The organism is Pseudomonas sp. 20-5 (assembly GCF_056782835.1).
In genome coordinates this window covers 4109454-4164062 of the sequence record NZ_CM165584.1, presented here as the reverse complement: position 1 = coordinate 4164062, position 54609 = coordinate 4109454, and the positions used below count along the sequence as shown (strand labels likewise).

Sequence of the window (54609 nt, the reverse complement as noted above, 5' to 3'; positions counted from 1 at the left end):
CCCCGTCGCCAGCTTTCTGTTCGAGGACGACGACTACGTGCCGTGGGCTGCGGCGGAAAAGCTTCACCAGGTCTATGCCGCGGCGCACCTGGAGTTGCGTCGTAAGGGATGGGCCGAGGGGGCGGTCGGGCATTTCGGGCTGTTCCGCAACGAGGCGTTGCAGAAGGAGTTGCTCGACTACTTCAGGAAGCTGCCCGACGCGGCGTAAGCCGCGTCCGAGCGTATGGCGTCGTCAGTCGCCGGTGGCGACCGGGCGGCGCGGGTCGGTGATCCACTCGCTCCACGAGCCGGCGTAGAGGCGCGGAAGCGGGAAGCCGGCGAGGCTCAGGGCGAACAGGTTGTGGCAGGCGGTGACGCCGGAGCCGCAGTAGGCGACCAGCTCGTCCACCGGGCGACCGCGCAACAGGGCGGAGAACCGCTGGTGCAATTGTTCCGGCGGAAGGAAGCGGCCGTCGCTGCCAAGGTTGTCGGTGAAGGCGGCGCACTGGGCACCGGGAATGTGCCCGGCGACCGGATCTATGGGCTCGACTTCGCCACGGAAGCGCGGCTGCGCGCGAGCATCGAGCAGCGCCAGTCCGGGTTGGCCCAGTTGGGCCTGGAGGGTGGCGGCGTCGATCAGCAGCGAGGCATCGGGCTGGCCCTGGAAATCGCCGGGTCGAAGGCTGCTTTCGCCATTGGTCAGTGCCAGCCCCGCAGCCTTCCAGGCCGCCAGGCCGCCATCGAGGAGGTAGACCCCATCGCGCTTGCCCAGCCAATGCAACAGCCACCAGGCGCGGGCGGCGAATGCGCCGGGGCCGTCGTCGTAGAGCACCACCTGGCTATCCTGGCGCAGGCCCCAGGCTTGTAGCTTGAGCGCTAGCTCGGCGGGATCCGGCAGCGGATGGCGACCGGTCACGCCCTTGCGCACGGGAGCGGAAAGATCCCGTTCGAGGTCGGCGAAATGCGCGCCGGGAATGTGGTTCTCCTGATAGACGCGGGCACCGTAGGACGGGTCTTCGAGGGCGAAACGGCAGTCGAGGACCAGCAGGTCGGGTTCGCTGAGGCGGGCGGCCAGTTGTTGCGCGGTCAGCAGTTGGGCGGACGACATCGCGGACTCCTTGGGTCGGGAAGCAAAGCCGGTGGCGGATGGGTGGATCATGCCCCTTGGACCGCGTCGCGTCATCCCGGCGTCGCGCGGCGAGGCGGAGAAATGGCGAAAGGAAAGGGCTGGCTCCAGGCGAGGAAGATTCCTACTCGGTCATCAGCCTCGCCCGGCAGCGGGGGATTTGTCCAGACATGCAGAATCGGCTCGTTCCGAGATACCCGCTCCTGTGTTCTATCCCTCGGGACGCTTGTCCGATTGGCTTGGCCCGACGCTTGCGCCGGGCTTTTTTTCGCCTCGGCTTTTTCAGGGAATCGCCAGACGGCCGATCCGATCGTTTTCCAGGCTGCCGAAGTAGAGCTGGTCGCCCACCGGCTTCGCCGAGGTGATCATGCGCAGGTGGTGGCCGCTGGTGTCGTGCAGGCTGCGGACGATCCTGCCCTGTTCGTCGATGGCGATGACCAGCCCGTAGGCGGTCGGCTTGGGCAGGAACATGCGCGGCAGCTTGGCCAGCTGCGCCTTCAGCCAGGGATGCCGGTGGAGGAAGTCGGCGTCGGCCTTGCGCGGGGTCGGCAGGGCCACCCAGAAGGTACCCTTGCGGTCGCCCTGGAGGTTGTCCGGCAAGCCCGGCAGGTTGTCGATGAACACCTCGTGCTGGCCAGCCTTCTCGCCTTTCAGCCAGTAGCGGGTGATGCGATAGCGGTAGGTCTCGTTGACCAGTACGAAGTCCTCGTTTGCCGAGAGTGCCACGCCATTGGCGAAGTACAGGTCCTTGAGCAGCACCTCGGTCTTGCCGGTGGACGGGTCGTAGCGCAGCAGGCGGCCGTGCGGTCGGGCCTCGAGCAGGTCGAGGATGTAGTCGGGCTGGTGGAACTTGCTGGAAGCGTCGCTGAAGTAGATGCGGCCGTCGCTGGCGATGTCGAGGTCGTCGGTGAAGGCGAAGGGGACACCGTCGGCCTCGGTGGCGAGGGTTTCCACCTTGCCCTGCGGATCGATGCGCAGCAGGCCTTTCCAGGCGTCGGCGAGGATCAGGTTGCCGGCGGCATCGAAGTCCATGCCCAGCGGGCGGCCGCCGGTGTCGACGAAGGTCTCGACCTTGCCGCTGGCGTCCAGGCGTACCACGCGGCCGTCGGCGAGACCGGCATAGACGCGGCCCTGGCTGTCCACGGCGGTGTCCTCGGGGCCGTGCAACTGGCCCTGGCCAAGCAGCTCGGCCTTCATCAGGGTGTCGTTGGGTTCGAGGACCCCGGTCATCTGCGGAGCGGCCGGAGCATCCCAGGCGAGCGGGTCGATCGGGCTGGTCTTCAGGGCCAGGTAAAGAGCCGCGCCAGCCAGCAGGAGGACGATTATTCCGCTGAGCTTCTTCATGCAGTTCCCTTGTTCGGATTGTCGGACAAAGGGCGGAGTATGGACATTCGCTACGCTCATCGGCAAGCGCGGTGCCGAGCGGAATGCTCGCATGGCGCCAGGCTCTATATAATGCGCCGCACTTGACCAAGGAGATGTTCGTGACCGCGCCCGAAATCCAGTGGATCCGCGATGATGCCAGCCTGGCGCAGCAATGCCGGGAATGGCGCACACAGCCGTACCTCGCGCTCGATACCGAGTTCATGCGCGTCGATACCTTCTATCCCGCGGCCGGTCTGGTGCAGGTGGGCGATGGCCGGCAGGAGTGGCTGATCGATCCGCTGCTGATCCAGGACTGGAGCCCCTTCGCCGAGCTGCTCGAAGACGAGCGGGTGGTGAAGGTGCTGCACGCCTGTAGCGAAGACCTCGAGGTGTTCCTGCGCCTCACCGGCAGCCTGCCGGTGCCGCTGTTCGATACGCAGTTGGCCGCCGCCTATCTCGGTATGGCCCATTCGATGGGCTATTCGAAGCTGGTGAAGGAGGTGCTGGACATCGACCTGCCCAAGGACGAGACCCGTTCCGACTGGTTGCAACGGCCGCTCACCGAGATGCAGATGCGCTACGCCGCCGACGACGTCCAGCACCTCGCCCAGGTCTACCTGGCCCTGGATGCGCGGCTGAGCGAGGAGAAACGCGCCTGGCTGCTGGAGGACGGCGCCGAACTGGTCGCCAACCTCTGCCGCGAGAGTGATCCGCGCGAGGCCTACCGCGAGGTCAAGCTGGGTTGGCGGCTGCGTCCGCAGCAACTGGCGGTGCTCCGCGAACTCTGCGCCTGGCGCGAGGAGCAGGCACGCCTGCGCAACCGGCCGCGCAACCACGTGCTGCGCGAACGTACCCTGTGGCCGCTGGCGCGCCTGCTGCCGAAGAACAAGACCGACCTGGCGGCGATCGAAGACATGCATCCGCGCACCGTGCGCCAGGACGGCGACTTCCTCATCGAACTGATCGCCCAGGCTGCGCGCCTGCCGCAGAGCGAATGGCCCGAGGCGCTGCCCGAGCCGCTGCCGCCGGAGGTCACCCCGCTGCTCAAGAGCCTGCGCGCCATCGGCCAGCGCGAAGCGGAGACCCTGGGCATGGCGCCCGAGCTGATGCTGCGCAAGAAGATCCTCGAGGCACTGCTCAAGAGCGGCTATCCCGACGGTCCCTACGAACTGCCCGATTCCCTCCGCGGCTGGCGCCGCGAACGCATGGGCCAGGCCCTGCTGGACGCCCTGGAGAGCGCATGAAACGAATCTGTTCCGTCTACAAGAGCCCGCGCAAGAACGAGATGTACCTCTACGTCGACAAGCGCGAGGCGTTGAGCCGCGTACCCGAGGCCCTGCTGGTGCCGTTCGGCGCGCCGCAACATGTCTTCGACCTGCTGCTCACCCCCGAGCGCCAACTGGCCCGCGAGGATGTCGCCAAGGTCCTGGAGAACATCGAGAAGCAGGGCTTCCACTTGCAGATGCCGCCGGGCGAAGAAGAGTACATCGAGCATCTCCCGGAAGAGTTGCTGCGCATGAACGACCCGCTCTGACGCGAGCCGTACCCCGCTGGCGCCGGCTTCCCGGCGCCACTTTCACGACGTGAAACCCGCTCTGTGCAAGGTTGCGCCTTCGGTGCATGATGTCCGCAAGATGTCGCACGATAGCGGAACCCCTGGCAGCGACCGTGGTCTACCAGCGCCAAACCTGCTGCTCTCGAGGGCTTCCCTCCAGGAGCCGTGATGCATGAAAGAACAATATTCTCCGGCCTGATCGCCAGCCCTTGTCCGGCTTGGCAGTGTGACCCATGCGCTTGCTGATTCTCGAACGTGACCACGCTCTCTATGCCGCGCTGCTGATGGCGGCCGACCCCAGCCTGAAGGTGGTGGCGGGGGACGATCCCCTGCAACTCATCGACGCCGCCAGCGAGTGCTCGATCTGGCTCGGCCAGCCCGACCTGGTGGCGCAGATGCTGCGCCAGGGCGTGCATCCGGTCTGGGTGCAGTCGACCTGGGCGGGCATCACGCCGCTGCTGGCCGCCGACCTGCCGAAGGACTACAGCCTGACACGCGCGGTAGGCATCTTCGGCCAGGTGATGAGCGAATACCTGCTGACCTACATGCTCGCCCACGAGCGCCAGTTCCTCGGTCGCCTGGCCAGCCAGGTCGGTTCGCAATGGGATAGCCGCACGCCTGGCGGGTTGCGTGGCCGGCAGGTGGTGATCGTGGGCACCGGGGAGATCGGCCAGGCGGTGGCGCATACCCTGTCCGGCTTCGGCATGGACCTGACCGGGGTGGCGAAGAATCCGCGTTCGCTGGTGCCGTTCAACCGCATGGGGTCGCTCGACGACCTCGGTCGCCTGGTGGAGACGGCCGACTACCTGATCAACCTGCTGCCCGACACCCCCGATACCCACGACATCTACGACCGTGCGCTGTTCGCCCGGCTCAAGCCCACGGCGCTGTTCATCAATGCCGGGCGTGGTGTCGCGGTGGTGGACGCCGACCTGGTGGCGGCACTGGAGAACAACCAACTGGCCGGCGCGGTGATCGACGTCTGCCGCGAAGAGCCGCTGCCGGCCAACCACCTGTTCTGGCATACCCCGCGCCTCTTGCTGACCGGGCACACCGCCGCGCCGACCCTGCCGGGGGCGATGGTCGAACTGTTCCGCGACAACCTCGCGCGCTTCTGGGCGGGTACCGCCATGCGCGGCGAGGTGGACTTCGCTCGCGGCTACTGAGCCGCGTTCCCTCAGGCGGCGAGCGGGAGCAGCGGGTTCACCTCGACGGTGATGTGCACCAGTTCCTCATGCTCGGCCAGGCGGCGCTTGAAATAGTCGGCGCTGCCTTCCTCGGTGGTCAGCAGACTCAGCAGGCAGGCGTACTTGCCCTGGCCGACCTGCCACAGGTGCAGGTCGAGCAGTTCCGCCGGCAGCGGGCTGCTGGCGATCGCCGCGCGGATTTCCGCAGCCACCGGCGCGTCCATCTGCGCATCCAGCAATACCCGGCTGCTCTGCCGGATCAGGCCGCATGCCCAGACACTGACCAGTACCGCGCCGACGATACCCATCAGCGGGTCCAGCCAGGCCGCGTTCCACAGCAGGCCGCCGGCCAGCGCGACGATCGCCAGCAGCGAGGTGGCGGCATCCGCCAGCACGTGCAGGTAGGCGGCGCGCAGATTCAGATCGTGCCGGTGGGCATGATGGTCGTGGTGGTGGTGGTGGTGGTGGTGGTGGTGGTGGTGGTGGTGGTGCGAGTGGCCGTGCCCGTGGTGGGCATGGCCGTCGCGCAGCAGCCAGGCGCAGGCGAGATTGACCAGCAGGCCGAGCGCGGCGACCAGCATCGCCTGCTGGTAGTGGATCGGGCTGGGGTCGAGCAGGCGTTCGACCGATTGGTAGAGCATCAGCCCGGCCACCAGCAGAAGCAGCAGGGCGCTGGTGTAGCTGCCGAGCACCTCGATCTTCCACGTACCGAAGCTGAAGCGCGGGTCGTTGGCATAGCGCCGCGCGGCGCCGTAGGCGAGTACCGCAAGACCCAGGGCCAGGGCATGGGAGCTCATGTGCCAGCCGTCGGCGAGCAGGGCCATGGAGTTGAACAGCCAGCCGCCGGCGATTTCCGCGACCATCATGCAGGCGGTGAGCAATACCGCCCAGCGCGTGTTGTGCTCGGCCAGCGGGTTGCCCTGGTCGAACCGATGGGAATGGCGCAGGGGCTGGGTAGTCGGGGTGCCGGGCATTTGCTACTGTCCTGTCGAGACGTCGAAAATATACTATACCCCAGTATATTACCTTGAGGAGAGAGCGGTGGCCCATACCATCCATGGGAAGAAGAAGCTCCTGGCGCGGGTGCGCCGCATCGCCGGGCAGACCCGGGCGCTGGAGCAGGCGCTGGAAGAGGGCAGCGAATGCGCGGCGGTGCTGCAACAGATCGCGGCGATCCGCGGTGCGGTGAACGGCCTGATGAACGAAGTGCTGGAGGGGCACATCCGCGAACACCTCGGCGCCGAGCAGGCGAGCGCGGAGCAGCGTCGCGAAGACCTGGAACTGGTGGTGACCGCGCTGCGTTCCTACCTGAAGTAGCCATGTGCCGGCCGGTGCTTGGCCTGGAGGGGGCGGGGGACTAGACTATCGCGCCTTTTCACCAGCCCCCGATGCCATGGCCGCCAAAGTCGAACCCTTCTGGAAACGCAAGACCCTCGCCCAACTCGACCAGGACGAGTGGGAGTCGCTGTGCGACGGTTGCGGCCTGTGCTGCCTGCAGAAGCTCGAGGACGAGGACGACGGCAGCGTCTACTACACGCGTATCGCCTGCAAGCTGCTCGACCTGCAAAGCTGCCGCTGCACCAACTACGCCGAGCGCATCCGTTTCGTCCCCGACTGTATCCAGCTCACCCCGGCGCAGGCCGACGAGTTCCAGTGGTTGCCGCCGACCTGCGGCTATCGCCTGGTTGCCGAAGGCAAGGACCTGCCGCTCTGGCACCACCTGGTCTGCGGCGACCCGGAGCGGGTCCACAAGGAACGCATTTCCCAGTCCGGGCGCATGCTCAGCGAGACCCAGGTGGCCGAGGACGACTGGGAGGACTACCTGATCTTCCGCGCCGGCTGAGCTCGCGTCCGTCGCACTTCCTTACCTTGTGAAATGATATGTATTATCATTCGCATATTTGCAAGGGACTTCCGTATCCGACGGAAGCGGGGAGGCGAGGTGTTGCAGCGGGTCAACGGCGCGGGGGGCGCCGCCGGAGGATGCACGGATGGATGAGCGCTTCCGTGGTTCCGTCTCGCATGCCTATCAGGCGTTCCATGGCGAGTTGCTGCGCTTCCTGCGCAAGCACCTGGGCAGTTCGGCGGACGCCGCCGACCTCGCCCAGGATACTTTCGCCCAGTGGCTGAAATGGCCGGGCCGGCAATCGGTCGAGCAGCCGCGCGCATTTCTTTTCCAGATCGCCCGCAACCTGTTGCGCGACCATTGGCGCCGGCAGCAGAGCCGCGGCCAGGATCTCGACCGGCCGGCGGCGAACGACGAACCCGCCGCGCTGGAAGGCGAGGCGGCCGGGCCGGGCGAGCGTTTCGAACAGCAGCAGCGTCTCAGCCACCTGGCGGCCGCGCTGGCCGAGCTGCCGCCGCGGCGGCGCGAAGCGTTCGTCCTGCACAAGTTCGACGGCCTGTCCCAGGTCGAAGTGGCCGAGCGCATGGGAATCTCCCTGAGCATGGTGGAAAAGCACATCGCCAGCGCCTTGCTGCACTGCAAGCGGCGGCTTGGCCAGGGAGGCGAAGGATGAAGCCGCTGGAACGACTGGAACCGCTGTTCGCAGACGAAACCGAAGAGGACATCGATCACCGCGCCGCCTACTGGTTCAGCCGGCGTCGTTCCGGGCATTTCAGCGCTGCCTGCCGGGCCGAGCTGGAGGATTGGCTACGCGCCGATCCGCGCCATCGCGAAGCGCTCGAGGGCATGGAGCGGCTCTGGCGCGAGTTCGACGGCCTGCCGCGCCCGGCGCTGGACGATATTCCCGAGCCGGTGCCGGCCTGGCGCCTGCCACGGGCGCTGGCGGCGGCGTTCTTCGTGTTCTGCGCGCTACTCGTCGCCACCCTGTTCTGGCGCGACCAGTCGCTCGGGCCGAACCTCGCCTACGGCACGGCGCCTGGCGAGCAGCGCGAGGTGGTCCTGGCGGACGGCTCGAAGCTGTTCCTCGACGTCGATACCCAGGTGCAGGTGCGTTACGCCGAGCGCACCCGCGACGTGCTGTTGAAGAAAGGCGAGGTGTTCTTCGTGGTCAGCCACGATCCGGCCCGGCCTTTCCGGGTCGGCAGCGGCGACAGCCGGGTCACCGTACTCGGTACCCAGTTCAGCGTCCGGCGCAACGCGCAGGCCCTCGCCGTGGCGGTGAAACAGGGGCGCGTGGCGTTGCAGCCGTCCCTGGAGAAGGATGCCGAACATGTGCTGCTGGCTGGCGACAGCGCGCGCCTGGACCTCGCCGAGCAGCGCCTGGAACTCGGCCATGTGGCGCCGGAGCAGGTCGCCAGTTGGCGCGATGGGCAGCTGGTGTTCCGCGACAAGCCGCTGGGCGAACTGGTGGAGGAACTGTCGCGCTATCGCGCCGCGCCGATCCGCCTGGGAGATCCCCGGCTTGCCGGCAAGCGGGTCTCCGGTACGGTGCGGATCGCCCGCCCCGACGATTTTCTCCTCGCCCTGCCGGCGCTATTGCCGGTGCGGGTGCAGCCGCAGGCTGGTGGCGAGGTGCTGATCCTGGCGCGCTGAGGCGCGTCGTCAGCATTAATGAAAATATTTTTCATTCGCATATGTGGGTTTTTCTCCCTGCTGCGTCTTCTCTGCTGTCCGTCGCCGCTGCCGGCGACATCCAGCAGTCACTTGGGGAGAGTTCCAGCATGACCTTGCCTTTCACCCGCGCCGCCTGGCGCCCGCTGTGTTCCGCCGCCGTGCTCGGCGCCGCGTTGTGGGCCGCCGGCGCCAGCGCTGCCGAACGACGCTTCGACCTGCCGGCGCAGCCGCTGGCCGCCTCGCTGTCGCGCCTGGCGCAGCAGGCGCAGGTCCAGGTGCTGTTCGACGAGTCGCTCCTGCGGGGCCTGCGCGCTCCGGCGCTGAGCGGCAGCTACGGGGTGCGCGAGGCGCTGGAGCGGTTGCTGGTCGGTTCCGAGCTGGAGCTGGTGGAGGCGGGCGGCGGCTACGTGGTGCGCCGGCGCCAGGTCGACGCCTACAGCGACAACGCGCTGCAACTGGACGCGCAGACCATCGTCGGCAACGGTCGCGAAGTGGACGCCAGCAACGTCGGCCGTTCGACCCTGACCCGGCGGGATATCGAACGCCAGCAGGCGGACAACATCCCCAGCCTGCTGCAGACCCTGCCCGGAGTGACCATGGGCGGCTCGCCCAAGCCGGGCGGACAGACCACCAACATCTGGGGCCTGGGCGACGCCGAGGACGTGCCCTATACCCTGGACGGCGCGCAGAAGAGCGGCTTCGAGCGCTACCAGCAGGGCACCGTGTTCATCGAACCGGAAATGATCAAGCGCATCGAGGTGGAGAAGGGACCGCACTCGGTGTTCACCGGCAATGGCGGCTTCGGCGGCACCGTGCACATGGAGACCAAGGACGCGCCGGACCTGCTGCGCGAAGGCCGCGACGTCGGCGCCATGCTCAAGTACGGCTATCACTCCAACGACCAGCAGAAGATCTACTCCGGCGCCGTGTTCGGTCGCAGCGAAGACCGCCGCGTCGATGCCCTGCTCTATCTCAACGGTCGCGACGGCCGCGACATGAAGCTGGCCGACAACCTGCCGCTGTCGCCCACCGACTACCCGATCAACCCCAAGCGCCTGCCCAACAGCGCCCAGGACGAGAAGACCGGCCTGTTCAAGCTCAACCTGCACCCCACCGAGGAGCACGACCTGGGTTTCACCTACCTGCGCTCGAAAAGCTCGCGCTGGACGCCGTTCTCCGCCAGCAGCTACCCGACCCCGCCGAGCCAGTGGACCATCGACCGCTACGGCTACGAGCTGGGCCTGACCCGCCTGCTGGCCCACCGCGATACCACCGACACCACCTGGACCGGCAAGTACAACTACCATCCGCTGGACAACCCCTGGGTCGACCTGCAACTGAGCTATTCCGACGCCCGCACCGAGCAACTCGACCGTCGCGAGGACACCGCCTTCTACCAGCTCGCCACCGGTGGCAAACGGATGCGTACCGAGTACCAGGACAAGGTCCTGGAGCTGCGCAACACCAGCCGTTTCGATACCGGAGCGCTACAGCACGAGCTGACCCTGGGCGCGGCGCTGCACAGGCACAAGCGCGACATCCTCATGCACATGCCGGGCAAGACCTACGAGACCCCGCGCTACAACTACGGCTGGCTGCAACCGGCATTCATGCCGGCCGGCAAGCAGGACACGCAGAGCTTCTACATCCAGGACGCGATCACCTACGGCAGCCTGACCGTCACCCCATCGATGCGCTTCGACAGCGTGCGCAACGACGGCCAGGCCAACCTGGCGCCGATCTACGACAATCCCAAGCTCGGCCATGACTATCGCGCCCAGACCTACTCCGGCTGGTCGCCGCGGCTGTCGGTGTTCTGGACCGCGACGCCGAACCTGGCGTTCTTCGCCGACTACACCGAGACCTGGCGAGCGCCGGTGATCGACGAGCAGTACGAAGTGCAGAACAGTTCGACCATCGGTGGCAGCAGCCGCGACCTGGACGCCGAGCGCATCCATGCGATCCGTGGCGGCAGCGTGATCAACCTGCCGGACCTGCTGGTCGCCGGCGACAGCCTGCAGATCCGCACCACGTTGTTCCAGAACCGCATCAAGGACGAGATATTCCGCACCCGCAGCGTCGGCTGCCGCCAGCAGTCGATCGACAACGGCAGTATCGGTGGTAGCTGCGGCGACATGCTGCCGCTGAGCAACTACCGCAACTTGCCGGGCCTGACCATCAAGGGCTTCGAGATCGAGAGCTTCTACGACAGCCAGCGGCTGTTCGGCAGCCTGTCCTACTCGTGGATGACCGGCAAGCACGATGGGGCCTACAGCAATCCCTGGGGACCGAACGTGTGGGCGCGCGACATCCCGCCGCCGAAGTGGGTGGCCATGCTCGGCCTGAAGGTTCCGGAATGGGATGCCAAGCTCGGCTGGCAGGGCGAGTTCGTGCGCAAGACCGACCGCCTGCCCAGCGATCGCTACAGCGGCGGGATGGGTACCGGTTCCGGCGATATCTACTGGGATCACGCGGCCAACGACAGCTACGACACTCATCGGCTGTTCGCCGAGTGGGTCCCGGCCAAGCTGGGCCTGAAGGACACCCGCATCGACTTCACCGTGGACAACCTGTTCAACCGCTCCTATCGCCAGCCGCTGGGCGGCGACCTGGTCTACAGCCAGGGACGCAACGCCAAGATCAGCGTCACCCAGTTCTTCTGAGGGGCGTCAGCGCACCGAACCGATGCGCCGGGTGTCCTCGGCATACCAGACGGCGAACACCCGGCCGACCAGGTCGGCGCGCGGTACGTAGCCCCAGTAGCGGCTGTCGTTGGAGTTGTCGCGGTTGTCGCCGAGCATGAAGTATTGGCCGGCGGGGACGGTCCGCTCGGCCATGCGCAGGGAGTCCGGCTGGCGCAGCGCCTGTTGCGCCAGGTAGGGCTCCGTCACCGGGCGCTCATTGACGTAGAGCCGGCCGCCATCGATCCGCACGCGATCGCCGGGTATCCCGGCGATGCGCTTCACATAGGCGATGCTGCGCTGCGGCGGGAAGCGGAACACCACCAGGTCGCCGACCTGCGGGTCGGCGAAGGCGTAGCGCGCGGCGTTGGCGAGGATGAAGTCGCCCTGTTGCAAGGTCGGTTCCATCGAGCGCGAAGGGATCTTGTACAGCGCCACGCCGAGGAGCCGTGCGCGCGGGTCGAGACTGGCGGTGCCGAACGGATTCGCCAGGTAGACGGCCAGCATGATCGCGGCGAGCAGGCCCATGGCGGGCCAGAAGCGTCGTTTCACGAAGGTTCCCTTTTTCGTGGCGGAAGGCCGGCGTCGCCGGCCCCCGCGGTGGTCATACCAGGCCGAGGACCTTGAGCAGGAAGGCGTATTCCAGCGCCACGTCCTTCAGCCCCTGGTAGCGGCCGCTCATGCCGCCGTGGCCGGCGCCGAGGTCGGTCTTGAGCAGCAGCAGGTTGGCGTCGGTCCTGGTCGCCCGCAGTTTCGCCACCCACTTGGCGGCTTCCCAGTACTGCACGCGGCTGTCGTTGTAGCCGGCGACCACCAGCAGGTGCGGGTAGTCTTGGGCCCTGACGTTCTCGTAGGGCGCGTAGGCGGCGATCCGCGCATGCACCTCGGGCTCCTGCGGGTTGCCCCACTCATCGTATTCGGTGACGGTCAGCGGCAGGTCCGGATTGAGCATGCTGTTCAGCACGTCGACGAAAGGCACCTCGGCGATGGCCGCGCCGAACAGTTGCGGGCGCTGGTTGAGCACCGCGCCGATCAACAGCCCGCCGGCGCTGCCGCCGCTGATGGCGAGACCCTCGGGACGGCAGTAGCCCTCGGCGAGCAGGTGCTCGGCGCAGGCGATGAAGTCGTCGAAGCTGTTCTGCTTGTGTTCCAGCTTGCCGGCCCGGTACCAGGCTTCGCCCAGTTCGCCGCCGCCACGGACATGGGCGATGGCGAAGACGAAGCCGCGTTCGAGCAGGCTCAGGCGGGCGTGGGAGAACCAGGGATCGAGGCTATGCCCGTAGGCGCCGTAGCCATAGAGATAGAGCGGCGCGGGGCGCCCGGCGGCGATGCCGTCGAGGACTTCCTTGCGCGCCACCAGGCTGACCGGCACCTGCGTGCCGTCGCCGCTGCTGGCCCAGATGCGCCGGCTGGCGTAGGCGTCGGCGTCGAATGGGCCTTCCACCGGGGTCTGCTTGAGGACGGTCTGCGTGCCATCGGCGAGGTTCAGCTGGCGTACCTGCGCCGGACGATTCAGGGCCTCGTAGCGCAGTCGCACGCAGGGGCTGTCGAATTCCAGGCTGTCCTGCACGTAGAGGCTGTAGGCGGCGTCCGGCAACTGCACGCGGTAGGCCGGCAGGCCCTGCGGTTGCACCTCGATCACCGGCAGGCCGCCGTCGCGCAGGCCGAGGATCACCGCCTCGGCGTTCAGGCTGACATCTTCCAGGGTCCGCTGCGGGTCGTGGGCCACGCGCAGTTGCCAGTGCTCGCGAGTCGGCCGCGACTCCTCGGCCTGGTAGAGGGCGAAGTTGATCCCCGCCTGGTTGCTGCGGATCAGCCACAGGCCCCGGCCGTCGAGGCGACCGTGGTCGGGGTAGTACTCGTGGCCTTCCTCGCGCGGCGCCAGGCAACGGAACGTTCCCTGCGGCTGGTCGGCGTCGAGCACCCAGGCCTCGCTGGTGGTCTTGCTGTTGAGCAGGAGGATCAGCTGGCGTTCCGAGCTGGAGCGGTAGCAGTGCAGGAAGAAGCGCCCGTCGCCTTCCTCGAACACCAGCTCGGCGCCGGCCTCGCCCAGGCGGTGGCGATAGAGCTTGTGCGGGCGGTGGGTGTCGTCCAGTTCGCCGAAGAACAGCGTGCGGTTGTCGTTGGCCCAGGTCAGGCTGCCGTCGCAGTCGTCGAAGGGCAGGGCCTGCACCGCGCCGCTGGCGAGGTCCTTGACGAACAGGCGGTAGATCTCGTCGCCGCTGGTGTCCAGGCTGTAGGCCAGCAGGCTCTGGTCGGGGCTGATGCTGAAGGCGCCGAGGGAGAGGAAGCCGCCGTCGGCCAACTGGTTGGGATCGAGCAACAGTTGCTCGGCGCCTTCGTCGACCGCCAGGCTGCCGTCCGCCGGACGCGGGCAGCGGTAGTGGCGCGGGTATTCGTCGCCGGCGGTGGTGCGCTGGTAGTACAGCCACGGACCCCACGGACTGGGCAACGACAGGTCGGTCTCGCGGATGCGTCCCCTGATCTCCTCGAACAGGGTCTCGCGCAACCCGGCCTGGTCGGCCAGTTCGCTATCCAGGTAGGCGTTCTCGGCCTTCAGGTAGTCGAGCACCTCCGGGGCGTCGCGCTCCTCCAGCCAGGCGTAGGGGTCGCTTCCGGCGTCGCGGCGGGCGATGGGGGGCTGCGGATGGGGCATCGGGAATCCTCGTCGATCCGGCCATGCGCGAGGCCGGGAAATCTGAATAAAACTGGCGGCGCGGCGCCCGCCATCGGTGGGTAGGCGCGTCGGCATGCAAAAGCGGCTATCATAAGCCCCCCATCACCGCTATCGCCACGCACGCCGCATGAATGAACAAGACTATCTGATCGCCTGGGGCGCCTACGCCATCGCCGGACTCGGCCTGATGCTGGTGTTCTGGCTGATGACCGGCTGGATGTGGCGCTGGCTGCGCGAACCCCTGCGGCTGATCGTCTTCATCCTGCTGTTCACGCCGACTCCGGTGGACCCGCAGAACGACCTCTACGCCCCGGCCATCGCCATCACCGCGCTGGATGTCGTGTTCAAGGTCGGCAACAACGCCTGGCGCGCGGTCTCTGACCTGGCCCTGGTGGCGCTGCTCGGTTTCGGCCTGTACCTGCTGATCGCCGCCATCCGCTGGCCGCTGGAGCGGGCCTGGAAGAATCGTCGGCATCCGTCGCAGGACGCCGAGGACGAGCCGACCCTGCGGCAGATGATGCAGCCCGAGTTGATGCCGGACGTCGACACCCGCACCGACGAGCACGGCGACCGGCGCATGCGCATCGAGCCGCGCCTGTAGCCTTTCGCGACGAAATCCATTCTTGCGCTACGCCCGGCAGGCGTTCAGCATGAGGCGAGGCCTATGTCGGGATTTCCCATGGATTGCGTGTTCTGCGCCATAGCGGGTGGCCGCGAGCCGGCGCACAGACTCTTCGAGGACGAGCATTTCATCGTCCTGCTGGACATCTTTCCGCTGCGACCGGCGCACGTGCTGATCGTAGCCCGCGAGCACGCCCCGCACCTGAGCGATCTTTCCGCCGCCGCCCGCGACGCCCTCCTGGCGCTCGCCGAGCGTATCGGTCGCGCATTGCGCCGGGCCGGTTTCGGCGTGGAAGGCATCAACCTGTTGCTCAACGATGGCGTGGCGGCCAACCAGCACGTGGCGCACCTGCATCTGCACCTGATTCCCCGGCGTCGCGGCGACCTGCCGCGACTGCTCTGGCGCGCCCTGACCCGTTTCCTGCCGGTCGGTCGCGCGAGCCTGCAGGCGCGTCTGCAGCGGGAACGAGAACTACTACGTACAGCCTTGCTCAGGGAGGTTTGAGCCATGTGTGAACTATTGGGCATGAGCGCCAACGTCCCGACGGACATCGTCTTCAGCTTCACCGGACTGATGCAGCGCGGCGGCGGTACCGGCCCGCACCGCGACGGTTGGGGCATCGCCTTCTACGAAGGACGCGGCGTGCGGCTGTTCCAGGACCCGCTGGCGAGCGTCGATTCGGAGGTGGCGCGGCTGGTGCAGCGCTTCCCGATCAAGAGCGAGACGGTCATCGGGCACATCCGCCAGGCCAACGTCGGCAAGGTCGGGCTGAGCAACACCCACCCCTTCATCCGCGAACTCGGTGGGCGCTACTGGACCTTCGCGCACAATGGCCAACTGGCCGACTTCCAGCCCAAGCCCGGTTTCTACCGCCCGGTCGGCGAGACCGACAGCGAGGCGGCCTTCTGCGACCTGCTGAACCGCGTGCGCCGGGCTTTCCCCGAGCCGGTGCCGGTGGAGGTGCTGTTGCCGGTGCTGATCTCGGCCTGTGACGAATATCGCAAGAAAGGTGTGTTCAATGCCCTGATCAGCGACGGCGACTGGCTGTTCACCTTCTGCTCCAGCAAACTCGCCTACATTACCCGCCGTGCGCCATTCGGCCCGGCGCGGTTGAAGGATGCCGACCTGACCGTGGACTTCCATGCGGAAACCACGCCGGACGATGTGGTCACGGTGATCGCCACCGAGCCGCTCACCGACAACGAGAACTGGACCTTGCAGCAGAGCGGCGAGTGGGTCCTCTGGTGGGGCGGCGAGGTGTTGGCCAAGGGGCGGGTCTGAATCGCCGCCGTGGACGAGGAGAGCGCATGTTCCGCAGTTACCTGAGACTGCTGCTGTTCACCCTGGGCCTGCTGCTCGGGGTGCAGGTGCCCGGTTTCATCGACGACTACGCCAAGCGCGTCGACGCCCATCGCCTGGAGGCCGCGCAGAACATCCAGGGCTTCCAGCAGACCGCCGGGCAGTTCTTCAACGGTAGCCTGGAGGAACTGGTCAGGCATTACCGCAGCAACAGCGATCCGGTGTTCCAGCGCGACGGCGAGAACCTCGACCGCCTGATGCGTCGCGCGCGCATGCTCGACGCCGAGTGGCAGGCCATGCAGGGTCCCTGGTACGCCCGCGCCTGGCACATGCTGCGCGCACCGAACCATGAGTTGCTGATGGAAACCTATGCCAGCTACAGCTACCAGGTCCTGCTCAAGCCCGAGGTGATCGCCTGGGGCCTGGGCTGCGCCTTGCTGGTCGCCTGGATCGCCGAGCTGATCGTGTATTCGCTGGCCTCGCTGTTCGGCTTCGGCGAAGACCGCCGCACCCGCGAGCGTCACTGGAGCTGAGGCGCGACTCAGGTCGCCGCCAGTTCCAGGAATGCCCTGATCACCCGTAGGCCGCGGCGCTTCTCCAGGCAGCCGATCAGGTGGCGGTTGGTCAGCTCGGGACCGACCAGCGGCACCGCGCGAACCCGCGGATCGTTGCCGACCTCCAGGGAAGACACCACGCCGACGCCCAGTTCGGCGGCCACCGCTTCGGTCACCGCTTCCCGGCTGTCCAGCTCCAGCAGCACCCGCGGCTGCACGCCCTGCTCGGCACAGGCGCGGTCGAAGGTGCGGCGGGTGATCGAACCGGGTTCGCGCAGCACCATGATCTGCTGGTCGAGCTCTTCCAGCGGTACGCTTTCGTTGCGTTCGCACCAGGGATGCTGGCGAGGCAACAGGGCGCAGATGCGCGAATTCACCAACTCCTCCAGGAACAGCCCGGGACGCGCCTCGACCTCGGTCAGCACGGCGACGTCGACGTGTTCGCTGAGCAGCGCCGCGAGGGTTTCCTGGGCGTTGCCCAGGCGCAGGTTGACGGTGATTCCCGGATAGCTCGCGCGCAGCCGGGCGAGCATCGGCATCACCAGGTGCGGGCCGTCGGCGGCGACTTCGAGGCGGCCGGAGACCAATTGTCGATTGGCGTCGAGCAGGGCCTCGGCTTCTTCCTCCAGAGCGAACAGGGTGCGCGTGATCGCCACCAGGCGCGAGCCCTCCTCGGTCAGTTCGATGCGCCGGGCGGTGCGCCGGAACAGGGTGACCTGGTAGTGCTCCTCGAGGGCCTTGACGTGTCCGGTCACCGCCGGTTGGCTGATGCACAGGCGCTCGGCGGCGCGGGTGAAACTGCCTTCGCGGGCGACGGCGTCGAAGGCGCGGAGCTGGAAGAGATTCATGGTATCGGCCTGGCTTATGGCTGGCATCGGAACAAACAATTTGAACGATAGTAGCGCGGCGCTCACCTTATGTCTCCAGGCTTCCCTGGAACGCCGGCGCGGAACGACCGCCCGGACCGCGAAGCCCGATCCGGTTTCTTTGGCCGATTCCCGCAGAGGAAATGAGCATGAGCACTGCCGAACGCGCACCCATCCTGCTGACCCCCGGTCCGCTGACCACCTCCTACCGTACCCGTCGGGCGATGATGGTCGACTGGGGCTCCTGGGACAGCGATTTCAACGAACTCACCGCCAGCGTCTGCCAGCGCCTGCTGAAGATCGTAGGCGGCGAAGGCAGCCACACCTGCGTACCGTTGCAGGGCAGCGGCACCTTCGCCGTGGAAGCGGCGATCGGCACCCTGGTGCCGCGCGACGGCAAGGTCCTGGTGTTGATCAACGGTGCCTACGGCAAGCGCCTGGCGAAGATCTGCGAGGTTCTGCAACGGCCCTTCAGCACCTTCGAGACCGAAGAGAACGTGCCGACCACCGCCGCTGACGTCGAGCGTCTGCTGGCCGCCGATCCGGCGATCAGCCATGTGGCGCTGATCCACTGCGAGACCAGCACCGGCATCCTCAATCCGCTCGAGGCCATCGCCAAGGTCGTCGAGCGTCACGGCAAGCGCCTGATCGTCGATGCCATGAGCTCCTTCGGGGCGATCGGGATCGATGCCCGGAAAGTTCCGTTCGATGCCTTGATCGCCGCCTCCGGCAAGTGCCTGGAGGGCGTCCCCGGGATGGGCTTCGTCTTCGCCCGCAGCGCCGCCCTGGAAGCCAGCGCCGGCAACTGCCACTCCCTGGCCATGGACCTGCAGGACCAGCACGCCTATATGCGCAAGACCGGGCAGTGGCGCTTCACCCCGCCGACCCATGTGGTCGCCGCCCTGCACGAAGCGCTCAGCCAGTACGAAGAGGAGGGCGGCCTGCCGGCGCGTCAGCGGCGCTACGCGAGCAATTGCGAAACGCTGCTCGGCGAGATGGCCCGGCTCGGTTTCCGCAGCTTCCTGCCGGCGGAAATCCAGGCGCCGATCATCGTTACCTTCCACGCGCCGCGCGATCCGCGCTACCGCTTCGCCGACTTCTACCAACGCGTGCGGGAGAAGGGCTTCATCCTCTATCCGGGCAAGTTGACCCAGGTGGAAACCTTCCGCGTCGGCTGCATCGGCCACGTCGACGCCGCGGAGATGCGGCAGGCGGTCGCCGCCATCGGCGAGGCGCTGCGCGAACTGGAAGTCCTCGAGATCTGAACTGAACGACAACGAGCAGAAAAGGGTTCACGACAATGAATTACAACCAGCCAGCCACCCTCCAGGCCGCCATCCTCGACTGGGCGGGAACCGTGGTCGATTTCGGCTCCTTCGCGCCGACCCAGATCTTCGTCGAGGCTTTCGCCGAATTCGGCGTCCAGGTCAGCCTGGAGGAAGCGCGCGGTCCGATGGGAATGGGCAAGTGGGACCACATCCGCACCCTCTGCGACATCCCGGCGATCGCCGAGCGCTACCGCGCCGTCTTCGGCCGCCTGCCCAGCGACGACGATGTCACCGCCATCTACGAGCGCTTCATGCCGCTGCAGATCGAAAAGATCGCCGAACATTCGGCGCTGATCCCCGGCGCCCTGCAGGCGATCGCCGAACTCCGCGGGATGGGCCTGAAGATCGGTTCCTGTTCCGGTTATCCGGCGGTGGTGATGGAGAAGGTGGTAGCCCTGGCCGAGACCAACGGTTACGTCGCCGACCACGTGGTGGCCACCGACGAAGTGCCCAACGGCCGGCCATGGCCGGCCCAGGCGCTGGCCAACGTGATCGCCCTGGGGATCGACGATGTGGCGGCCTGCGTGAAGGTCGACGACACCTGGCCGGGTATCCTCGAAGGGCGCCGCGCCGGGATGTGGACGGTGGCGCTGACCTGCTCGGGCAATGCCCTGGGCCTCACCTACGAGCAGTACAAGGCGCTGCCGGCGGCCGAACTGGAGCGCGAGCGGACGCGTATCGAACAGATGTTCGAAGGTTCGCGTCCGCACTACCTGATCGAGACCATCGCCGAGCTGCCAGCGGTGGTCCGCGACATCAATGCGCGCCTGGCGCGCGGCGAGATGCCGCAGGGTAACTGAGCCACGTCTGTGCCGAGGCCGCCGCGGGCAATCGCGGCGGCCTCGGTTTTCTAACCGGCGTCCGGGTGCCCCAGGCGAGTCTTGAGGAAGTCGATGAACGCGCGGACCTTCGACGGCAGGTGGCGGGTCGGCGGATAAACGGCATGCACGCCCTGGAGCGGAAACCCGTGGTCCGCCAGCAGGCGTTGCAGTGCGCCGCAGCGCAAGTCGGCCTGCACCAGCCAGTCCGGCAGCACGGCGATACCCAGGCCGTCGAGGGCAAAGGCGCGCAGGGCCGCGGCGTTGTCGGCCAGCAGCATGGGATGGCGCGGTCCGCGGTAGCTGCGCAGGGCGCCGTCGGGGGCGCGTACTTGCCAGGGCAGGGAGTCCGCCAGCCGGCTGTGACCGAGATTCTGCAGGCGCTCCAGACTCTCCAGGTCGGTCGGCGGCGGTTCGCCGAGCGCCGCCAGGCAGGCCGGGCTGGCCACCGCCAGGACCTCGAAGCTGGCCAGTTGCACCGCATGGTGGGTGGAGTCCTCCAGGCGCCCCAGGCGGATGGCGACGTCGAAGCGTTCGCCAATCAGGTCGGCATGCAGCGATGAGGTCGACAATTGTACCTGCAACGCCGGGTGCAGCCGGGCGAATGCCTGCAGGGCCGGCACCAGTTGGCGCAGGCCGTATTCCTGGGTGGTGGTGACGCGCAGGCTGCCACGCAGTTCGCCATGCTCGGCGCGGGCGTCGTCGATGGCCAGGCGCGCCTCGTCGAGCACCTTCACGCAGCGCTGGTAGAAGCGTTCGCCAGCATCGGTCAGGGCCATCCGCCGGGTGCTGCGGCTGAGCAGAGAAACGCCCAGTTCGGCCTCCAGCCGCTTGAGGTTGAAGCTGACTACCGCACGCGTCTGGCCGAGGGTGTCGGCGGCGGCGCTGAGGGAACCGCAGTCGACCACGGCGCGAAAGGTTTCGAAGCGGTCGAGGCTGACCATGGAAGGCGTCCCTATTGTCAAATTCGATTTGACAGTCTATGCGCGATTAGCCTCTCCAGATAGCGCGAGCGCCTCGCTATGCTCCCCGGCAAACCTCCGGAGCGCCCATGAATCAACCGTCCCGCCTGGCCACTTTGTACCTGCTGGGGTTCGCCCTGGACCTGGTGAACATCTTCATCGCCAGCGTCGCCTACCCGGACATCGGGCGTTCCCTTGGCGCTTCGGTGGCGACCCTGGCGTGGATCGGCAACACCTACCTGCTCGGCTTGACCCTGGTGATTCCGTTGAGCGTCTGGCTCGCTTCGCGCCTGGGAGAACGGCGACTGATGCTGCTGGCACTGGCCGGTTTCGCCAGCGCTTCGCTGGGTTGCGGCCTGGCTGGATCGGCGGCGACGTTGATCGTCTGGCGCCTGTGCCAGGGGTTGGCCGGCGGGTTGCTGATCCCCCTCGGCCAGGCCATGGCCTATCGGAATGTCCCGGCGTCGGCACGGGCCGGCCTGACCGCACGGGTGATGCTGGTGGCGCTGATCGTTCCCGCCGTGGCGCCTGCCCTCGGCGGCTGGCTGGTGGACAGCCTGTCCTGGCGTGGGATCTTCTTCGCCAGCGTGGCGCCGGCGCTGCTGGTGCTGGCCCTGGCGATGCGCTGGCTGCCCAGGCACAAGCATGCGGCGCAGCGCCTGGACCTGCGCGGCCTGCTGCTCGGCTCGGCGGCGCTGGCCACGCTGCTGGTGGCGCTCGCCTGGCTGGGATCGCCCGGCGGCGGCGGGCGTGGCCTGCTCCTGGCGCTGCTGGCCTGCGTGCTGGGCTGCTGCTACTGGCGTGACGGGCGCGCTCGTACCGACGCGCTGCTCGACCTTGGCTTGCTGGAGGCGCCATTGCTGCGTACGGCGATGCTGGTCTATCTCTGCGTGCCGGGAGCCTTCATGGGCGCCAACCTGGTCGCCATGCTCTATCTGCAAGGCCCCCTCGGCCTCAGCGCGAGCCGTGCCGGTGCGCTGATGCTGCCCTGGGCGCTGGCGGCCGGCCTGGCCATCGGCCTGACCCGGCGACGCTTCAATCGCTGGGGGCCGAAATCCTTGCTGCTGGCGGGCATGGCGATACAGGCCGGCGGCCTGCTGTGGCTGGCTCGAAGCGGGGAGGGGAGCGGCTTCTGGCAACTGGCGGGGGCCTACGCGACCATGGGATTCGGCGGCAGCCTGTGTAGCAGCGCGGCACAGGGCATGGCCTTGCTCGACGTCCCGGCGGCGCGCATGGGCCATGCCAGCGCCTTGTGGAACATCAATCGGCAACTGGTGTTCTGCCTGGGCATGGCCGTGCTCGGTGGGTTGCTCAACCTATTGCAGGCGCGGGCCGACCCCGCGGCCTTCGTCCACTGCTTCCTGTTCGCCGCCGCTTTCACGCTATTGCCTCTGCCGTGGGTGAGGCGTATCGATTCCGCCGGGGTTCGCGCCCTGGTCCAGACCTGAAAGGAGCTACACCATGACTTGTGCCTACCGCCGGGAAATCCACCATGCCCACGTGGCGATCCGCGACTGGCTGGCCGGCGACTCACGGGCTGACGCGCTGGATGCGTTGATGGCGCGTTTCGCCGAGGACTTCTCGATGGTCACGCCGCATGGCGTGGTCCTGGACAAGACTGCTCTGGGCGAGCTGTTCCGCAGCAAGGGCGGCACTCGTCCTGGGCTGCGCATCGAGATCGACGGCGAGAGTCTGCTGGCTTCAGGCGTGGATGGCGCGACCCTGGCCTATCGGGAAATCCAGTCCGACGCGGCGGGTCGCAGCGAGCGCCTGTCCACCGTAGTCCTGCACCGTGACGACGAAGGGCGGCTGTACTGGCGCCACCTGCAGGAAACCTTCTGCGGCTGAGCCTGCCTCAGTCGCTGGCACCGAGCAGGCGCAGGAAGGCATCGGCGAGTTCGCCGGCCAGCGGCTGGGTATCCAGGCGGCCGCCGGCGATGGCGTCGTCGGCGGCGCCATGCAGCCCGGAGTAGAGCAGCAGGGCGTTCAGCCGTGGGTTGCGCAGCGGCCAGGCGCCGGCCGCCGCGCCGTTCTCCAGTAGCTCCGCCAATTGCTCCAGCACGCGGTCGCGCTCCTGGTTGCCGCGCTGGTGGTGATGGTGTTCGCTGTAGACCACATCGTGCAGCCGGTAGCCCTCCAGGTAGCCCGCCAGGCCGCTCTCGGTCCAGGCGCGCAGGCGGCCGGGATGGTCGTTCGCCGGACAGGCCTCGACGGCATTCGCGATGCGCTGCTGGAAAGCCTGGGTGAAGCGCTCGCGCAGGGCCAGGAGGATGTCGGTCTTGGCTTGGAAGTAGTGATAGAAGGTACCCTTGGCGACCCCCGCGGCAGCGACGATGTCGCTGATGGTGGTGGCGTCCACACCCTTGTCTAGGAACAGTTGCTGCGCCGCCGCCATCAGTTCCTCGAGACGAACCTCCGCAGGCTTGGTGCGCGGTTGGCGGGCAGGCTGTTCGGCGTGGCGATCGGGCATGGAGCGCGGGTCCGGTGGTTGGGTTGGCCGCAGTGTAAAAGAGCGTGGAGGGGAAGACGAGGCATGACAGGAAGATGAGAATGTTTCGCGATATTTATTGACTGACCGTCGGTCAATGGATTATTCCTGGGCCAGCGCCCTCTCATCGGAGTACTCCATGAACCCTTCGCGTCGTGTCGCCCTGGTCGCCGCCATTTACCTGGGAACCTTCATCGCCTCGCTCGACATCAGCATCGTCAACCTCGCCCTGCCGACGCTGCAGTACGCCCTGGATACCGACTTGGCCGGCCTGCAGTGGGTGGTCGACGCCTATGCGCTGTGCCTGAGCGCCTTCATGCTGTCTTCCGGACCGCTGAGCGACCGCTACGGTCGCAAGCTCACCTGGCTGCTCGGGGTCGGCCTGTTCAGCTTCGGTTCGCTGCTCTGCGCGCTGGCCACCTCGCTGCCGCTGCTGCTGTTCGGACGCGCGGTCCAGGGCATCGCCGGGGCGCTGTTGATACCCGGCGCGCTGTCGATCCTTACCCAGGCTTTCCACGATCCCGGCCAGCGCGCCCAGGTGATCGGCGGCTGGACCTCCTTCAGCGCGCTGTCGCTGATCCTCGGCCCGCTGCTCGGCGGCCTGCTGGTGGAGCACGCCGGCTGGCAGAGCATCTTCCTGATCAACCTGCCGCTCGGCCTGCTGGCGCTCGCCCTGGGCCTGTGGGGCATCGAGGAAACCGCGCACCCCGAGCACGCCGCCTTCGATCCTCTGGGGCAGCTGCTCAGCGTGGTCTGGCTGGGGGCGTTGACCTACGCCCTGATCGCCGCGGGAGAGGGCGGCTGGTTGTCTCCCACGGCCTGGCCGGCGCTGCTCCTGGCCGGGGTCGGCCTGCTTGGCTTCCTCTTCGTCGAGCGGCGGACCGCCCGACCGCTGCTGCCCCTGGGGTTGTTCCGCCAGGCCGGGTTCGCCGTCTGCAACCTGGCCTCGTTCGTCCTCGGTTTTTCCGGCTACGCCAGCCTGTTCTTCCTCTCCCTGTTCTTCCAGCAGGTGCAAGGTGCCTCGGCGCAGCAGGCCGGCTTCTATCTGGCGCCGCAGTTCCTCGCCATGGGCGCACTGTCCATGCTGTTCGGCCGGTTGCAGCGGCACGTACCGCTGCGACGCCTGCTGGTGCTGGGCTACCTGGTGATCGGCCTGGCCATGCTGGCGCTGGCCACTTGCGGTACGGGAACCGCGTATCCCTGGGTCGGCCTGTTGCTGGTGGCGCTCGGCCTGGGCATGGGCCTGGCCGTTCCCGGCACCGGTCTGGCGGTCATGGCGAGCGTGGCCCGCGAGCGTTCCGGGATGGCCTCGGCGACCATGAATACCCTGCGCCAGGCCGGCATGGCCGTCGGCATCGCGTTGCTGGGAGCGCTGCTGAGCGGGCGGGCGATCGTCGTCCTGGGCGATCGGCTGGAGGAGCTGGGGATTGCCGATGCGCAACGGCTCGCCACCCAGGCGATCACGGCCCATCGCTTGCCTGGTTCCCTGGCGGGGCTCGACGCCGAGCTGCCGGCCGCGCTGGCCGAGGGCTTCCGTCTGGCTATGCTGGTGGCCGGAGCCAGCGCCCTGCTGGCCGCCGCGCTGCTCTGGCGCCTGCGCGTTAGCGCCGGCCCGGCGGCGGATACAGTTGGCGCATCTGGACGAACGGCAGGGGTACAGTTGCAGGCCGATAGACACTGACTCTCGGGTCACGATGCTGGCGTGGGGGCGATTTCCTTGCGTTATGCTGCTTGAAGCGAAGAATATTCGCGTATTCCAACTGTTGTGCTAGGGTATGGCCTGCGACAACCTGTCGCAGGCAGGTAAAAGCCCTACTTTATCTATGTTTGAGAAAGTCTATTGCAAGATGTGTCATAGGCTCCTCAGCTGAAATGAATTGTAATAACTGACGCTCAGTTTCGGTCCAACGAGCGTCGCGCGAGTCTCTGCTCCGCATCGCGATAAATGGGTTCCTGCCTTGCCTGTTGCACAACAAATAGCCGACCGATAACTGCGACCTGATCACCCGGCGGGAAGGGCAATCCTTCTCGCCCAGGCATGCACGTGCCTTGGCCGCCCTTGGCCTCTTCCGGCACAGCTTCGAAAACGCTGTTCATCAAGGAACGACTCAGCGCGTGGAACGAGTCCGCCACCGGAATCGGGAAAGGTATCCGCTTGCCTTCTCCCGTGGCCGGGCAATGGCCGTTCCGTACCCCGGCGGCGACTGCATGTCTGGAACTGGCTGAAGCCAGCGGTCTCCGCCACAAGCCTTGCAAGGAGACATCCATGAGCGACCACTCGCTCCTTCCATCGATTAAGGCCGGAAGATGACCAAAGCAAACCCGTTTGCCGCATTGAAATGGCTTTCCCTGGCGCCCGCGCTGCTGCTCGGCGGCTGCGACATGACCCTGTTCAACCCGAAAGGGCAGGTGGGCATGGACGAGCGCACCCTGATCATTACCGCGACCCTGCTGATGCTGATCGTGGTCATCCCGGTGATCGTGATGACCCTGGCGTTCGCCTGGAAGTACCGCGCCTCGAACACCCAGGCCGAGTACAAGCCGGACTGGCACCACTCCAACCGCATCGAGGCGGTGGTCTGGCTGGTGCCCTGCGTGATCATCGCGATCCTCGGCTGGATCACCTGGGAAAGCACCCACAAGCTCGACCCGTACCGTCCGCTGGACTCCGAGGTCAAGCCGGTCACCATCCAGGCCGTTTCGCTGGACTGGAAGTGGTTGTTCATCTACCCGGAGCAGGGTATCGCCACGGTCAACGAGATCGCCTTCCCGAAAGACACCCCGGTGAATTTCCAGATCACCTCGGATTCGGTGATGAACTCGTTCTTCATCCCGCAGCTGGGCAGCCAGATCTACTCGATGGCCGGGATGATGACCAAGCTGCACCTGATCGCCAACGAAGAAGGCGTGTTCGACGGTATCTCCGCGAACTACAGCGGCGGCGGTTTCTCCGGCATGCGCTTCAAGGCCATCGCCACCTCCGAGCAGGGCTTCCAGGACTGGGTCGCCAAGGTCAAGGCGGCACCGGCCAGCCTGTCGATCGGCACCTATCCGGAACTGGTCAAGCCGAGCGAGAACGTTCCGCCGACCTACTTCTCTTCGGTCAGCCCGGAACTGTTTGGCCACATCCTCACCAAGTACGAGCACCACGGCGACGCCAAGGGTGCCGCGCACGGCGAGCACGCCGGGGCTGAGCACGAAGCCGCCATGACCGGTCACGACATGCAGGACATGGACATGCAAGCCATGCAGGGCATGAAAGACATGAAGGACATGCACATGCAACCGAGTACCCAGGAGTAAGCGCAGATGTTCGGGAAACTGACACTCTCGGCCGTGCCTTACCACGAGCCCATCGTCATGGTCACACTGGCCGTCGTCGCCCTGCTGGGCCTCGGCGTGGTCGGTGCGATCACCTACTACCGCAAGTGGACCTACCTGTGGACCGAGTGGCTGACCTCGGTCGACCACAAGAAGATCGGCGTGATGTACATCGTCGTCGCCCTGGTCATGCTGGTCCGCGGCTTCGCCGACGCGATCATGATGCGCGGCCAGTTGGCCCTGGCCGAAGGCGCCAACCACGGCTACCTGCCGCCGGAGCACTACGACCAGATCTTCACCGCGCATGGCGTGATCATGATCATCTTCATGGCCATGCCGTTCATGACCGGCCTGATGAACCTGGCCGTGCCGCTGCAGATCGGCGCGCGCGACGTGGCGTTCCCCTTCCTCAACTCGCTGAGCTTCTGGCTGCTCGTGGTCAGCGCCATGCTGGTCAACGTGTCGCTGGGCCTGGGCGAATTCGCCCGTACCGGCTGGGTGGCCTATCCGCCGCTGTCGGAGCTGGCCTATAGCCCCGGGGTAGGGGTGGACTACTACATCTGGGCGCTACAGATATCCGGGATGGGCACGTTGCTCACGGGGATCAACTTCCTGGTCACCGTGTTCAAGATGCGTGCCCCGGGCATGAAGCTGATGCAGATGCCGATCTTCACCTGGACCTGCACCTTCGCCAACATCCTGATCGTCGCCTCGTTCCCGATCCTCACTGCTGCGCTGGGCCTGCTGTCGCTCGACCGCTACCTGGACATGCACTTCTTCACCAACGAGCTCGGCGGCAACGCCATGATGTACATCAACCTCTTCTGGGCCTGGGGCCATCCCGAGGTGTACATCCTGATCCTGCCGGCCTTCGGTATCTTCTCCGAGGTCACCGCGACCTTCGCCGGCAAGCGCATGTTCGGCTACAAGTCGATGGTCTGGGCCAGCGCCGCGATCACCTTCCTCGGCTTCACCGTGTGGCTGCACCACTTCTTCACCATGGGTTCGGGCGGTGACGTCAACGGCTTCTTCGGCGTGGCCACCATGCTGATCTCGATCCCCACCGGGGTGAAGCTGTTCAACTGGCTGTTCACCATCTACAAGGGCCGCCTGCGCTTCAGCACGCCGATCCTGTGGACCCTGGGCTTCATGGTGACCTTCACCATCGGCGGCATGACCGGCGTCCTGCTGGCCATCCCGGGCGCGGACTTCCTGCTGCACAACAGCCTGTTCCTGATCGCCCACTTCCACAACACCATCATCGGCGGCGCGGTATTCGGCTACCTGGCCGGCTTCGCCTTCTGGTTCCCGAAAGCGTTCGGCTTCACCCTCGACGAGAAGTGGGGCAAGCGTTCCTTCTGGTGCTGGCTGGTGGGCTTCTACATGGCCTTCATGCCGCTCTACATCCTCGGCTTCATGGGCATGACCCGTCGCCTGAACCACTACGACAACCCGCTGTGGAAGCCCTACCTGGTGGTCGCGTTCTTCGGCGCCGTGCTGATCTTCTGCGGCATCGCCTGCCAACTGATCCAGCTGTTCGTCTCGGTCCGCAACCGCAAGCAACTGGCCGACGTCAATGGCGACCCGTGGGAAGGCCGCACCCTGGAATGGGCCACTTCCTCGCCGCCGCCGTTCTACAACTTCGCCGAGCTGCCGAAGGTACAGGACGTGGATGCCTTCCACGACATGAAGAAGGCCGGCACCGCCTACCGCAAGCTGCCGGCCTACCAGCCGATCCACATGCCGAAGAACACCGCCGCGGGCTTCTCCATCGCCGTGTTCGCCTTCCTCTTCGGCTTCGCCGCCATCTGGCATATCTGGTGGCTCATGGCGGTCGGCTTCGTCGGCATGATCGGCTCCTTCATCGTGCGCAGCTACAACCAGGACGTCGACTACTACGTCCAGCCCGAAGAGATCGAGAAGATCGAAAGCGCCCGTTTCCAGCAACTCGCCAAGCAGGTCTGAACCATGTCGACGGCAGTATTGAACAAGCATCTGGCCGACGCCCACGAAGTGGGCCACGACCACGATCATGCACACGATAGCGGCGGCAACACCGTATTCGGTTTCTGGCTCTACCTGATGACCGACTGCGTGCTGTTCGCCAGCGTCTTCGCCACCTACGCGGTGCTGGTTCACCACACCGCCGGCGGCCCCAGCGGCAAGGACATCTTCGAACTGCCCTACGTGCTGGTGGAAACCGCCATCCTGCTGGTTTCCAGCTGCACCTACGGCCTGGCCATGCTCTCTGCGCACAAGGGCGCCAAGGGCCAGGCGATCGCCTGGCTCGGGGTCACCTTCCTGCTCGGCGCCGCGTTCATCGGGATGGAGATCAACGAGTTCCACCACCTGATCGCCGAAGGTTTCGGCCCGAGCCGCAGCGCCTTCCTGTCGTCCTTCTTCACCCTGGTCGGCATGCACGGCCTGCACGTCAGCGCCGGTCTGCTGTGGATGCTGGTGCTGATGGCGCAGATCTGGACCCGCGGCCTCACCGCGCAGAACAACACCCGGATGATGTGCCTGAGCCTGTTCTGGCACTTCCTCGACATCGTCTGGATCTGCGTCTTCACCGTCGTCTACCTGATGGGGGCCCTGTAATGAGCAGCGCTGCACACGACAACCACGGCGCCGGCCACGGCAGCCTGGGTTCCTACGCGATCGGCTTCGTGCTCTCGGTGATCCTCACCGCGATCCCGTTCTACATGGTCATGGACGGCGGCTTCTCGCGCCACGCGACCATCCTCACCATGGTCGTCCTCGGCCTGGTGCAGGTGGTGGTGCACCTGATCTGCTTCCTGCACATGAACATGTCGTCGGAAGGGCGCTGGAACGTGATGGCGTTCATCTTCACGGTGATCGTCATCCTGCTGGTGGTCGGTCTCTCGCTGTGGATCATCTTCAGCGCCGACATGCTGATGATGCCGATGCCCTGAGGGCCATGACGTGAAGCTGAAACGCTATCTCCTGGTGGCCAAGCCGGGAATCATCTTCGGCAACCTGATCGCGGTGGCGGGGGGATACTTCCTCGCCGCCCGCGGCAGCGTCGAGCCGATGCTGTTGCTGGCCACGGTCATCGGCCTGTCGCTGGTGGTCGCCAGTGGGTGCGTGCTGAACAACTGCATCGACCGCGACATCGACCGGCACATGGAGCGGACCCGCGGGCGGGTCACCGTGACCGGGCAGATCTCGCTGAAGGCTGCCCTGGCCCACGGCCTGGTCCTCGGGGTCGCCGGCTTCGGCCTGCTGTGGTGGCGGACCAACCCGCTGACCACCGCGCTGGCCGGCTTCGGCTACTTCGTCTACGTCGGCCTGTACAGCCTGTGGTTCAAGCGTCGTTCGCAGTACGGCACGCTGGTCGGCAGCCTCTCCGGGGCGATGCCGCCGGTGGTCGGCTACTGCGCGGTGAGCGGCCAGTTCGACGCCGGCGCCGCCTCGCTGCTGGCGATCTTCTGCCTGTGGCAGATGCCGCACTCCTATGCCATCGCCATCTTCCGCCTGAAGGACTACGAGGCGGCTGGCATCCCGGTGCTGCCGGTGGCGCGCGGCATCGCGGTGACCAAGATCCACATCGTGCTCTACATCCTCGCCTTCATGGCGGCGACCCTCGCCTTGTGCCTGGGCGGCTACGCCGGCTACGGCTACCTGCTGGTGGCGGTGGCGGTGAGCCTGTGGTGGCTGGCCATCGCCCTGACCGGCTACTGGACCGCCGACGACCGGGTCTGGGCGCGCAAGCTGTTTGCCTTCTCCATCGTCGCCATCACCGCGCTGAGCGTGATGATGTCCATCGACTTCCAGGTGGCGCCCGCCACCCATCTGGTCGCCTCGCTGTTCTGAGGCGACACGCTTTAGGGAAAGCCCCGCCGGTCGATTGGCGGGGCTTTTTTTTGTCTGCGCGATGGCAGGGATGCGGTCGCCGCCTGGCAGAAGGGCCGCGCGGCGAGCCCTCTGTTCCGGGACTCTGCCGTTGGTTATCAGATTTTTCCGGGAGCTTTTTCGGAGCTGTCCGGCTTGTGAAAAAAACCCTCCATCAATCAAATGCCAATGATTCTCAATAACCAAGATGGAGTACTTCATGGATCGTCGCAACGAGCCGTCCCCCTTGCCCACCAAACGCCCGCTGGCGCCGCTGATGCTGTTGATGGCCGCCTGCTCCTCGCCGGCCCTGGCCGAGGACGCGGCGCGCAAGGACGATCCCCTGGAACTGGGAGCCGACACGGTCACCGGCGAGCAGGCGTCGTCCAGGGTCGAACGCTCGGCCTCGGCCAAGTACGCCGTGCCGCTGCTGGATACCCCGCAGACCGTCACGGTGGTGCCGCAAAAGGTGATCCAGGAGCAGAACGCCCTGAGCCTGCGCCAGGTGCTGTCCAACGTCTCCGGCATCACCTTCAACGCCGGCGAGGGCGGCGGCGGTTCCGGCGACAGCATCAACATCCGCGGCTTCAGCGCCAACGCCAACATGCAGGTGGACGGGCTGCGCGACAGCGCCCAGACCAGCCGCAGCGACCTGTTCAACCTGGAGGCGGTGGAAGTGATCAAGGGACCGAACTCGGTGTTCGGCGGCGCCGGCACCAGCGGCGGCAGCATCAACATGGTCAGCAAGCAGCCCAAGGCCGAAGCCTTCACCCACCTGGGCGCCGGACTGGGCACGGACCGCTACCGGCGCCTGACCCTGGACACCAACCAGCCGCTGGAAGGGCTTGGCGAATCGACCGCCTTCCGCCTCAACCTCATGGCCCACCACAACGACGTCGCCGGGCGCGAACAGATCGACAAGCAGCGCTGGGGCATCGCGCCATCCCTGACCTTCGGCCTGGACACCCCGACCCGCCTGACCCTGAGCTACTTCCACCAGCGCGACGACAACCTTCCCGACTATGGCGTGCCGGCGCTGAACGGGCGCAAGCTGGACGGCGTCAGCCGCCACGATTATTTTGGCTGGCGCAACCTGGACGAGGAACGGATCGACAACGACGTCGCCACCCTCAAGCTCGAACACGATTTCAGCGACGACTTCCAGTTGCAGAACCTCATCCGCTATTCCCACCTGCATCGGGACACGGTGATCTCCGCCTCCCACGTCAACCAGAAGGGCCTGCCGCCGGGTCGCTACCTGCCGGCGGGACCGCAAGCCTATGGGCGCGATTCGAAGACGCGGATGTGGATCAACCAGACCAACCTCACCGGCCGCTTCGATACCTTCGGCCTGGCGCATACGCTGATCGGCGGCTTCGAGCTGTCCCGCGAGACCTACGACCGCACCACCTACTCCTACAACCTGGGCAAGTTCTACCCGGCCAACGGCTTCGACCTGCACAACCCGCCGGGCTACTGGAACGGCCCCACCGACAAGCGCGACAGCGCGCGCAACCGGACCGAACTGGAGGTCAAGGCGCTGTACGCCTTCGACACCATCGCCCTGGACGAGCGCTGGGACCTCAGCCTGGGCCTGCGCTACGACTGGATCGACGGCACCTCGCGGAGCACGCCCTCAGGCAAGCCGACGGTGCGCGCCGACAGTTCCGACGGCAAGCTGAGCACACGGGCGGGGCTGGTATTCAAGCCGCTGGAGAACGGGCGGGTGTACTTCTCCTACGGCACCTCCTTCAACCCCTCGGCGGAACACCTGGTCACCACCGGCTCGGGCGTGACCGAGGCGACCGGAGGCCTGGCGCCGGAGAAGAACAGCACCTACGAGCTGGGCACCAAGTGGGAGTTCCTCGGACGGCGCCTGGAGCTGGACGCGGCGCTGTTCCAGGTGAAGAAGGAGGACGCTCGCGAACGCCTGGCCGACGGCAGCTACGTGCTTGCCGGCGAACAGCGCGTGCGTGGCCTGGAGCTGAGCGCCAGCGGCAAGCTGAACGAGCACTGGGACCTCTTCGCCACCTACACCTACCTCGACAGCGAAACCCTGAAATCCAGCAACCCGCAGCGTGAGGGACAGGCCCTGGGCAATACCCCGCCGCGCTCGTTGAGCCTCTGGAGCACCTACGAACTGCCCGAGGGCGTGACCCTGGGCTATGGCGCACGCTACGTCAGCCAGCGCAACGTCACCTCGGTGGACAACGGCAAGCTGGATGCCTACTGGGTGCACAACATGATGCTCGGCTACCAGGCGACGCGCGACCTGAAACTGCAACTCAACCTCGACAACCTGTTCGACAAGGCCTACGTCGAGCGGGTGCGCCAGGTGTACGGCAACCAGTCGCGCTCCTCGGCCATCGAGTACGGCGACGGTCGCACGGCGATTCTTTCGGCGATCTACGCGTTCTGACGGCAGGCAGGCCACGGAAGCCGGCGCCCACTGCCTGGGCGTCGGTTCTTCCCGGCGATTTCCTCTGAACTTTTTCACTGCGGCGCCTATCAACTCCTTTGCAAGTCATTTTTCAGGGAGCCTCTTCGATGGCACGCAAGAACGCAGTGAAAGACAACCTCGAGCAGATCCAGCACCAGAGCTACAGCGAGCTGCAGGAACTGCTCTCCGAAGCCAACAGCATGCTCGCCGACAGCGCCGCCTTCGCCGGCGACAAGGCCGATAGCGCCCGTGCGCGGATCGGCGCGCTGCTGGAGAAGGCCAACGATGCCCTCGGCAAGGGCGGTAGCGCCGTGGCCGAACGCAGCCGCCACGCGGTGGATGCGACGGAAAGCTATATCGGCGCCAATCCCTGGCAGACCGTGGCCATCACCACCGCGGTGGGCCTGCTCGCCGGCTTCCTGCTCGGGCGTCGCTCCTGAGCACGCGGTCGGTGCCGCACAACGGACTCGTTACCTTCGCTTGAAAAAAGGAATTGCCCATGCTTTCGATCAAGAAGAACCTCGGCCTCCTGGCCATGACCGCGGCCCTGGCGGCCTGCGCCTCCAACCCCAACGACCTGCCGGATTTCCCGGAGCATGAATACGCGGCGACCCAGCAGGTGGGCGAGGGCGTGATCAACGGCGACCTGTACCTGACCAGTGCGTCGGGTGCGATCCAGAAGGGGACCAACACCAAGGTCACCCTGGAGCCTGCGACCAGCTACATGAAGGCCTACTACGCGAAGTTCGGCAACCTCGATGCCGCCAAGCGCGATCCCGACGTGCAACCGCCGGTGCTCGACCCGCGACGCGCCACCTACGTGCGCGAGGCGACCACCGACCAGAACGGTCGCTTCGACTTCGACCACATACCCAACGGCACCTACTACATTTCCAGCGAACTGACCTGGAGCGCCCAGAGCGATGGCAAGACCATCACCGAGGGCGGCACCGTCACCAAGCTGGTCACCGTGAGCGGCTCGCAGCCGCAGAAGGTGCTGCTGACCCGCTGATCTCTGGCGGCGCTCGGCCAAAAACGGCAAGCCCCTGCCATCGCGGCAGGGGCTTTTTCCTGCCGGCGCGGCCGGACCGCTTGACAGCCAACGGGCCTGCGCCGTAGTTTCGATACCCATGACCTTCGCGACCCTGCTTACCCGCCGCAGCATTATTACCGCCATTCCAGCTATGGCGGGTTAGCCAGCGTCCACTCCGAACCCGCCCTCGAGGCGGGTTCTTCGTTCTGTCTCCTGGGCCAAAACCACCGAACCGGGAGAACAGCATGCAGCACCAGACCCTCCAGAACCTCGTTGGCCGGGCCGACGCCCTGATCAATGCCGGGCAGTTCGATGCCCTGATGGATTTCTATTGCGACGACGCCACCCTGGTGGTCAAGCCGGGCCTCAACGCCTGCGGCAAGGCGCAGATCCGCCAGGCGTTCGACGCCATCGCCCGGCACTTCGAGCACAGCCTGCGAGTGCGCCAGCACGACCTGCGGGTGATCGAGGCGGGAGATACGGCGCTGGTCATGGCCGAGGCGGTGATCGAGTCGAAGGCCGGACGCCTGCAACGTCGGGCCACCTACGTGTTCCGCCAGGAGGCCGATGGCCAGTGGCGCTGCGCGGTGGACAACTCCTACGGCACCGACCTGCTGGCCTCGGTGGCGGCGAGCGCGGAGGCCAGCCGATGAGCGCCTCGACCCTCAGCGCAAGCAAACCCCTGCTGGCCGGCTACGTGGAAAGCATCCTGGCCGCGCCGGTGTACGACGTCGCCGTGGAAACCCCCTTGCAGGTCGCGCCGCAGTTGTCCCAGCGCCTGGGCAACCGGGTGCTGCTCAAGCGCGAGGACCTGCAGCCGGTGTTCTCCTTCAAGATCCGCGGCGCCTACACCCGTGTCGCGCGCCTGAGCGACGAGCAGAAGGCCCGCGGGGTGATCACCGCCTCCGCCGGCAACCATGCCCAGGGCCTGGCCCTGGCGGCGCAGCGCCTGGGCGTGCGGGCGGTGATCGTGATGCCGCGCACCACTCCCGAACTCAAGGTCAAGGGCGTGCTGGCACGCGGCGGCGAGGCGTTGCTGCACGGCGACGCCTTCCCCGATGCGCTGGCCCATGCCCTGCAACTGGCCGAGCGCGAAGGCATGACCTTCGTCCCACCCTACGACGATCCGGACGTGATCGCCGGACAGGGCACGGTGGCGATGGAGATCCTCCGCCAGCACAGCGGCCGCCTCGACGCGATCTTCGTGCCGGTCGGCGGCGGCAGCCTGATCGCCGGGATCGCCGCCTACGTCAAGCACCTGCGTCCGGATATTCGCGTGATCGGCGTCGAGCCGGAGGATTCCAACTGCCTGCAGGCGGCGCTGGCCGCCGGCGAACGGGTGGTGCTGGGCCAGGTCGGGCTGTTCGCCGACGGGGTGGCGGTGGCGCAGATCGGCGCTTGCAACTTCGAGGTCTGCAAGGACCATGTCGACGAGGTGATCACCGTCGGCAGCGACGAAATCTGCGCGGCGATCAAGGACATCTACGACGACACCCGTTCGATCACCGAGCCGGCCGGCGCCCTGGCCGTAGCGGGGATCAAGAAGTACGTGGCCCGCGAACGCACCGAGGGGCAGACCCTGGTGGCCATCGACTCCGGTGCCAACATCAACTTCGACCGCCTGCGCCACGTTGCCGAGCGCGCCGAACTGGGCGAACAGCGCGAAGCGATCATCGCCGTCACCGTGGCCGAGCGGCCGGGCAGCTTCAAGGCCTTCTGCGCGGCGCTGGGCCGGCGCCAGATCACCGAGTTCAACTACCGCTACCACAGCGACCGCCAGGCCCACCTGTTCGTCGGCGTGCAGACCCATCCGCTCACCGACAGCCGCGCCGACCTGCTCGCCGGCCTGCGCGAGCAGGGCTTCCCGGTACTCGACCTGACCGACAACGAGATGGCCAAGCTGCACATCCGCCACATGGTCGGCGGCCACGGTACCGAGGTGCGCCGCGAGCGGCTGTTCCGCTTCGAGTTTCCCGAACGCCCCGGGGCCTTGCTGAACTTCCTCGACAAGCTCGGCTCGCGCTGGAACATCAGCCTGTTCCACTACCGCAACCACGGCGCCGCCGACGGTCGGGTGCTGGCCGGATTGCAGGTGCCGGACGAGGAGCGCGGCGAGCTGGAGGCGGCGTTGCAAGCCATCGGCTATCCGTACTGGGAGGAAACCCACAACCCGGCCTACCGGCTGTTCGCCGGTTGAGCTGCGCGGCGGTGCGCCAGCGGGACATGGCCCTGTCATGTCCCTCGGCTAGACTCCTGCCAGGGATATCCGCCCAGCGAGGGACATGGCCATGCGCAAGCGCAACCCCCGGCGGGCCACGCCGGAAGAACTGCGGGTCTGCTCGGTACTGAAGGAAAAGGGCACCCGCGAGGAACTCGCCCACCTCGCCGCCCGCGGTGAGTGGAGCAACGTGCCGGCGTACAACGCCAGCCGCGAGCAGATCGCCGACCACTTGGGCAAGAGCGTGTCGCCGGAATCCGACGCCTCGTTCTTCGACTCGCGGCGCTTCAGCGAGGCGATCGTCCTGCTCAAGAGCCGGCCGGTGCTGCTGGTGAAGAACGGTATCTTCGACGAAGCGCCGCTGGCCGGCCTGGAGCAGCGCCTGAAGAAGCATCGCGCCGCGCTGGCCACGCCGATCCGCTCGGTCGGTCGGCTGGAACTGATCGACCACGACAGCATGGACTGGTGCGGTACCGGCTGGCGCATCGAGGACGACCTGATCGTCACCAACCGGCATGTCGCCAGCCTGTTCGCCGAGCGCCAGGGCAGCCTGTTCCGCTTCCGTCTCAACCAGGCCGGCAAGCAGGTGCGCACCCGCGTGGACTTCCGCGAGGAATACCGCCAGCCGGAAAGCGACGAGCATGTGATCGCGCGGGTCCTGTGGATCGCCCCGGACGTCTCCGAGGCGCCGGACATGGCGATCCTCCAGGTAGTGAAGGGCGACCTGCTGCCGCCGCCGCTGGTCCTCGCGCGCCAGGATGCCGAGCCGCGCCAGGCGGTGGCGGTGGTCGGCTATCCGGCGCGCGACAGCCGCAACGACGCCGGGGCGATGGAAGATATCTTCGGCAACATCTACGACGTCAAGCGCTTCGCTCCCGGCGAAGTCGTGGGATTGCCCCATGACGCCTGGTACCTGACCCACGACTGCTCGACCCTGGGCGGCAATTCCGGCTCGGCGGTGCTTTCGATCGACGGCGGCGAGGTGGTCGGCCTGCACTTCGGCGGCCAGTTCCGCAAGACCAACTATGCGGTGAAGGCCAGCGTGATCCGCAGCCTGCTGGCGCGTCGCGCCTGGGTGCCGGTGGCCGGGGCGGAGCTGAAGCGCGGCGTGCCGCGCTTCCAGGAAAAGCAGCGCAGCGTCGCCGACCTGGCCGAGCGCAAGGGTTTCGACGAGGCCTTCCTCGGGCCGAAGGCGGCCTTGCCCAAGCCGGGCAAGAGCCACCAGGTGCTGCCGGTGGGCAAGGGCACGCGCCTGGACTATCTGCATTTCTCGGTGGTGATGAGCGCCAGCCGGCGCTTGCCGATCCTCACCGCGGTGAATATCGACGGCGCGCTCAAGCGTTCGCTCAAGCGCAAGGATTCCTGGGGCTTCGACCCGCGCATCGAGGCGGCCGCGCAGGTCGGACACAAGGACTTCTACGGCCCGGCTTCGTTCGACAAGGGCCACATGGTGCGTCGCGAGGATCCCGGCTGGGGCGACAGCGATGCCGTCGCCCGGCAGGCTGAGGACGACACCTTCGTCTACACCAACGCGGTGCCCCAGGTGGCGCAGCTCAACCAGCGCAGCTGGCTGTCGCTGGAGGACTACGTGCTGCAGAACGCCAGGAGCGAGGGCTTCCGCATCTCGGTGTTCACCGGCCCGGTGTTCCGCGACGACGATCCGCTCTACCAGGGCGTGCAGGTGCCGCTGGAGTTCTGGAAGGTGGTGGCGATGATCGACGCCGACAGCGGCGAACTGGGAGTGTCCGCCTACCTGCTGGGGCAGGAAGGGATGATGCCCAGCGAAGGCTTCCGCTACGGTGCGTTCAAGACCTACCAGGTGCCGTTGGCGAAGGTCGAGGCCAGCGCCGACCTGCGTTTCTCCAGCGCCCTGCGCAAGGCCGACGTGCTCGCCGGCACGCCGCTGGAGGAGGCGCTGGAAAGCGGTCGCTTCATCGAGATCGACGGACCGGACGACCTCCTGCTGAGCCGGCCGGGGCCGGCCGGCAAGGGCCGCTGAGGTTCAGGCCGGCTGCCGCCACTCGCGTAGCAGTTCGATGAAGGCGCGCAGCTTGGCCGGTACGTGGCGGCGGTTCAGGTAATACAGCCACATCGGCGGCAGCGGCAGGCAACTGCCAGGCAGCACTTCCACCAGGCGCCCGGCGGCGAGGTCCGCGGCGACCCGCTCGCGGATGAATGCCTGGGCGATCCCTGCGCCGGCGCGGGCCGCCTCGATGATCGCCTCGGTGTCGGTGCTGACGAAGCGTGCCGGCAGGTCCACTTCCAGTTCCCGCCCGTCTTCCCGCAAGCGCCACTTGTGCAGGCGGCCGCTGCGCGGGAAACGGAAGCGCACGGCGGCATGCCCATCGAGGTCGGCGACGCTGGCCGGCGTACCGTACTCGGCGAGGTAGGCCGGAGTGGCCACCAGCAGGCACGCCAGCGGCGCTGTCAGTTGCACCCCGACCATGCCCGGCTGCAGGGCGTCGGCCAGGCGGATGCCGGCATCCAGTCGTTCCCTGACGATATCCACCAACTGGTCCTCGTAGCGGATCTCCAGTTGTACCTTCGGGTAGCGTCGCACGAACTCGTTGAGCATCGGTGCGATCACCAGGTTCTTCGCCAGGTGCAGGGCGCTGATGCGCAGCTGCCCGGAGGGTTCCGCGAGGCTTTCGCCGAGCGCTTCGCGGGCGCGCACCAGGTCGCGGTAGGGCTGTTCGGTCTGTTCGTGGTAGCGCTGCCCGGCCTCGCTCAGGCTGACCCCGCGGGTGGTGCGGTGGAACAGCTTGAGACGCAGCTCGGCTTCCAGTTGGTTGATCGCCTGGCTCACCGCTGCCGGCGTCACCCCGAGCAGGGCGGCGGCGCGGGTGAAGCTGCCGGTGTCGGCGACCTGCCTGAAGACATGCAGGCCGGCGAGGGGATCGCGTCGATTCATTGTTAGAAAAACTTGAAAGTCTACGTAGGAGAAGGCCGGTTCTGTTAAAGCTTCGACCTTTCTAGACTGGCCCGCAAGCACTCGATGAGGACGCCGGCCATGTCTACCCACCTGTCTCTGCAACATGCCCAACGCTGCATCGCGGCGGCCATTGCCGAAGCGCAGCGGCAGCGCCTGGCGGTCTGCGTCGCGGTGGTCGACGCCCATGCCAACCTGCTGGCGTTCGTACGGATGGACGATAGCGTTCCCGGTGCCATCGACCTGGCCCAGCGCAAGGCGCGCAGCGCCGCGCTGTTCCGCCTGCCCAGCGGTGAGCTGGGCCGACTCGCCGGGCCGGGCCAGCCGTTGTGGAGCATCGAGCAGAGCAACGGCGGGCTGGCCTGCTTCGCCGGCGGCATGCCGCTGGGCGATGCCGGCGGTTCCTGCCTGGGTGGCGTCGGCGTCTCCGGCGCCAGCGCGGCCCAGGACCAATCCATCGCCGAGGCCGCCGTGGCTATGGCAACAATCCAGAGGTAATCGAGATGAAACAGAAGCGAATCCTGGTGACCGGGGCCGGCAGCGGCTTCGGTCGGGAAGTGGCGTTGCGCCTGGCCGCCCGCGGCCATCGGACGATCGCCGGCGTGCGCGGCGCCGGGCAGGCCGCCGACCTGCGCGAAGAGGCCGGGCGACGTGGCGTCCCGCTGCGGGTGGAAACCCTCGACATCACCGTCGCCGCCGATCGCGAACGCGCCTGGGAATGGGATATCGACGTGCTGCTGAACAACGCCGGCAGCGCCGAGGCCGGGGCCAGCGCGGAGATCCCGCTGGAACTGGTGCGCGCGCTGTTCGAGACCAACGTGTTCGCCAACCTGGAACTGACCCAGGGTTTCGTCCGGCGCATGGTCGAGCAGAAGCGTGGCGGCAAGGTGCTCTTCGTGTCGTCCATCGCCGGCCTGATCACCGGACCCTATACCGGCCCCTACTGCGCCTCCAAGCATGCCCTGGAGGCCTTCGCCGAGGCCCTGCATGCCGAACTGAAGCCGTTCGGCATCCAGGTTGGCACCATCAATCCCGGCCCGTACCAGACCGGCTTCAACGATCGCATGATGGAAACCTGGAAACGCTGGTACGACCCGCAGCGCCACTTCACCGACCACAGCGGCGTGCGCTTTCCCTTCGAGCAGTACGATCCGGAGGAAATGATCGCGCGGATGGTCGAGCTGGCCGAGGCTGACGAAGGCCCGTTCCGCACCCTGTTGCCGCAAGCTTTCGTCGAGGTGGTGAAGGACGAGCAGGCGCAGGCCTGGCAGCGCCGCCTGTAGCGGTCTGCCGCTGCGCCGGGGAGGACGGCGGCCGGATCGGCGGCCGCCGCTTCGCTCAGCCCCTGCGCAGCAGGACCCGGGTCACCCGGCGTTCTTCCACTTCCACCACCCGCAGTTCCCAGTCCTGCCACTGCAGGCGGTCGCCGATCACCGGCAGGCGGTCGAGCAGGCTCATCACCAGCCCGGCGAGGGTCTGGTAGTCCTCCGTGGCGTGCGCGTCGAACCCCACGCGTCGACGCACCTGGCTGAGGTTCATGGCACCGCTGACCAGGTAGCCGTCGTTCTCCTCGACTACGTCCGGACCGTCGATCTCGCTGGCGTCGGGCAGCTCGCCGGCGATGGATTCGAGAATGTCGGTCAGGGTCAGCAGGCCGATGAATTCGCCGAACTCGTTGACCACGAAGGCCACGTGGGTCGAGGCCTCGCGCATCTGCTCCAGGGCATTGAGGATCGAGCAGTCCTGCAACAGGTTGAGCGGCTGGCGGGCCAGGCTTTCCAGGTCCGGCTGGGCGCCGGCGAGCAGCTCCTTGAGCAGTTCCTTCTTGTGCACGTAGCCCAGCGGCTCCTCGACGCGCCCGTCGCGCACCAGCGGCAGGCGCGAGTAGGACGATTCGAGCAGCGCCGCGCGGATCGCCTCGCGGCCGCTGTCGAGGTCGATGCAGTCGACCTCGGCGCGTACCGTCATCAGGCTGCGGATGGGCTTCTCGGCCAATTGCAGCACGCCGCTGATCATCACCCGCTCGCGGCGGTCGAAGACCACCTGGTCGTCGCCCTCCTCGAACAGGTCGGCGACTTCCTCGCCGACCTCGTCGGCCTCCAGGCGCTGGCCGCCGAGCAGGCGCAGCACCGCATGGGCGGTACGCGCGCGCAGCGGGCGGTGGCCCTGCAGGCTCTTCTTGCGGCGCTTGCGGGCGACCTGGTTGAACACCTCGATGAGGATCGAGAAGCCGATGGCCGCGTACAGGTAGCCTTTCGGGATATGGAAGCCCAGGCCCTCGGCGGTCAGGCTGAAGCCGATCATCATCAGGAAGCCCAGGCACAGCATGATCACCGTCGGGTGACGATTGACGAAGCGGGTCAGCGGCTTGCTGGCGACGATCATCAGGCCGATGGAGACGATCACCGCGATCATCATCACTTCCAGGTGCTCGACCATGCCCACCGCGGTGATCACCGCGTCGAGCGAGAACACCGCGTCGAGCACCACGATCTGCGCGACGATCGGCCAGAACAGCGCGTAGGTCTTGTTGCCGGCGTGCTGGGCGACATGGCCTTCGAGGCGTTCGTGCAGCTCCATGGTGGCCTTGAACAGCAGGAACACGCCACCGAACAGCATGATCAGGTCGCGGCCGGAGAAGCTCTTGCCGAATACCTCGAACAGCGGCTCGGTGAGGGTCACCATCCACGAGATGCTCGCCAGCAGGCCCAGGCGCATCAGCAGCGCCAGCGACAGGCCGAGGACCCGGGCGCGGTCGCGCAGGTGCGGCGGCAGCTTGTCGGCGAGGATCGCGATGAACACCAGGTTGTCGATGCCGAGGACGATCTCCAGCACGATCAGGGTCGCCAGGCCGAGCCAGGCAGTCGGGTCAGCTATCCATTCCATGTGCGCTTACCTCCCGGTCCGGCTGGCCGTCGCGCTGGCGCGACGCTGCACGGCGCGGCTGCGGCAGCCGGCGGTGACGGAGGGGGACGAGGCGAGGGATTCGGCGTCGAGGGGCGGACGCAGGTGGCGAAGGCGAAGCGGGGAGGGTTGTCCGGAAGGACGACTGGGGGGCTCCGAAAGGGTGGTCATGATGGCCATTGAGAGTCAAAGGGAAGTCGATCCTACTGTGTCGCGGGCCCTCGCCACAGCGGGAAACTATTACAAAACCTTAGGCGAAACCCGTGCCGGCGCTAGACTGGGCGGAACCCCGCCACTGCGAGCAGACATGAGCACCGAGGATTTCGACGCGATCACCGCCACCACCCTGGCCGACTACCAGCGCAACGCCGAAGGCTTCCGCGAGGGCACCCGCGGCCATGACGTGAGCCAGAACGTCGAGGCGCTGCTGCGCCATATCGACGGGTCGCCGCCGTACCGGATCCTCGATTTCGGCTGCGGTCCCGGGCGCGACCTGGCCACCTTCCGCCGCCTCGGCCACCAGCCGGTGGGACTCGAAGGCACGCCGCGCTTCGTCGAGATGGCCAGGGCCGACAGCGGTTGCGAGGTATGGCAACAGAATTTCCTGGCGCTGCGACTGCCGGCCGGGCACTTCGACGGCATCTTCGCCAACGCCAGCCTGTTCCATGTGCCCGGCAGCGCCTTGCCGCGGGTGCTCGGCGAACTCTTCGAAGCGCTGCGGCCGGGCGGCGTGCTGTTCAGCTCCAACCCGCGCGGCGACAACCGCGAGGGCTGGAATGGCCAACGCTACGGTGCCTACCACGATTACCCGGCCTGGAAACGCCTACTGGAGGAAGCCGGTTTCGTCGAGCTGGAGCACTACTACCGGCCGCCGGGCCTGCCGCGCGAGCAGCAGCCCTGGCTGGCGAGCGTCTGGCGGCGCCCCGTCTGAAGGCGCTAGAGGGTCTGCCGGTGCGGCGTGCCGAGCACGCTGCGGTACTGGTCGAGGCGCTTCGGCGAGAGGTCGCTGCGTTCCAGGCTGTCGAGGGCGTAGGACTTGATTTCGGCGTCGCTGTAGGGGCGCTCGACGCTGCGCGGCGGGTTGGCGCAACCGGCCAGGACGACCAGGCTGGCGGCCAGGGAGACGATCAGGGACTTGCTCATGGCGGATTCCTCGAAATGTTCCTCGATGCTATCGGTGGTCCCCCCTGTCCAGGAAATCAGGCCTATTAATAATGAATATCTGGCGAATTGAGTCTAGGTCCCGCCAGCCGTGGGTTCTAGTCGACCAAAGGCGAGGTTGTGGCGGCATGTTTCGCCAACCGGCCGCGCGCTCGCGGTCCGGTCGGCTAGGGGGTTCAACCGGCCGCCTGCGGCAGGCTCGGGTAGTCGGTGTAGCCGGCGGCGCCGCCACCGAAGTAGGTCGAGCGGTCGCCGTCGGCCAGCGCCAGGTCGTGCTCCAGGCGGTAGGGCAGGTCGGGGTTGGCGATGAACGGCCGGCCGAAGCCGATCAGGTCGGCCCAGCCCCTGGCCAGGGCTTCCTCGGCGCGCGCCTTGGTGTACATGCCGGAGTAGATCAGGCTGCCACGGTAGACGATGCGCAACGCTTCCTTGAACGCCGCCGGCATGGCCGGGGCGTCTTCCCAGTCGGCCTCGGCGATGTGGATGTAGGCCACGCGGATCTCGTCGAGTAGCCGCGCCGCGGCCAGGTAGGTGGCTTGCGGGGTGTCGTCGACCGCGCCCTGCAGGGTGGTCAGCGGCGCCAGGCGCACGCCGATGCGCTCCCTGCCGACCACCGCGGTGACCGCCTCGGCGACTTCGCGGAGGAAGCGCAGGCGGTTCTCCAGCGAGCCGCCGTATTGGTCGTTGCGCGCATTGGCCTGGGAGTCGATGAACTGGTTGATCAGGTAGCCGTTGGCGCCGTGCAGTTCGACCCCGTCGAAGCCGGCGTCGAGGGCGTTGCGTGCGGCCTGGGCATAGTCGGCGACGATCTCCCGGATTTCCTCCACTGCCAGTGCGCGCGGCGCCGAGTGCTGGACCATCTCGCCGCCGCCAGCCTGCGCTCCGCGGCCCTGGGGATCGACGAAGACCTTCACGCCTTCGGCCACCAGCGCCGAGGAGGACACCGGGGCGGCGTTGCCCGGTTGCAGCGAGGTGTGCGAGACCCTGCCGACGTGCCAGAGCTGGGCGAAGATGCGCCCGCCGGCGGCGTGCACCGCGTCGGTGACCTGGCGCCAGCCGGCGACCTGCTCGGCGCTGTGGATGCCCGGTGTCCAGGCGTAGCCCTGGCCCTGCCGGCTGATCTGGGTGCCTTCGGAAACAATCAGGCCGGCGCCGGCGCGCTGGCTGTAGTACTCGGCCATCAGCGCGGTGGCGACTTCGCCACTGGCGGCGCGGGAACGGGTCATCGGCGGCATGACGATGCGATTGGGGAGGGTCAGGTGGCCAAGGGCATAGGGGCTGAACAGCATGATGGCGATCTCGCTCGTGAGGCCGGCCGCGGCGCGGCGTACTGGAAGAAGGTGGGCGCATTATTGGCGGAACGATTCGTGCGAAAAACCGCTGCCGGGGAAAATGACACTTGAGTTCAATTCATGAATGCCCGGATAGCGCGTTCCCCACACCGGCGGGTAGGGCGCACCGAGGGAGGAGGAATGGCCTATGACGCGCTGCGTCAGGCGGGTAGGGCGAATAACGCCCCCGGCGTTATCCGCCGAGCGGAATCGCAGGCGGGTGAGAAATGTCGGATGAAGCATCGCGCCCTGCGCCAGGCGGGCAGGGCGAAGAGGGCGCTCCGGCCTATTGCAGGCCGTACTTCTTCACCTTGTCGAACAGCGTGGTCTTGGCCATGCCCAGGTCCTGGCTGGCCTGGGTCAGGTTGCCGTGGTGGCGGGCCAGGGCGTCGCCGAGCAGGGCCTTCTCGAATGCCTCCACCGCTTCGGCGAAGCGCGGGCCGCCGGTCTGTACGGCCTGGCCGCCCTTGTTGAACACCGGCAGGCCGAGGGCGAAGCGTTCGGCGACGTTGCGCAGTTCGCGTACATTGCCCGGCCAGTCGTGGGCCATCAGGCTGGCCACGGTGGCACGGTCGAGTTCCGGCGCGGGGCGGTCGAAGCGCAGCGAGGACTGCTGGAGGAAGTGTTCGAAGAGCAGCAGGATGTCCTCGCGGCGGTCGCGCAGCGCCGGCAGTTCCAGGCTCACCACGTTGAGCCGGTAGTAGAGGTCGCTGCGGAACTGGCCGCTCTTGCCCATGGCGGCGAGGTCTGCCTTGGTCGCCGCGATCACCCGGCAGTCCACCGGGATCGACTGGTTCGAGCCGAGGCGTTCCAGGGTGTGTTCCTGCAACACCCGCAGCAGCTTGATCTGCAGGTTGACCGGCATGCTCTCGATCTCGTCGAGGAACAGCGTGCCGCCGTTGGCATGCTCGATCTTGCCGATCCGCCGCTTGTTGGCACCGGTGAAGGCGTGCGCCTCGTGGCCGAATATCTCGCTGTCGAACAGGTTCTCCGGCAGGCCGCCGCAGTTCAGCGCGACGAAGGCATGCTGGTGGCGCCGGCTATAGTCGTGGAGGCAACGCGCCACCAGCTCCTTGCCGGTGCCGGTCTCGCCGAGGATCAGCACGTTGGCCGAGGTGTCGCCGACGTTGGCGATCAGCTCGCGCAACGCCTGGATCGCCGGCGAGCGGCCGATGATCCGTTGCGCCAGGTCCTGGCGGCCGGCCAACTGGCGACGCAGCGCGCTGACCTCGCGGGCCAGCCCGCGCTGCTCCAGGGCGCGGCGGGCGACCTCGACCAGGCGTTCCGGAGAGAAGGGCTTCTCCATGAAGTCGTAGGCGCCGGCGTGCATCGCCTGTACCGCCATGGAGATGTCGCCGTGACCGGTGATCAGCACCACCGGCAGGCTCGGGTCGAGGGACTTGAGACGCTCCAGCAGGGTCAGGCCGTCGATGCCGGGCAGGCGGATGTCGCTGACGACGATGCCGGCGAAGTCGCGGTCGACCCGTTGCAGCGCCTCCTCGGCGCTGCCGACGCCGATGCAGGGGATGTCCTCCAGCTCCAGCGCCTGCTGGCAGCCGAGCAAGACATGCGGATCGTCTTCGACGATCAGGACGGAAAGCGGCTCGTTCATCGGGCGGGACTCGCAGTCGGGGAATCGGGAACCAGGGACAGGCTCAGCTCGAAGGCGGTTCCGCCGCTTTCGGGGTGCTGCACGCTGAGGCTGCCGCCGGCGGCGGTGGCCAGGCTGGCCGAGAGGGTCAGGCCGAGGCCCAGGCCATGTTCGCCGGGCTTGGTGGTGAAGAAGGGTTCGAACAGGTGGACGCGCGCCGCCGGCGGGATACCGGGGCCGTTGTCGCGCACGCGCAGGACGTAGCGCTCCTCCTCGCGCCGGCCTTCCAGCCAGAGCTGGCGGTCGGCCTGCCCGCTCATGGCGTCGAGGGCGTTGGCCAGCAGGTTGACCAGGATCTGTTCCAGGCGGGTCTGGTCGATGCCCAGGCGCACGTCGTCGAAATGCCGGTGCAGGGTCGGCGGGTCCTGCTCCAGGCGCCCGTGCAGGATCAGCAGCGCCGCGTCCACCGCCTTGGCCAGGCTGGCCTGGCCGGCGTCGTCGCTGCGTCGGGCGAAGGCACGCAGGCTGGCGGTGATGCGGCCCATGCGGTCGACCAGTTCGTTGATGGTGGCGAGGTTGGTGCTGGCGGTCTCCAGCTTGCCGCGCTGGAGGAAGCGCACGGTGTTGCCGGACAGCGTACGCAGCGCCGCCAGCGGTTGGTTGAGTTCGTGGGCGATGCTGGTGGACATCTGCCCGATCACCGCCAGCTTGCCGGCCTGGACCAGTTCGTCCTGGGCCTTGCGCAGGGTGTCCTCGGCCTGCTGGCGCTCGTGGATCTCGGCGGTCAGGCGTGCGTTGCTGGCCTGCAGGTCGGCGGTACGTTCGGCGATCTTCACTTCCAGCTCGCCGTTGGCCCGTTGCAGCGCCTCGCGCGCGGCGAGGCGGGTGGCGAGTACCTTGCGCCGCTCGTTCCAGGCGATCAGCAGGAATGCCAGGAGGGCGAAACCGATGGCGGCCAGCATGCCGTTGCGCACCGCGTCGCGGCGCAGGTCTTCCAGCGGGCTGAGCAGGGTCAGGTTCCACGGTGTGTCGTTCAGCGCGCGGGTCTGCGCCAGGTAGGTGACCGCTTCGCCGCGCGGATGCTGCTCATCGGCGGGGAAGCTGAGCTTCTCCACACCGGCGGCCAGCGGCTCGCGCTGCAGCGGTTGCCACTCGTTCAGCGCCCACCAGTAGTACTGCATGCTGCGCGCCAGGCGCTCCTTGTCGTCGGCGCTCAGGGAGCGCACCGCCTTCAGGCGCAGGGCGGGGTTGCTGGAGAGGATGATGATGCCGTTCTCGTCGCTGACGAAGGCTTCCAGGCGCGCCTTCTCCCAGCGTTCCTCGAGGGCGTCCATCTTCACCTTGACCACCGCCACGCCGATGATCCGGCCGCCGTGGACCAGGCCGTGGGCCAGGTAGTAGCCCGGCTCGCCGCGGGTGCTGCCGATGCCGTAGAAGCGGCCCGGCTTGCCCTTCATCGCGTCCTGCCAGTAGGCGCGGAACGACAGGTCCTCGCCGAGGTAGCTGTCCGGGTCGCTCCAGTTGCTGGTGGCCAGGACCCGGCCGTTGGTGTCCAGCAGGTACACCGCGCGGCTGCCGGCGCGGCGGTTGAGGCCTTCGAGGTAGGCGTTGACCTGGTTGCGCCGGTATGGCGTCGGGTCGGTGAGCAGGTGACTGACGCTGCGCTCCAGCTCCAGCAGGCTGGGCAGGTAGGTGTACTTGCTGATCTCGCTCTCGACCGTCCGCGCATGCAGCTCCAGCTGGCGTTCGCCATTCTCGGCGAGGGCACGGATGCCGGCGCTCTCGCTGATCCGGTAGCCGCCGTAGCCGAAGCCGAGCATCAGCAGGAGCAGGGGAATGGGGAGCAGCAACTGGCGGACGAGGCGGGGCTTCACGGTCAGTGACGGAGGTACGCTGCAGGGCGGGTCGGGGGATTCCATCACAGTCGTCGCGGCTAGGCCAGCCCGCCGCCACGATGGGCGGCGGAGCGGGCGGTTTTCCGGCACGGCCGGCAGGCGGCGCCGGAAGGGTTCACTCAGTATTCCCAGAAGATCCGTTGCAGCTCCTTGCTGTCCTGGGTCTTGGTCATCGCGACCGCGGCCAGGATGCGCGCCTTCTGCGGGTTCAGGTCGTGGGCGACGATCCAGTCGTTCTTGTCGTCCGGCTGCTCGGCGTTGCGCAGGACGAAGCCGCCGGCATTGACGTGCGAGGAGCGGATGATCTGCACGCCCTGCTTGCGCAGTTCCTGCAGGGTCGGCACCACGCGCGCGGGCACCGAGCCGTTGCCGGTGCCGGCATGGATGATCGCCTTGGCGCCGGCCTGGGCCAGGGCCTTGTAGGCGGTGTCGCTGACGTTGCCGTAGCTGTAGGCGATTTCCACCGGAGCCAGCGCGGAGATCTGCTTGATGTCGAACTCGGAGTTCACCGTGTGCCGCTTCACCGGTGCGCGGAACCAGTAGCTCTTGCCTTCGACCACCATGCCCAGCGGGCCCCACGGGCTCTTGAACGCTTCGGTCTTGATGTTGACCATCTTGCTCGCGTCGCGGCCGGAGAGGATCTCGTCGTTCATGGTGATCAGCACGCCCTTGCCGCGTGCCGACTTGTCGCCGGCCACCGCCACGGCGTTGTACAGGTTGAGCATGCCGTCGGCGGACATCGCGGTGCCCGGGCGCATCGAGCCGACCACCACGATAGGCTTCTCGGTGTGCTCGACCAGGGTCAGGAAGTAGGCGGTCTCTTCCAGGGTGTCGGTACCGTGGGTGATCACGATGCCGTCGACGTCGTCGCTATCGGCCAGCTTGGCGACGGTCTTGCCCAGTTCCAGCAGGTTCTCGTTGGTGAAGCTTTCCGAGGCGATCTGGAACACCTGTTCGCCGCGGACGTTGGCGATGTCCTTGAGCTGCGGCACGCTGGCCAGCAACTGGTCGACCGGCACCTTGGCGGCGGTGTAGGTGGCGCTGTTGGCGGCGCTGGCGCCGGCGCCGGCGATGGTGCCGCCGGTGGCCAGGATGACCACGTTGGACAGTTTCTGTTGCGGTGCGACTTCCTTGGCCTGGGCGGCCTGCGGCAGCAGGAGCATCAGGGCCATAACACCGGGGGCGAACGCGTGGAGCAATGGCTTCATGGCGATATCTCGTGTCGGTAGGTTGGTAGGGTTATCGTCGTTGCACGCAATCAGGCGCGGGCGGCGGGCCGCCCGCCGTCCTGTCAGGGTTTCACCACCAGGCCGACGCCGCGGCCACGGGGATCGGAGGCGGTCTCCAGGGCCTTGCCGTCGACGCGGATGGCCTGGATATCGCCCATGTTCCAGCCCTGGTCCTCCAGGGTGTAGCCCATCGCCTTCAGCTCCTCGGCGACCTTGCCGGCGAGCGGCGCGTAGGCGTCGTAGTAGATCGTGTCCTTGGGCAGCAACTGGTGGTGCACGCGCTGCGCGGCCACGGCCTTCTCCAGCGGCAGGTGGAAGTCGTAGATGTTGTTCAGCACCTGGAAGATCGAGGTGAAGATCCGCGAGCCGCCGGGAGTGCCGACCACCAGGCTGACCTTGCCGTCGCGGGTGACGATGCTCGGGCTCATCGAGGAGAGCATGCGCTTGCCCGGCTCGATGGCGTTGGCGTCGCTGCCGACCACGCCGAAGGCGTTGGCCACGCCCGGTTTGGCGCTGAAGTCGTCCATCTCGTCGTTGAGCAGGAAGCCAGCGCCCTTGACCACCACGCCGCTGCCGAAGTCCCAGTTGAGGGTGTAGGTGTTGCTCACCGCGTTGCCGTCGGCGTCGACGATGGAGAAGTGCGTGGTCTGGTGCGGCTCCAGGCCGGGACGGACCTTCTCGGTCGGCGAGATCGCCGTCGGATTGACCTCGGCGGCACGCTGCTTCAGGTATGCCGGATCGGTCAGGCGCGCCACCGGGACCTTGGAGAAGTCCGGGTCGCCGAGGTAGTCGGCGCGGTCGGCGAACACGCGTTTCTCGATCTCCGCCAGCAGGTGGATGTAGCGCGCGGAGTTCAGCTCGACGCCCTTGAAGTCGGCGGCACGGTTTTCCTTGATGCCCAGCAACTGGGCCAGGGCGATCCCGCCGGAGCTTGGCAGCGGCGCGGTATAGAGCGTGTTGCCCTGCCAGTCGACGCGCATCGGTTCGCGCCACCTGACCTTGTAGTCGGCGAGGTCCTGGTGGGTGATCAGTCCCTTGTCCTGCTGCATCTGTGCCACCAGCAGGTCGGCGGTATGGCCTTTGTAGAACTCGTCCGGGCCCTTGTCGGCGATACGCTCCAGGGTCTTCGCCAGGTCCGGCTGGAGGAACGCCTCGCCGGCCTTCATGTGGCCGAAGTAGTCGCCGAAGTTGGTCTTGCCGTTGAACAGGGCGACGGCGTCCTGGCGGTACTGGAACTGCTTGTCGGCGACCTTGAAGCCCTTCTGCGCGTAGCCGATGGCCGGGGTCAGCAGCTCGCTCCAGGGCAGCTTGCCGAACCGCTTGTGGGCTTCCCAGAGGCCCATCACGGTGCCCGGCACGCCGGCGGCCTTGGCGCCGACCAGGCTGAGGTTCTCGATCACCTCGCCCTTGTCGTCCAGGTACATGGTCTTGCTCGCGGCCTTCGGCGCCACCTCGCGGTAGTCGAGGAAGTACGGCTTGCCGTCCATGTACAGGGTCATGAAGCCGCCGCCGCCGATGTTGCCGGCCTCGGGGTAGGTGACCGCCAGGGTGAAGGCGGTGGCCACCGCGGCGTCCACCGCGTTGCCGCCGGCCTTGAGGATCTGCGCGGCGACCTTGGCGCCGTACTCGTCGGGCGCGGCGACGGCGCCGCCGTCGAGCGTGGCGGCGAAGGCCGAGGAGGATGCGGCGGCAATGGCGACGCCGAGGGACAGGGTTCTGAAGAGCACAGGTTGCATGGGCTTTCCCTATTTATTGTTATCGCAGGCGAGGGTGGAGCAGGCCCCCGCCGGGCGGGCCGGCGAGGGCGGGTACATCAGTGCGGGAGGATCTTGGCGAGGAACTGCTGGGCACGTTCGGAGCGGGCGCTGACGTCGCCGAAGAACTCCTCCTTCTCGCAGTCTTCCACGATCTGCCCGCGGTCCATGAAGATCACCCGGTTGGCGACCTTGCGCGCGAAGCCCATCTCGTGGGTCACGCACATCATGGTCATGCCTTCGTGGGCCAGCTGGACCATCACGTCGAGCACTTCGTTGACCATTTCCGGGTCGAGCGCCGAGGTCGGCTCGTCGAACAGCATCACCACCGGGTCCATCGCCAGCGCGCGGGCGATCGCCACGCGCTGCTGCTGGCCGCCGGAGAGCTGGCCGGGGTGCTTGTGCGCGTGCTCCTTGAGACCGACGCGCTCGAGCAGGGCCAGGCCCTTCTTGGTGGCTTCTTCCTTGCTGCGGCCGAGTACCTTGATCTGCGCGATGGTCAGGTTCTCGGTGATGCTCAGGTGGGGAAACAGCTCGAAATGCTGGAACACCATGCCGACCCGCGAGCGCAGCTTGGGCAGGTTGGTCTTCGGATCGGCGATGGAGGTGCCGTCGACGACGATGTCGCCCTTCTGGAAGGGTTCCAGTGCGTTGACGCACTTGATCAGGGTCGACTTGCCCGAGCCCGACGGCCCGCAGACCACCACCACTTCGCCTTTCGCAACCTCGGTGGAGCAGTCGGTCAGGACCTGGAAGTCGCCATACCACTTGCTGACATTCTTGATGGAAATCATACGGTTAACCTTTTCTGCAGACGTTTGACGGCGAACGAGGCGGTGAAGCTTACGACGAAGTAGACCAGGCCGGCGAAAATCAGGAACTCGTTGGCCTGGCCGATGATGTCGCCGCGCGAACGGGCCGAATTGAGGAAGTCCATCAGGCCGACGGTATAGACCAGCGAGGTGTCCTGGAACAGGATGATGCTCTGTTGCAGCAGCAGCGGGGTCATCTTGCGGAACGCCTGCGGCAGGATCACCAGGCGCATGGTCTGCCCGTAGGTCATGCCCAGTGCCTGGGCGGCGCCCATCTGGCCTTTCGGGATGGCCTGGATGCCGGCGCGGACGATCTCGCAGTAGTAGGCCGCCTCGAACATCATGAAGGCCACCAGGCAGGAGGTGAACGCCCCCACCGGGGTGTCCTCGCCGGTGATCCAGCGCAGGATGAAGGGCACCGCGAAGTAGAACCAGGTGATCACCAGCAGCAGCGGGATCGAGCGGAAGTAGTTGACGTAGAAGCCGGCGATGTTCGACAGCAACTTGCTGTGCGACAGCCGCATCAGCGCCAGCACGGTACCCAGCGCGACGCCGCCGAGGACGCCGAGGACCATCAGCTTGAGGGTCATCAGCATGCCTTCCCAGAGGCTCGGCAGGGCGGGAACGATTCCACTGAAGTCCATCATTTACCTCCTACGGAGATCAGGCCCGGTACGGCGACCTTTCTCTCCACCAGGCGCATGATCAGCATCAGGCTCATGTTCAGCGTGAAGTAGATAAGCGTGGCCAGGGTGAAGGCCTCGAACAGGTTGGCGGAGAACTCGGCGGTCTGCTTGGTCTGCGCCAGCAGCTCCATCAGGCCGATCAGCGACGCCACCGAGGAGTTCTTGAAGATGTTGAGGAACTCCGAGGTCAGCGGCGGGATGATGATCCGGAAGGCCTGCGGCAGCAGCACGTGGCGGTAGATCTGCGGCAGGCGGAAGCCCATCGCGCGGGCCGCCGAGGTCTGCCCGTAGGGCAGCGCCTGGATGCCGGTGCGCACCTGCTCGCAGACCCGCGCGGCGGTGAACAGGCCGAGGCAGACGACCACGCTGAGGTAGGCCGAGGTAGTCGGGTTGAGGTCCTGCTTGAACCAGGTCTGCAGGCCCTCGGGCAGCAGGTCGGGTACCAGGAAGTACCAGATGAACAGCTGCACCAGCAGCGGCACGTTGCGGAAGATTTCCACGTAGGCGGTGGCGATCCCCGATACCAGGCGGTTCGGCACGGTGCGCATGACGCCGAGCAGCGAGCCCAGCGCCAGGGCGATGATCCAGCCGACCAGGGCGATGGCGATGGTCCAGCCCAGACCGGCGATGTACCAGTCGAGGTAGGTTTCGCTGCCGATCCCGGTGGACTTGAAGAACACGCCCCAGTCCCAGTTGTAATTCATGTTGGGGTTTCCCCTCGGTTCAATCGGTTGCAGACACTGGCGGGGAAGGCAGGCGCTGGCGCGGCCGTGCGGGCCGGCGGCGCTGCTCTTCCGGGGGAGACGGCTGGGGAGGGGCAGGCCCCTCCCGCGTCCCCGAGGCCCCGCTGCGAGGCGGGGGCGACGCGCGAAGCGCTGGCGCTCCGGGAGGAACGCCAGGCGCTCGTTACATCTGCTCGGCGGCCTTGTCGGTCGGGCTGGCGATCAGCTTCTTCAGCTCTTCGCTCATGGGGAAGTTGAGGTTCAGGCCCTTCGGCGGGATCGGCTGGGTGAACCACTTGTCGTAGATCTTGTTGACCTCGCCGGAGGCGTAGGTATCGGTGATGGCCTTGTCGACCACTTTCTTGAACGCCGCGTCGCCCTTGCGCACCATGCAGCCGTAGATCTCGAAGGACTGCGGGGTGCCGCCGACGACCCAGTCGTCCGGCTTCTTGGCCTTGGCCATTTCGCCGTAGAGCAGCGCGTCGTCCATCATGAAGGCCACCGCGCGGCCGGATTCGAGCATCATGAAGGACTCGCCGTGGTCCTTGGCGGAGATGATGTTCATGCCCATCTTCTTGTCCGCGTTCATGGCCTTGAGCAGGCGCTCGGAGGTGGTGCCGGCGGTGGTCACCACGTTCTTGCCCTTGAGGTCGTCGAAGTCCTTGATGTTGGCGGTCTTCTTCGACAGCAGGCGGGTGCCGACCTCGAAGATGCCGACGGAGAAGTCGACCTGCTTCTGGCGCTCTTCGTTGTTGGTGGTGGAGCCGCACTCGATGTCCACGGTGCCGTTCTGCACCAGCGGGATGCGGGTCTGCGAGGTGACCAGGTTATAGCGGACCTTCAGCTCGGGGAGGTTGAGTTCCTTCTTCACCGCCTCGACCACTTTCAGTTGCAGGTCGTGGGAGTAGCCGATCGGCTTGCCCGGCTCGGTGCCGAGGTAGGAGAAGGGAATCGAAGCGTCACGGTGACCGAGGGTGATGGTGCCGGTTTCCTTGATCTTCTTCAGCGTGCCGGTGAGCTCGTCAGCGACGACCGGAGCGGACAACAGAGCGGCCACGATGGCGGTGCTCAGCAGACTGGGAGCGATACGCATGAATTTCTTCCTCGACTTGTTTTGATTTTTATTGAGCCGCGAGCGCCTGGCCTCTCCGGGACAGGGTGTTTCGCGGTTTTCCCCGGCGGGGGAAGCCACGAGAGTATCGTGCTTGCCGAATAGTGTAGTGGCAGGATGCATGCCAGCTTATGAAATCCGGTTTTTTTTAGCCTAACCGTTTGAAAGTAAAAGAAATTAAATTTGGATGAAAATGCCCCGAAATGGCCTTTCGTCCGCTCTTCCGAATATTTTCGGGGCATGGCGTTCGGTTTTCCGAACGTTTCGCCGAGGTCCGTTCTTGAGCCATTCCGGGGTTTTCTGACGGTTCGTTCAGAAATTGTTCAGGCTTCGTTCAGGCCCGATTCAGGCCGGGTTCAGCAGAATTCACGCTGCGAGGCGCAAGCCGTCACGTCTTGCCTTCCTTCCCTGGCGACGGCCGCCTGGAGTCCACATGCGCTATCTCATCCTCAGCCTGCTGGCCGTGCTCGCCGCACCTGCCTGGGCTGCCGACGACGGCGACTTCTGGTACCTGCAGACCAGCGTCTACACCCGGCATTTCAACCCGGACCCTGAACACAACAATCACCAGGACCTGCTCGGCCTCGAATACA

General features: G+C 66.8%; 53 protein-coding genes (2 of these 53 running past the window's edge). 33 read left to right on the top strand and 20 right to left on the bottom strand.

Going from position 1 to position 54609, the window contains the following annotated elements; translation table 11 throughout:
* Positions 1–208, top strand: partial view of an alpha/beta hydrolase family protein gene (locus AC1RB9_RS19130; protein ID WP_003449471.1) — the final stretch only. 632 nt of this gene lie to the left of the window's left edge; only the last 208 of its 840 coding nucleotides appear in the window; its start codon lies off the left edge, out of view; it ends in the stop codon at positions 206–208.
* A 24-nt stretch (positions 209–232) separates the two neighbouring features.
* Here AC1RB9_RS19130 and AC1RB9_RS19125 read toward each other — a convergent pair whose 3' ends face one another.
* Together AC1RB9_RS19125 and AC1RB9_RS19120 are read right to left on the bottom strand one after the other, a co-directional pair.
* On the bottom strand, positions 233–1087 hold the full coding sequence (locus tag AC1RB9_RS19125; RefSeq protein ID WP_003109274.1) for a sulfurtransferase: 855 nt from the start codon (positions 1085–1087) through the stop codon (positions 233–235).
* Positions 1088–1387: 300 nt separating this feature from the next.
* Complete coding sequence (locus AC1RB9_RS19120) at positions 1388–2449, bottom strand: SMP-30/gluconolactonase/LRE family protein (protein WP_003082649.1); 1062 nt, start codon at positions 2447–2449, stop codon at positions 1388–1390.
* Between the two features lie 140 nt (positions 2450–2589).
* Between AC1RB9_RS19120 and rnd the strand changes: the two genes are divergently transcribed.
* The 3 genes from rnd to AC1RB9_RS19105 all read left to right on the top strand — a co-directional run bounded on the left by rnd (position 2590) and on the right by AC1RB9_RS19105 (position 5191).
* Positions 2590–3714: a ribonuclease D gene (gene rnd / locus AC1RB9_RS19115; RefSeq protein WP_003086813.1), complete on the top strand. Its 1125-nt coding sequence runs from the start codon at positions 2590–2592 to the stop codon at positions 3712–3714.
* Positions 3711–4004 carry a YcgL domain-containing protein gene (locus tag AC1RB9_RS19110; RefSeq protein ID WP_003082651.1) on the top strand — a complete coding sequence of 98 codons (294 nt, stop codon included), beginning with the start codon at positions 3711–3713 and terminating at the stop codon, positions 4002–4004. The genes rnd and AC1RB9_RS19110 overlap by 4 nt, the downstream gene beginning before the upstream one ends.
* Before the next feature lie 254 nt (positions 4005–4258).
* Entirely contained in the window at positions 4259–5191 is a 933-nt protein-coding gene (locus tag AC1RB9_RS19105) for a D-2-hydroxyacid dehydrogenase (RefSeq protein ID WP_003082652.1), read from the top strand.
* Positions 5192–5202: 11 nt separating this feature from the next.
* Here the strand turns inward: AC1RB9_RS19105 and aitP are convergent, their stop codons facing one another.
* On the bottom strand, positions 5203–6186 hold the full coding sequence (gene aitP / locus AC1RB9_RS19100) for a CDF family iron/cobalt efflux transporter AitP (RefSeq protein WP_058136974.1): 984 nt from the start codon (positions 6184–6186) through the stop codon (positions 5203–5205).
* Positions 6187–6253: 67 nt separating this feature from the next.
* Between aitP and AC1RB9_RS19095 the strand changes: the two genes are divergently transcribed.
* The 5 genes from AC1RB9_RS19095 (at position 6254) to hxuC (ending at position 11395) form a co-directional block, all read left to right on the top strand.
* Positions 6254–6529, top strand: a complete 276-nt coding sequence (locus AC1RB9_RS19095; protein WP_003082658.1) for a metal/formaldehyde-sensitive transcriptional repressor — start codon at positions 6254–6256, stop codon at positions 6527–6529.
* Positions 6530–6605: 76 nt separating this feature from the next.
* Entirely contained in the window at positions 6606–7055 is a 450-nt protein-coding gene (locus tag AC1RB9_RS19090; protein WP_003082662.1) for a YcgN family cysteine cluster protein, read from the top strand.
* Between the two features lie 148 nt (positions 7056–7203).
* On the top strand, positions 7204–7731 hold the full coding sequence (locus AC1RB9_RS19085; protein ID WP_003082669.1) for an RNA polymerase sigma factor: 528 nt from the start codon (positions 7204–7206) through the stop codon (positions 7729–7731).
* A complete protein-coding gene (locus AC1RB9_RS19080) occupies positions 7728–8711 on the top strand; it encodes a FecR family protein (RefSeq protein ID WP_003082671.1) in 984 nt (327 codons plus the stop codon). The genes AC1RB9_RS19085 and AC1RB9_RS19080 overlap by 4 nt, the downstream gene beginning before the upstream one ends.
* Positions 8712–8839: 128 nt before the next feature.
* Complete coding sequence (hxuC, locus tag AC1RB9_RS19075; RefSeq protein WP_003449479.1) at positions 8840–11395, top strand: heme receptor HxuC; 2556 nt, start codon at positions 8840–8842, stop codon at positions 11393–11395.
* A 6-nt stretch (positions 11396–11401) separates the two neighbouring features.
* On the opposite strand, the gene lepB is transcribed toward hxuC, so the two are convergent.
* Both lepB and AC1RB9_RS19065 read right to left on the bottom strand, forming a co-directional pair.
* The gene (gene lepB, locus AC1RB9_RS19070) at positions 11402–11941 is read right to left on the bottom strand and encodes a signal peptidase I (protein ID WP_003082673.1); all 540 of its coding nucleotides are present in this window, start codon (positions 11939–11941) and stop codon (positions 11402–11404) included.
* A gap of 76 nt (positions 11942–12017) precedes the next feature.
* Positions 12018–14069: a S9 family peptidase gene (locus tag AC1RB9_RS19065; protein ID WP_003112365.1), complete on the bottom strand. Its 2052-nt coding sequence runs from the start codon at positions 14067–14069 to the stop codon at positions 12018–12020.
* 148 nt (positions 14070–14217) lie between these two features.
* Here AC1RB9_RS19065 and AC1RB9_RS19060 point away from each other — a divergent pair, with 148 nt between their 5' ends.
* The 4 genes from AC1RB9_RS19060 to AC1RB9_RS19045 all read left to right on the top strand — a co-directional run bounded on the left by AC1RB9_RS19060 (position 14218) and on the right by AC1RB9_RS19045 (position 16544).
* On the top strand, positions 14218–14691 hold the full coding sequence (locus AC1RB9_RS19060) for a hypothetical protein (protein ID WP_003086834.1): 474 nt from the start codon (positions 14218–14220) through the stop codon (positions 14689–14691).
* A 63-nt stretch (positions 14692–14754) separates the two neighbouring features.
* Positions 14755–15216 (top strand): HIT family protein, encoded by a 462-nt coding sequence (locus AC1RB9_RS19055; RefSeq protein WP_003082677.1) that lies wholly within the window; start codon positions 14755–14757, stop codon positions 15214–15216.
* A 3-nt stretch (positions 15217–15219) separates the two neighbouring features.
* Complete coding sequence (locus AC1RB9_RS19050; protein ID WP_003082680.1) at positions 15220–15993, top strand: class II glutamine amidotransferase; 774 nt, start codon at positions 15220–15222, stop codon at positions 15991–15993.
* 26 nt (positions 15994–16019) lie between these two features.
* Positions 16020–16544, top strand: coding sequence for a DUF2937 family protein (locus tag AC1RB9_RS19045; protein ID WP_003082681.1), 525 nt, complete (start codon positions 16020–16022; stop codon positions 16542–16544).
* A gap of 8 nt (positions 16545–16552) precedes the next feature.
* Here the strand turns inward: AC1RB9_RS19045 and AC1RB9_RS19040 are convergent, their stop codons facing one another.
* Positions 16553–17413, bottom strand: coding sequence for a LysR substrate-binding domain-containing protein (locus AC1RB9_RS19040; RefSeq protein WP_003449490.1), 861 nt, complete (start codon positions 17411–17413; stop codon positions 16553–16555).
* Between the two features lie 167 nt (positions 17414–17580).
* On the opposite strand from AC1RB9_RS19040, the gene phnW reads away from it, so the two are divergent.
* Entirely contained in the window at positions 17581–18696 is a 1116-nt protein-coding gene (phnW, locus tag AC1RB9_RS19035; RefSeq protein WP_003086851.1) for a 2-aminoethylphosphonate--pyruvate transaminase, read from the top strand.
* 35 nt (positions 18697–18731) lie between these two features.
* On the top strand, positions 18732–19559 hold the full coding sequence (gene phnX, locus AC1RB9_RS19030) for a phosphonoacetaldehyde hydrolase (RefSeq protein ID WP_003100114.1): 828 nt from the start codon (positions 18732–18734) through the stop codon (positions 19557–19559).
* A gap of 50 nt (positions 19560–19609) precedes the next feature.
* Here the strand turns inward: phnX and AC1RB9_RS19025 are convergent, their stop codons facing one another.
* On the bottom strand, positions 19610–20521 hold the full coding sequence (locus AC1RB9_RS19025) for a LysR family transcriptional regulator (RefSeq protein WP_003082689.1): 912 nt from the start codon (positions 20519–20521) through the stop codon (positions 19610–19612).
* 107 nt (positions 20522–20628) lie between these two features.
* Between AC1RB9_RS19025 and AC1RB9_RS19020 the strand changes: the two genes are divergently transcribed.
* Positions 20629–21987, top strand: coding sequence for an MDR family MFS transporter (locus tag AC1RB9_RS19020; protein ID WP_003449494.1), 1359 nt, complete (start codon positions 20629–20631; stop codon positions 21985–21987).
* A gap of 13 nt (positions 21988–22000) precedes the next feature.
* Positions 22001–22387 carry a DUF4440 domain-containing protein gene (locus tag AC1RB9_RS19015; RefSeq protein ID WP_003082694.1) on the top strand — a complete coding sequence of 129 codons (387 nt, stop codon included), beginning with the start codon at positions 22001–22003 and terminating at the stop codon, positions 22385–22387.
* A 7-nt stretch (positions 22388–22394) separates the two neighbouring features.
* Here the strand turns inward: AC1RB9_RS19015 and AC1RB9_RS19010 are convergent, their stop codons facing one another.
* Positions 22395–23009, bottom strand: coding sequence for a TetR/AcrR family transcriptional regulator (locus AC1RB9_RS19010; protein ID WP_003082696.1), 615 nt, complete (start codon positions 23007–23009; stop codon positions 22395–22397).
* 157 nt (positions 23010–23166) lie between these two features.
* On the opposite strand from AC1RB9_RS19010, the gene AC1RB9_RS19005 reads away from it, so the two are divergent.
* The 12 genes from AC1RB9_RS19005 (at position 23167) to AC1RB9_RS18950 (ending at position 37890) form a co-directional block, all read left to right on the top strand.
* Complete coding sequence (locus tag AC1RB9_RS19005; protein WP_003449497.1) at positions 23167–24708, top strand: MFS transporter; 1542 nt, start codon at positions 23167–23169, stop codon at positions 24706–24708.
* A gap of 626 nt (positions 24709–25334) precedes the next feature.
* Positions 25335–26330, top strand: coding sequence for a ubiquinol oxidase subunit II (gene cyoA, locus AC1RB9_RS19000; protein ID WP_003082702.1), 996 nt, complete (start codon positions 25335–25337; stop codon positions 26328–26330).
* Positions 26331–26336: 6 nt separating this feature from the next.
* Complete coding sequence (gene cyoB / locus AC1RB9_RS18995) at positions 26337–28313, top strand: cytochrome o ubiquinol oxidase subunit I (protein WP_003449501.1); 1977 nt, start codon at positions 26337–26339, stop codon at positions 28311–28313.
* A 3-nt stretch (positions 28314–28316) separates the two neighbouring features.
* A complete protein-coding gene (gene cyoC / locus AC1RB9_RS18990) occupies positions 28317–28946 on the top strand; it encodes a cytochrome o ubiquinol oxidase subunit III (RefSeq protein WP_003086858.1) in 630 nt (209 codons plus the stop codon).
* Positions 28946–29281 carry a cytochrome o ubiquinol oxidase subunit IV gene (gene cyoD / locus AC1RB9_RS18985; RefSeq protein ID WP_003109258.1) on the top strand — a complete coding sequence of 112 codons (336 nt, stop codon included), beginning with the start codon at positions 28946–28948 and terminating at the stop codon, positions 29279–29281. The genes cyoC and cyoD overlap by 1 nt, the downstream gene beginning before the upstream one ends.
* 10 nt (positions 29282–29291) lie before the next feature.
* On the top strand, positions 29292–30182 hold the full coding sequence (cyoE, locus tag AC1RB9_RS18980; protein ID WP_003082726.1) for a heme o synthase: 891 nt from the start codon (positions 29292–29294) through the stop codon (positions 30180–30182).
* Positions 30183–30420: 238 nt separating this feature from the next.
* Positions 30421–32619, top strand: coding sequence for a TonB-dependent receptor (locus AC1RB9_RS18975; RefSeq protein WP_003082728.1), 2199 nt, complete (start codon positions 30421–30423; stop codon positions 32617–32619).
* A gap of 128 nt (positions 32620–32747) precedes the next feature.
* Positions 32748–33080 (top strand): ElaB/YgaM/YqjD family protein, encoded by a 333-nt coding sequence (locus AC1RB9_RS18970; RefSeq protein WP_003082731.1) that lies wholly within the window; start codon positions 32748–32750, stop codon positions 33078–33080.
* 59 nt (positions 33081–33139) lie between these two features.
* Positions 33140–33652 (top strand): hypothetical protein, encoded by a 513-nt coding sequence (locus AC1RB9_RS18965; protein ID WP_003123080.1) that lies wholly within the window; start codon positions 33140–33142, stop codon positions 33650–33652.
* Positions 33653–33918: 266 nt separating this feature from the next.
* The gene (locus AC1RB9_RS18960) at positions 33919–34326 is read left to right on the top strand and encodes a YybH family protein (RefSeq protein WP_003082737.1); all 408 of its coding nucleotides are present in this window, start codon (positions 33919–33921) and stop codon (positions 34324–34326) included.
* Complete coding sequence (gene ilvA / locus AC1RB9_RS18955; RefSeq protein WP_003082739.1) at positions 34323–35870, top strand: threonine ammonia-lyase, biosynthetic; 1548 nt, start codon at positions 34323–34325, stop codon at positions 35868–35870. Before AC1RB9_RS18960 ends, ilvA begins: the two co-directional genes overlap by 4 nt.
* Before the next feature lie 91 nt (positions 35871–35961).
* Positions 35962–37890, top strand: coding sequence for a DNA/RNA non-specific endonuclease (locus AC1RB9_RS18950; protein ID WP_003116047.1), 1929 nt, complete (start codon positions 35962–35964; stop codon positions 37888–37890).
* A gap of 3 nt (positions 37891–37893) precedes the next feature.
* Here AC1RB9_RS18950 and AC1RB9_RS18945 read toward each other — a convergent pair whose 3' ends face one another.
* A complete protein-coding gene (locus AC1RB9_RS18945; protein WP_003112374.1) occupies positions 37894–38802 on the bottom strand; it encodes a LysR family transcriptional regulator in 909 nt (302 codons plus the stop codon).
* Between the two features lie 84 nt (positions 38803–38886).
* Between AC1RB9_RS18945 and AC1RB9_RS18940 the strand changes: the two genes are divergently transcribed.
* Both AC1RB9_RS18940 and AC1RB9_RS18935 read left to right on the top strand, forming a co-directional pair.
* On the top strand, positions 38887–39318 hold the full coding sequence (locus tag AC1RB9_RS18940) for a GlcG/HbpS family heme-binding protein (protein WP_003082743.1): 432 nt from the start codon (positions 38887–38889) through the stop codon (positions 39316–39318).
* A gap of 5 nt (positions 39319–39323) precedes the next feature.
* Complete coding sequence (locus AC1RB9_RS18935; RefSeq protein ID WP_003112376.1) at positions 39324–40103, top strand: SDR family oxidoreductase; 780 nt, start codon at positions 39324–39326, stop codon at positions 40101–40103.
* Positions 40104–40158: 55 nt separating this feature from the next.
* Here AC1RB9_RS18935 and AC1RB9_RS18930 read toward each other — a convergent pair whose 3' ends face one another.
* Positions 40159–41706 (bottom strand): TerC family protein, encoded by a 1548-nt coding sequence (locus AC1RB9_RS18930; RefSeq protein ID WP_003449508.1) that lies wholly within the window; start codon positions 41704–41706, stop codon positions 40159–40161.
* A gap of 325 nt (positions 41707–42031) precedes the next feature.
* Here AC1RB9_RS18930 and AC1RB9_RS18925 point away from each other — a divergent pair, with 325 nt between their 5' ends.
* Positions 42032–42655, top strand: coding sequence for a class I SAM-dependent DNA methyltransferase (locus AC1RB9_RS18925; protein WP_003449511.1), 624 nt, complete (start codon positions 42032–42034; stop codon positions 42653–42655).
* Positions 42656–42660: 5 nt separating this feature from the next.
* Here AC1RB9_RS18925 and AC1RB9_RS18920 read toward each other — a convergent pair whose 3' ends face one another.
* The 10 genes from AC1RB9_RS18920 to AC1RB9_RS18875 form a co-directional block, all read right to left on the bottom strand.
* Positions 42661–42867, bottom strand: a complete 207-nt coding sequence (locus tag AC1RB9_RS18920; RefSeq protein WP_003086874.1) for a hypothetical protein — start codon at positions 42865–42867, stop codon at positions 42661–42663.
* 194 nt (positions 42868–43061) lie between these two features.
* A complete protein-coding gene (locus AC1RB9_RS18915; RefSeq protein ID WP_003449515.1) occupies positions 43062–44174 on the bottom strand; it encodes an alkene reductase in 1113 nt (370 codons plus the stop codon).
* 328 nt (positions 44175–44502) lie between these two features.
* Positions 44503–45828 (bottom strand): two-component response regulator AauR, encoded by a 1326-nt coding sequence (aauR, locus tag AC1RB9_RS18910; RefSeq protein WP_003104097.1) that lies wholly within the window; start codon positions 45826–45828, stop codon positions 44503–44505.
* Positions 45825–47726 (bottom strand): sensor histidine kinase, encoded by a 1902-nt coding sequence (locus AC1RB9_RS18905; protein WP_003115580.1) that lies wholly within the window; start codon positions 47724–47726, stop codon positions 45825–45827. The genes aauR and AC1RB9_RS18905 overlap by 4 nt, the downstream gene beginning before the upstream one ends.
* Positions 47727–47821: 95 nt before the next feature.
* Positions 47822–48910: an asparaginase gene (locus AC1RB9_RS18900; RefSeq protein ID WP_003104093.1), complete on the bottom strand. Its 1089-nt coding sequence runs from the start codon at positions 48908–48910 to the stop codon at positions 47822–47824.
* Positions 48911–48993: 83 nt separating this feature from the next.
* A complete protein-coding gene (gene ggt, locus AC1RB9_RS18895) occupies positions 48994–50667 on the bottom strand; it encodes a gamma-glutamyltransferase (RefSeq protein ID WP_003086881.1) in 1674 nt (557 codons plus the stop codon).
* 77 nt (positions 50668–50744) lie between these two features.
* Positions 50745–51479: an amino acid ABC transporter ATP-binding protein gene (locus tag AC1RB9_RS18890; RefSeq protein ID WP_003082761.1), complete on the bottom strand. Its 735-nt coding sequence runs from the start codon at positions 51477–51479 to the stop codon at positions 50745–50747.
* Positions 51476–52144 carry an amino acid ABC transporter permease gene (locus AC1RB9_RS18885; protein WP_003082765.1) on the bottom strand — a complete coding sequence of 223 codons (669 nt, stop codon included), beginning with the start codon at positions 52142–52144 and terminating at the stop codon, positions 51476–51478. Before AC1RB9_RS18885 ends, AC1RB9_RS18890 begins: the two co-directional genes overlap by 4 nt.
* Entirely contained in the window at positions 52141–52887 is a 747-nt protein-coding gene (locus tag AC1RB9_RS18880; protein ID WP_003082767.1) for an amino acid ABC transporter permease, read from the bottom strand. The genes AC1RB9_RS18885 and AC1RB9_RS18880 overlap by 4 nt, the downstream gene beginning before the upstream one ends.
* A gap of 202 nt (positions 52888–53089) precedes the next feature.
* Complete coding sequence (locus tag AC1RB9_RS18875) at positions 53090–53998, bottom strand: glutamate/aspartate ABC transporter substrate-binding protein (RefSeq protein WP_003082770.1); 909 nt, start codon at positions 53996–53998, stop codon at positions 53090–53092.
* Between the two features lie 451 nt (positions 53999–54449).
* On the opposite strand from AC1RB9_RS18875, the gene pagP reads away from it, so the two are divergent.
* Positions 54450–54609, top strand: partial view of a palmitoyltransferase PagP gene (pagP, locus tag AC1RB9_RS18870; RefSeq protein WP_003082771.1) — the start only. It continues 299 nt past the right edge of the window; 160 of the gene's 459 nt are visible here — the first part of the coding sequence; it begins with the start codon at positions 54450–54452; its stop codon lies beyond the right edge, outside the window.

What these genes read in the sequence shown, in the direction of transcription:
- AC1RB9_RS18925 (WP_003449511.1), top strand. Translation starts at nt 42,032, where the DNA reads ATGAGCACCGAGGATTTCGACGCGATCACCGCCACCACCCTGGCCGAC.
- AC1RB9_RS19110 (WP_003082651.1), top strand. Translation starts at nt 3,711, where the DNA reads ATGAAACGAATCTGTTCCGTCTACAAGAGCCCGCGCAAGAACGAGATG.
- AC1RB9_RS18935 (WP_003112376.1), top strand. Translation starts at nt 39,324, where the DNA reads ATGAAACAGAAGCGAATCCTGGTGACCGGGGCCGGCAGCGGCTTCGGT.
- AC1RB9_RS18950 (WP_003116047.1), top strand. Translation starts at nt 35,962, where the DNA reads ATGCGCAAGCGCAACCCCCGGCGGGCCACGCCGGAAGAACTGCGGGTC.
- ggt (WP_003086881.1), bottom strand. Translation starts at nt 50,667, where the DNA reads ATGCAACCTGTGCTCTTCAGAACCCTGTCCCTCGGCGTCGCCATTGCC.
- AC1RB9_RS18930 (WP_003449508.1), bottom strand. Translation starts at nt 41,706, where the DNA reads ATGGAATGGATAGCTGACCCGACTGCCTGGCTCGGCCTGGCGACCCTG.
- AC1RB9_RS18905 (WP_003115580.1), bottom strand. Translation starts at nt 47,726, where the DNA reads ATGGAATCCCCCGACCCGCCCTGCAGCGTACCTCCGTCACTGACCGTG.
- AC1RB9_RS19055 (WP_003082677.1), top strand. Translation starts at nt 14,755, where the DNA reads ATGTCGGGATTTCCCATGGATTGCGTGTTCTGCGCCATAGCGGGTGGC.
- AC1RB9_RS19105 (WP_003082652.1), top strand. Translation starts at nt 4,259, where the DNA reads ATGCGCTTGCTGATTCTCGAACGTGACCACGCTCTCTATGCCGCGCTG.
- AC1RB9_RS19085 (WP_003082669.1), top strand. Translation starts at nt 7,204, where the DNA reads ATGGATGAGCGCTTCCGTGGTTCCGTCTCGCATGCCTATCAGGCGTTC.
- aitP (WP_058136974.1), bottom strand. Translation starts at nt 6,186, where the DNA reads ATGCCCGGCACCCCGACTACCCAGCCCCTGCGCCATTCCCATCGGTTC.
- cyoC (WP_003086858.1), top strand. Translation starts at nt 28,317, where the DNA reads ATGTCGACGGCAGTATTGAACAAGCATCTGGCCGACGCCCACGAAGTG.
- cyoB (WP_003449501.1), top strand. Translation starts at nt 26,337, where the DNA reads ATGTTCGGGAAACTGACACTCTCGGCCGTGCCTTACCACGAGCCCATC.
- AC1RB9_RS18885 (WP_003082765.1), bottom strand. Translation starts at nt 52,144, where the DNA reads ATGATGGACTTCAGTGGAATCGTTCCCGCCCTGCCGAGCCTCTGGGAA.
- AC1RB9_RS19050 (WP_003082680.1), top strand. Translation starts at nt 15,220, where the DNA reads ATGTGTGAACTATTGGGCATGAGCGCCAACGTCCCGACGGACATCGTC.
- AC1RB9_RS18915 (WP_003449515.1), bottom strand. Translation starts at nt 44,174, where the DNA reads ATGCTGTTCAGCCCCTATGCCCTTGGCCACCTGACCCTCCCCAATCGC.
- AC1RB9_RS19080 (WP_003082671.1), top strand. Translation starts at nt 7,728, where the DNA reads ATGAAGCCGCTGGAACGACTGGAACCGCTGTTCGCAGACGAAACCGAA.
- AC1RB9_RS19060 (WP_003086834.1), top strand. Translation starts at nt 14,218, where the DNA reads ATGAATGAACAAGACTATCTGATCGCCTGGGGCGCCTACGCCATCGCC.
- AC1RB9_RS19025 (WP_003082689.1), bottom strand. Translation starts at nt 20,521, where the DNA reads ATGGTCAGCCTCGACCGCTTCGAAACCTTTCGCGCCGTGGTCGACTGC.
- AC1RB9_RS18945 (WP_003112374.1), bottom strand. Translation starts at nt 38,802, where the DNA reads ATGAATCGACGCGATCCCCTCGCCGGCCTGCATGTCTTCAGGCAGGTC.
- AC1RB9_RS19045 (WP_003082681.1), top strand. Translation starts at nt 16,020, where the DNA reads ATGTTCCGCAGTTACCTGAGACTGCTGCTGTTCACCCTGGGCCTGCTG.
- AC1RB9_RS19120 (WP_003082649.1), bottom strand. Translation starts at nt 2,449, where the DNA reads ATGAAGAAGCTCAGCGGAATAATCGTCCTCCTGCTGGCTGGCGCGGCT.
- cyoD (WP_003109258.1), top strand. Translation starts at nt 28,946, where the DNA reads ATGAGCAGCGCTGCACACGACAACCACGGCGCCGGCCACGGCAGCCTG.
- phnX (WP_003100114.1), top strand. Translation starts at nt 18,732, where the DNA reads ATGAATTACAACCAGCCAGCCACCCTCCAGGCCGCCATCCTCGACTGG.
- AC1RB9_RS19015 (WP_003082694.1), top strand. Translation starts at nt 22,001, where the DNA reads ATGACTTGTGCCTACCGCCGGGAAATCCACCATGCCCACGTGGCGATC.
- AC1RB9_RS19125 (WP_003109274.1), bottom strand. Translation starts at nt 1,087, where the DNA reads ATGTCGTCCGCCCAACTGCTGACCGCGCAACAACTGGCCGCCCGCCTC.
- hxuC (WP_003449479.1), top strand. Translation starts at nt 8,840, where the DNA reads ATGACCTTGCCTTTCACCCGCGCCGCCTGGCGCCCGCTGTGTTCCGCC.
- AC1RB9_RS19040 (WP_003449490.1), bottom strand. Translation starts at nt 17,413, where the DNA reads ATGAATCTCTTCCAGCTCCGCGCCTTCGACGCCGTCGCCCGCGAAGGC.
- AC1RB9_RS18900 (WP_003104093.1), bottom strand. Translation starts at nt 48,910, where the DNA reads ATGAAGCCATTGCTCCACGCGTTCGCCCCCGGTGTTATGGCCCTGATG.
- AC1RB9_RS18940 (WP_003082743.1), top strand. Translation starts at nt 38,887, where the DNA reads ATGAGGACGCCGGCCATGTCTACCCACCTGTCTCTGCAACATGCCCAA.
- AC1RB9_RS18890 (WP_003082761.1), bottom strand. Translation starts at nt 51,479, where the DNA reads ATGATTTCCATCAAGAATGTCAGCAAGTGGTATGGCGACTTCCAGGTC.
- AC1RB9_RS18960 (WP_003082737.1), top strand. Translation starts at nt 33,919, where the DNA reads ATGCAGCACCAGACCCTCCAGAACCTCGTTGGCCGGGCCGACGCCCTG.
- aauR (WP_003104097.1), bottom strand. Translation starts at nt 45,828, where the DNA reads ATGAACGAGCCGCTTTCCGTCCTGATCGTCGAAGACGATCCGCATGTC.
- ilvA (WP_003082739.1), top strand. Translation starts at nt 34,323, where the DNA reads ATGAGCGCCTCGACCCTCAGCGCAAGCAAACCCCTGCTGGCCGGCTAC.
- phnW (WP_003086851.1), top strand. Translation starts at nt 17,581, where the DNA reads ATGAGCACTGCCGAACGCGCACCCATCCTGCTGACCCCCGGTCCGCTG.
- AC1RB9_RS18880 (WP_003082767.1), bottom strand. Translation starts at nt 52,887, where the DNA reads ATGAATTACAACTGGGACTGGGGCGTGTTCTTCAAGTCCACCGGGATC.
- AC1RB9_RS19090 (WP_003082662.1), top strand. Translation starts at nt 6,606, where the DNA reads ATGGCCGCCAAAGTCGAACCCTTCTGGAAACGCAAGACCCTCGCCCAA.
- lepB (WP_003082673.1), bottom strand. Translation starts at nt 11,941, where the DNA reads ATGGGCCTGCTCGCCGCGATCATGCTGGCCGTCTACCTGGCGAATCCG.
- AC1RB9_RS18920 (WP_003086874.1), bottom strand. Translation starts at nt 42,867, where the DNA reads ATGAGCAAGTCCCTGATCGTCTCCCTGGCCGCCAGCCTGGTCGTCCTG.
- cyoA (WP_003082702.1), top strand. Translation starts at nt 25,335, where the DNA reads ATGACCAAAGCAAACCCGTTTGCCGCATTGAAATGGCTTTCCCTGGCG.
- AC1RB9_RS18975 (WP_003082728.1), top strand. Translation starts at nt 30,421, where the DNA reads ATGGATCGTCGCAACGAGCCGTCCCCCTTGCCCACCAAACGCCCGCTG.
- AC1RB9_RS19010 (WP_003082696.1), bottom strand. Translation starts at nt 23,009, where the DNA reads ATGCCCGATCGCCACGCCGAACAGCCTGCCCGCCAACCGCGCACCAAG.
- AC1RB9_RS18965 (WP_003123080.1), top strand. Translation starts at nt 33,140, where the DNA reads ATGCTTTCGATCAAGAAGAACCTCGGCCTCCTGGCCATGACCGCGGCC.
- AC1RB9_RS19065 (WP_003112365.1), bottom strand. Translation starts at nt 14,069, where the DNA reads ATGCCCCATCCGCAGCCCCCCATCGCCCGCCGCGACGCCGGAAGCGAC.
- AC1RB9_RS18970 (WP_003082731.1), top strand. Translation starts at nt 32,748, where the DNA reads ATGGCACGCAAGAACGCAGTGAAAGACAACCTCGAGCAGATCCAGCAC.
- AC1RB9_RS19005 (WP_003449497.1), top strand. Translation starts at nt 23,167, where the DNA reads ATGAACCCTTCGCGTCGTGTCGCCCTGGTCGCCGCCATTTACCTGGGA.
- AC1RB9_RS19020 (WP_003449494.1), top strand. Translation starts at nt 20,629, where the DNA reads ATGAATCAACCGTCCCGCCTGGCCACTTTGTACCTGCTGGGGTTCGCC.
- AC1RB9_RS18875 (WP_003082770.1), bottom strand. Translation starts at nt 53,998, where the DNA reads ATGCGTATCGCTCCCAGTCTGCTGAGCACCGCCATCGTGGCCGCTCTG.